We start from the raw sequence: 57,671 nt of genomic DNA, 5'->3' as shown, positions 1-57,671 counted from the left end.
GGCAGTGGCACGCGGCAGCCGTCGCGGCCCTTGACCTGCTGCTTGGTGCGAAACCACGTCGGATCAGCCAGAGCGGCGTGTGGAAGATCTGCCACTTCGAACAGTCCCAGTTCCTCACCCTGGTAAAGGTAGGCGGATCCGGGCAGCCCCAACATGAACAGCGTCGCGGCCCGTGCCCGGCGCAAGCCCAGCTGCGGGTCCAGCGGGCCGCCGGCTGTGGTTGAAACGCCGTCCGCCAGCAGCCACGCCTCCACGTCGGCCGTTGTGCTTCCGGCAGCAAAGGCATAGCGCGATGGATGGCGCACCACATCGTGGTTGGAAAACACCCATGTGGAGGATGCCCCGGATGCTGTCGCCTCAGTCAGGCACTTCTGGACAATGCTGCGGAATTGCGCAGCATCAAAGGGGGCTTGGAGCAGGTCAAAGTTGAAGGCCTGGCCCAAGCCCGTGGGCCGGGCATAATTCAGACGTCGTGAGGTGAAAGGCACCCACGCCTCGGCCACGGCAGCCCGCGGCGGATCGTACTCATTCAGCACGGAGCGCCAGCCGGCGAAAATTTCGTGGACTTCGTCCCTGTCAAAGAGAGGGTCGCTGCCGTCGTCCACCACGATCTCCAGCGACGGCTTGGAACGCAGGGGCAGGCCCATGTCCTTAACCAGCGCGTGGGCAACGTCCACCCGGAAACCATCCACCCCCCTGTCTGCCCAAAACCGCAAAGTCTTGTGAAAATCCTCGCGCACCTCGGGGTGGTCCCAGTTGAAGTCCGGCTGTTCGGAGGCAAAGAGGTGCAAGTACCACTGACCAGGCAAACCGGCCTTGGGCCCGGAGGTCTCCACCACGCGCGTCCAGGCAGGACCGCCAAAGTGTGAAGGCCAGTCTGAAGGCGGCAGCTCGCCGTCGTCTCCCCCGCCATCGAAGAAATGGTAACGGGCACGTTCGGGCGAGCCGGGTGCCGAGGCCAAGGCGGCTTGAAACCATTCGTGGCGGTTGGAAGAGTGGTTGGGGACCACGTCGACAATGACCTTGATGTGCTGGGAGTGCGCGGCCGCCACCATGGCGTCAAAGTCGGCCAGTGAACCCAACTTGGGGTCCACATTCCGGTAGTCGTCAACGTCGTAGCCGCCGTCGGCCAGCGCCGAGGGATAGAACGGACTAAGCCAAATGGCGTCAATGCCCAATGCAGCCAGGTAGTCCATGCGGGCCGTGACACCGGCCAGCTTGCCAATGCCGTCACCTGTGGTGTCGAAGAAGCTGCGGGGATAAATCTGATAGACGGCGGCTTGGCGCCACCATTGAACATCAGGGAACATTATTTGATGGATCCTCTCATGACACCGGAAATAACCCAGCGCTGGGCAAACAAGTAAACAAGAAGCAGCGGCGCCATGGCCATCAGGTATGAGGCGAAGGCTGTGGTGTAATCCGTATTGAACTGGCTTTGGAAGATGTACTGCACCAGAGGCAATGTGCGTGTTGCGGGATCGGAAAGGATGACCAACGGCAGGAGGAAGTCGTTCCAAGCCCAAAGGCAGGTCAGGATCCCCACGGTGGCGTTAATGGGGGTCAGGATGGGGAAAATCACTTTCCGGAACGTGGTCCAGACGCTGGCCCCGTCCATGATGGCCGCTTCCTCCAGCTCAACCGGAATTGATTTGATGAACGCCGTGTAAACAAAAATGTTGAAGCTGAGACCATATACCGTGTATAGCAGAAACAAGCCCACCGGATTGTCCAGTCCCAGCACAGCCATCTCTTTCGTCACCGGCAGCATGATGATGGGAAACGGCACAAACAACGCGGCAATGAAGAAGTAGTACAGCGCCTTGAAGAACGGGCGGTGCATGTTCCGCGCAATGGCATAGGCCACGAGTGAGTTGGTCAAGATGGTCAGTACCACCGCAGCTGCCGTCACGATCCCGGAGATGAGCAGTGCGTTGGGAAAATTGGTCAGTTTCCAAGCATTGGAAAAGTTTTCCGGATGGATGCTGGTAGGCAGGGCCAAACCGTTGCCGCCGAGCTGGTCGGGGGATTTAAGTGCCGTGACAATGGTGAAATACAGGGGTATTAGCACTGTCAGCGAAAGGACAGCCACCAAGATGGTCAAGGGAACGTTGACTGCGGACCTGCGCCGGGCACCGGCCGGGGTGCCGTTGCCCGCGTTCGCTGTGCTGCGGGTAAGCGTACTCATGAGAAATCAGCTTCCTTGCGCGAAAGAACACGCAGCTGTAGGAGGGAAAGCACCACAATGACCACCAGGTACACCACGGAGTTGGCCATCTGGTAGCCGTATTCCCCGCCTTGGAAACCGCCGCGGTAAATCACCATGGCCACGGATTCGGTGGACGTGCCCGGCCCGCCGTTGGTCAGTGCCACAATTTGGTCAAATGCCTGGAGAAGGCCCTTGAGCGCAAGCACCATGTTGATGGTGAAGAAGCCGGAAATCAGCGGAAAGGTTATGGACCAGAACTGGCGCCAGGGAGAGGCCCCGTCCAGGCTGGCAGCTTCGTAGAGTTCAAGCGGGACGGTCTGGAGACCGGCAAGATAAATGATGACGCTAAAAGCGATGGACTGCCAGGCCGTGACACCCACAATGCCCAGCCACGCCAAGTCCGGGTTGGCCAGGATGGAGCTTGAAAGCCAATCGATGCCAAGTGCCTGACCGATCAAGGGCAGGTTGTTGGAGATCAAGTAGTTGAAGACGTAGCCCACAATGAGGACCGAAAGGATGTTGGGGATAAAGAAGATCCCACGGAACGCCGTCTGGAACTTGATCTTGGAGTTGAGCAGGATCGCGATGAACAAGGCGCCCACGTTCACCGCGATGGTGGTGGTGATGGCAAAGAGGAACGTGAAGCCGTAGGACGCCATGATCCTGTCGTCCTTGAAAAGGTTCACGTAATTGGACAGGCCCACGAAGTCCCACTCGCCGTAGCCGGCATAGTTGGTGAAACTAAAGAACATGCCCGTCAACGTCGGGACCGTGTGCAGGATGACAAACAGTACGAGCGCCGGCACCACCATCCAGTAGAACGTTTTGTGCGCCCGGGAAGGCCGCCGACGTTGCAGGCCGGACGCGCTGCGCGGTTTCTTCGCCTTGGCCACTATGGCTGTCATGGTCAGTCGCCTTTCTTGGTGATGGTGCGGGCTGCGGTCTTTTCAAATTCATGGTCCATGCGCGTCAGGAACGCCGACTTGTTGCCATCAAGGACAAACTGTTGCAGCAGCGGTGGCAGCGGGATGCTCGGCGGCACGTGGTGGTCGAAGTAGCCAATGACCCTGCCTTCGTTGAAGAAGCCTTGGATGCCGGCCAGCGCCGGGTCCTCGCTCGCGGCGGCATCCGTCACCGGCGTCAGCGATGATTGGGCGGCCGAGTAGTAATCAAGGGACGGGGCCGACATGAGGAATTCCACGAATTTCTTGGCCTCGACCGGGTGTTGGGTGTCCTTGCCAATGGCCAGCGCGACATCCACCCCGGAAACCAGGGTGTTCTTGGCCGGATCATTGCTCGTGGGGTACGGGAAGGATTTTATCTGCACCTGGGGGTTCGAGGCGCGTATTGCCGGGATGGCGAAACTGCCCTGTAGATACATTGCCGATTCGCCGGCGCCAAAGGCCGCGTTGCCGTCATTGTAGCTGGCACTTTCGGCCCCGGGCTGGGCGTAGCTAAACAACTTTTGAAGCTTCGTGGCCGCTTCGTCGCCATTTTTTTCAAAACCGTACCGCCCCGCCGCCGTGGTCCAGCCGGCCGAACGCACATCGTCGAAGAAGTCCTGCGGCATGAGGTTTCCTGCCAGGTTGACGTAGGCCGGCTGCACGGTCCAGGCGTCCTTCAATGTCATGTAAAAGGGGTTGACGCCTTGGGATTTGAAGGTCTCCGCTGCGGCGATGAGATCATCCCAGGTCTGCGGCACTTCAACACCGTATTTATTGAAAATCTCCGGGTTGCAGAGGATGCCACTGGCATTGTTGGCGAACGGCAAACCATTGCTTTCATTCCCGTGGCAGGTCCCCAGCCCGTCCAGGATGTCCCGTACGGACGGTATGACCCGTGCAGCTGCAGACAGCTCCGAGAGATCCGCGAAAACACAGGCCTTGGACAGGTCACCAAAATTTCCGTTGCCGTTGAGAGTCAAGACATCCGGCGTCTTGTCCTTCACCAACAGTGTGCGGATGGCCGTGTCCGGGTCCGGGACGTTATTGACCACCACATCAATGTTCGGGTTTTGGGACTCAAACTCGGCCACCAGCTTTTCAAATTGGCCCACGGCCTCGGGTTTGTATTGAAAGAAGTCCAGTTTCACGCGGCCGTCGTCGGCGGAGCCACAGCCGCTGAGGCTGAGGATGATGGCCAAACCGGCGGCGCCTGCCACTGCGCGGGCAGAGCCTTTCCGGCGTGCCGGAATCAGGCGGGGTGTTGCTCTCATGCGAACTCCTTAGGGGGCCCACTGAGGGTCGACGTCGACCCTGGTGAGCATAATCAGCACTGATTGTTCGGGGAAGAGCACCGGAGCTTGAAGGCCAACGGTTTCCAAAACACGTCCGGAGAGCGTGGATTCATGCAGCGGCCACTCCAAAGGGGATTGGCCGTTGCCAACCATGTCGTCCAGGGGGTGTGAGAGTGTGACCAGGTACTGGTCCTGCGGAGTCAATCCAGGTAACGTGATCCGCCCTGACGGGTAGGTGATGGACGCTTCGCGCTGTGTGAGGGCGAAGACGGCGCGGCCGCCGTCCTGCGCCACCACTCCCCGCAGGTCCAAGGCGGAATCAGGCAGATCGGCGTGGACTGAGACACCCGTGTGGAACAGTGCGCGGTTCTCCTTGTGGAAATCCACCCATTGGCTGAGTTCCGCTGTTTGTTCCTCGCTGATGGCGGAAATGTTCCACTCAATGCCGAAGTGGCCAAAGATGGCCGTGCGTGCCATGAATCCCAGACTGTGTTGGCGACGGGTGGAATGGGAAATTGGCCCGCCAATGTGGGCGCCCATCAGCTCATAGGGAACCAGCAGTGAAGTGTTGGCCTGGTTGTCGAGCCGTTCAATGGGGTCGATGCAGTCGCTGGTCCAAATTCGGTCCGTATGCTCCAGGATCCCAAGGTCCACGCGGGCACCGCCTGAGGCACAGCTTTCAATTTCCAGGTGGGTGTACCGGGTTTTCAGCTCGGCCAACAGACGGTACAGGGCCAAGGTGGTGTCCCGCACGGCGGCGCGGCCGGTGCGTGGATCGGCGGCGTCCATGAGGTCACGGTTGTGGTCCCATTTGATGTAGCTGATGGGGTACTGGTCAAGTATGGCGCTGATGCGTTCCAGCAGGTAGTCGTAGCAGCCGGGGTGGGCCAGGTTCAGCACCTGCTGCTGGCGGCCGCTGACGGGCCAGCGGCCTTCGGTGTGCAGAATCCATTCCGGGTGGTTTCGGGCCACGTCCGAATCCGGATTGACCATTTCGGGTTCAAACCAGAGACCAAACTCCATGCCCAGCCCGTGGACGTGATTGATGATGGGGCCCAGACCATCGGTCCACACGGCAGGATCCACAAACCAGTCTCCCAACCCTGCCGTGTCGTCGCGGCGGCCAAGGAACCAGCCGTCGTCAAGGACAAAACGCTCCACACCAATGGCGGCAGCCTTCTCGGCCAAGGTGGACAACGTGGCGAGGTCATGGTCAAAGTAAACGGCCTCCCAAGTGTTTAAGGTGACCGGGCGCGGGCGGGAGGGGTGCTGCGGGCGGTCGCGCAGATCCTGGTGGAAACGCCCCGCCAACTCATCCAAACCGTAACCCCAGGAACCATAGGCCCATGGAGTGGAGTAGCTTTCGCCTGGAGACAGCACCACTTCCCCGGGCAGCAACAACTCTCCGGCGCTCAAGAAATTGTCACTGGTAATGGTGCGTTCGGCGCTGAGCCGGTGGTTTCCGCTCCACGCCAGGTGGGCGCCGTGCACCAATCCCTGGCGGTGGCCAAAGTCCGCGGTCCCGGCCAGCATCAAAAGAGTTGCGTCAGCACCTGGACGGCCGCGGCGGCTCTCGCGGACGTGGGCGCCAACCATCAGGGGCCGCCGCTGGGCGGACCGCTCCTTCAAATGCCGCCCGGTACTGTCTTGAACCATGGTGGCGGATGCCGGCAGGGGGAAAACCACGGAAAGCTGGTGAAGCTGGTAGTCGCTGGAACCAATATTGCTCAGGGTGTGACGCTGATGCAACACCCCATGGGAACTCAAAGTCAGTTCAGTGACCATGCGCAACTGCGCGGCCGGATCTTCGGCGGTGATGGTCAGCCCGTGGGCGGTGGAAGCGACCACCGTTGTCGTGCTCAAGGCGCTGTTCCAAGCCGCGCCGTCGCGCTGGCCCACCAGGGCGGGAGATCCCTGCCAACCAAAGGTTTCCTGGGGCAGGAGCGTGAGACGTGCGGGAACGTCGATTCCACCCGACACGCGTTGGGGGCGCGCGGCGATGGCCAGAGCCGCCAGCTCGGACTCCGCCAGGGGGCCCGTGGTGGGGCCCCAATGAACAATCGAGGGAAGGCCTGCGGTGTCCAGGTCGACGATGACGGAAGTTCCGCCGCGGTGCAGTTGGGCGTAGGAAGATTCAAAACTCATGCAATAGTTTTACCGCAATAGTAATTACGGTGTCAAGAATCACGTTAGCGGCCGGAAGTCGGCCTGTCGGGGCCCCATTTACTCCAATGTGCAATAAACTAAGTGCATGAACTCCGTGCTTCCGGTATCAGCCCACCCAAAACAGCTATCCCCCAAGAGGCGCGTGCTTGCGGACTCTGCCCTTGATTTGGCCCGGCTGGTGCTGGTCCGCGGACCCATTTCACGTGGTGACCTGGCCCAGGCCCTCAGGCTCAGCGTGGCAAGCCTGACCCGGCTCAGCAAACCACTGCTGGATGCGGGGGTCCTCATTGAAGGGGAGTTGGTGGCTGGCGGCACGGTGGGCCGGCCTGTGAGGCTGCTGGATGTGCGCGAGGACAGTGCCCACTTCATGGGCGTGAAAGTGACAGGTGACATCTTGCAAGCCGTGTTGACCGACCTGCGGGCCACCATCATTGCCGATGCCAGCCTACCTCTGACGCAAACATCCCCTGCTTTTGTGGTCGCCGGGGTGGCTCAATTGGCACGGCAGCTGAGTGTGCAGCGGGCTGTGAAGCTGACGGGTGTGGGCGTCGCGTTGGGCGGCCAGGTTCGCGGTGACGGTGTGGTGCACAGGGCACCGTTTCTTGGTTGGAAGGATGTGCCCCTGACCCAGATGCTGGCAGATGAGCTGGGCCTGCCGGTGGTGGCTGACAATGATGTCAGCGCCCTCGTGGCGGCCGAGCAGTGGTTTGGCGCCGGCAGGGAAACTGCTGATTTTGCCGTCGTCACCATTGGTGCAGGGGTGGGCTATGGCTTGGTGATTGACAACCAGGTCAGGCGAACGGCAGATACGGGCCTTGGTCTGGGCGGCCATTTTCCGTTGGACCCCAACGGCCCCTTGTGCATGGAGGGCCATCGGGGCTGCTCCACGGCCATGCTCTCCATCCCAAGCATCTGTGCCCAGATTTCGTCGGTTTTGGGACGCCCCGTGAACTACAGCCAGGCACTGGAACTGGCCAAGGAGGGAAATCGGGTGGCGGAGGCCGTTGTCACTTCGGCGGCCAATGCGCTGGGCAAGCTCATAGCGGCAGCCGCCAACCTCACCATGGTCAATACGGTTGTACTGGGCGGAGAAGGAATAGGGCTATTTGCCGTCAAGGAGACGGCGGTCCGTGAAGCCGTCGTCGCCGGCAGGGATCCGGAGGCGGAACCCATCAGTCTTCACCTGGCTTCCGCCGACTTCACCGAATGGGCCAGGGGTGCTGCCACTGTTGCCATCCAGGCCCAGGCGTTCGTCCTCTAGCTGGACCGGAATGCGTCGCGCGGCGCGGTCCGGCGGCCCGGGCCAGCGCCGCGGCATTTTCTTCCGCGGCGCCCTGCGCACACCGCTGCGCAATTAAGAGCAGCTCACTCCCCCGCCATCCAGCCACCTGCGGTGCGGGTAACCCCCGGCTGGATCGGTGGCCGGAATGCAGTGCAATTGCTCGTTCTGATCCGTCGTGCGTTTTGGGCACTGCTGCCGCCGCGCTTCCAACTTGTCAGTTTGTGCAGTGGCCAACCGGGGTGGCGGTCCAGCTCCATCCCTGGGCATCAAGGGGAAATCACCGACAGCTGGCCGTGGGCGTTCCGCAGCCGTTTGTTGCACCACGGTGGCCTGCGCTCCGGCAGCACGGGAAAGTACCTGCCCATGCCCGGCAGGAATTATCTGGGCGGAAACTTCCTTGTCTCAAAGGCGGGCTACCCGCCCGACCTCAACCACATGGAATCAGGAATCTACATGAGCCTCTTTAGCCCCATCACCCTCGGTGCTCTCACCCTGCCCAACCGCCTCATCATGGCCCCGCTCACCCGTTCCCGTTCAGGGCGCGACGGCGTGCCGGGGGACGACGTCGTCGAATATTACCGCCAGCGCGCATCCATGGGGCTGCTGGTTTCCGAGGGCACCTACCCCAGCGTGGGCGGCCAGGGCTTTGTCCGGCAGCCCGGTCTGGTGACGGAGGCGCAGATCGCCGGATGGCGGAAGGTCACCGACGCCGTCCACGCCGAAGGTGGCCGGATCATTGTGCAGATCATGCATGCCGGCCGGGTCACCAATTCCGGGCTCACCGGCGGCCTTGACCCGGTGGGTCCCAGTGCCATTGCCATTGACGGCTTCACCCGCAACTACGCAGGCAAGGTCCCGTACCCGGTGCCGCGGGCGCTGGCCACGGAGGAACTGCCCCGCATTGTCGAAGAGTTCGCCCAGGCCGCACGGAACGCCATCACTGCAGGGTTCGACGGCATTGAAATCCACGGAGCCAACGGCTACCTGCTGCACGAGTTCCTCGCACCCTCATCCAACCACCGCACGGATGCCTACGGCGGCAGTCCGGAAAACCGGGCCCGTCTCACGGTGGAAATAGCCACAGCCATTGCCCAAGCCATCGGCGCGGACAAGACCTGGCTGCGCATCTCACCGGCCCACAACATCCAGGACGCGCTGGAAACGGACGACGCCGACGCCCTGGCCACCTATCTGGCCTTGGCCCATGGCCTGGCCCCGCTGGGCTTGGCGGGTCTGAGCATCCTGCATGCGGAACCATCCGGAGGGTTTATCCAGCAGATCCGCAGCGCCTTCGGCGGCCCCGTGGTCCTCAACACCGGATTCAGCACCGTCACCTCCTTGGAGGATGCGCAGAACATGACGGACAACGGCCTGGCCGATGCCGTGGCCGTGGGCCGCCCCGCCCTGGCGAACCCGGACCTGGTCCGCAGGTGGCAGGACGGGCTGCCCCTCAATGAGCCCGACTTCGCCACCTTCTACACCGAGGGCACCAAGGGTTACACGGACTACCCGTTCTGGGAAAACTAGTCTGCACCGCCTGCGGGGACTGCCTTCCCCACCCAACCCATTCATGCCAAGCATTAGGAGCACCATGTCCACCGTCAAGGCTTACGCCGCCCCCTCGGCCACCGAAGCACTCATCCCCACCACCGTTGAACGCCGGAACGTCGGCGCCCATGATGTCTTGATCGAGGTCAAATTCGCTGGGATTTGCCACTCGGACATCCACACCGTCCGCGGTGACTGGGGCCCGCAAAGCTACCCGCTGACCCCCGGCCATGAAATCACCGGCATCGTCACCGAGGTCGGCTCAGCGGTCACCAAGCACGCCGTTGGCGACCGGGTCGGCGTCGGCTGCATGGTGAACTCCTGCCGCGAATGCGTCCACTGCCTGGCCGGGGAGGAGCAGTACTGCCTGGCCGGCAACACCGGGACCTACGGCGCCGTGGACCGCGACGGCACCACCACCCAGGGCGGCTACTCCACCCACGTGGTGGTCACCGAAGATTTCGTGCTCCGCATCCCGGCCGGTCTTGAGCTCGACGTCGCCGCCCCCCTGCTGTGTGCGGGCATCACCACCTTTTCCCCGCTCAACCACTGGGGCGCGGGTCCGGGCAAAAAAGTTGCTGTTGTTGGACTGGGCGGACTCGGCCACATGGCGGTCAAAATTGCCCACGCCATGGGCGCCGAGGTCACAGTCCTGTCCCAAACCCTCAAGAAGCACGACGACGGACTGAAGTTGGGTGCCGACCACTTCCACGCCACCAGCGACCCGGAAACCTTCAGCCGCCTGGCCGGCAGCTTTGACTTGATCATCAACACCGTCAGCGCCGCAATTGACATCAACGCCTACCTGCAGCTGCTCACCCTCAATGGCGCACTGGTGAACGTCGGCGCCCCGGCCGAGCCCCTCCCGGTCCAGGCGTTCTCCCTGATCAACTCCCGCAGGTCCTTTGCCGGCTCCATGATTGGTGGCATCCGCGAGACCCAGGAAATGCTGGACTTTTGCGCCCAATACGGCATCGGCTCGGATATAGAAATGATTTCCGCGGGCCAAATCAATGACGCCTATGAACGTGTGCTGGCCTCGGATGTGCGTTACCGCTTCGTCATTGACACCGCCACCCTGTAGGCAGGACCGGGCCGCTGCCGTCCACACCGGCTTTTCCACGGTGTGCCGGCGCGGCACAGCCGCATGGGATGAAGTCCGTGGCCGGCAGCCCGGCTGGGGCGGAAAAGGGTGGTCCGCGCCCGCTTCACCACTGCTGGGCCGGGTTGCCGGCAGCGGCACCCGCCGTTGCCGGCAACCCGCAGCAGGCAAACCGGGCAGCCCGGCTTTCACCTGGGTTAATAGTCGATCCGGGTGTCGAGCCCGCCCCAGGTGCTGAACGGAACCAGCGGATCGTTGGCGCCCGGAGCGAGCTGTTGGACAGGCATGCTTCGTTCTTCGACAGGGGTGTCAAAAAAGTCATAAAAGACGGCGTCGTCGAAACCCGCACGGGCAGCATCGTGCCGGTCCGCGGCAAAGTAGACCCTGCCCACCCGTGCCCACAGTGCCGAAGCCAGGCACATGGGGCAGGGCTCACAGCTGGTGTAGAGGGTTGCACCGGTGAGATCGAAGGTGCCCAAGGCTGCACAGGCATTGCGGATGGCTGTAACCTCGGCATGGGCTGTTGGGTCATTGTTGGCGGTCACCCGGTTGATGCCTTCAAAGGCCCTTCCGTCCGCGGTCACCACCACGGCGCCGAAGGGCCCCCCGTGGTCCAAGACGTTGGCCGTGGCCAAATCAACGGCCTGGGCCATGTAACGCTGATCATTTTCGCTGGTATCCATGGTGCCTTCCTTTGGCAGAGTTGTTGGCTCCACATACCGGTATGCAGTCGGGCTTGAGCTCAATACACGCCCGGTGGACAGCGACCGCTTCAGGTGCCCGCCTGGACATGGTTGAGACCCTAGCACCAGAAATTGAACCGGGACAAGAACCCGGTGGCGAAGCGGTTTGCGGTCTGGGCAGTGCCAGTTTCCTCGCTTTTTGCGGCCGTGCAAAGCCATTGTCCCAGTGGATCATTTTTCCTCTGCCCGGCAACGCGATGTTGGAGGCCATCGGCCAGGTGCTGTTGCCCGGATCCATCAACAACTCCAGCACCTGCCCCACCAGGTGCGGGCGTCTGTGAGCCGGGTCCACTACCGCCGCCAACACCAAGGGTGTATGCTGCCTCACATTGGCTGCCACCTGTTCGCATGGATAACCTGGTGCGGCTGTCCCGGCCCCGCCGGTCCCAACCATGCTGACGCCCGTGCCTGCGAGCATTGGCGTTGCGCCGTTGCTGGACAGAGCCAAGGGAGAAGGACCATGACCGGAACCGTCGATCACAGCAAAACGGATGCGGCTGCCGCAGCCGTGAGAGTCAACGGCCAACAAATGTCCATTGCGGCCACTGCCCCCTATACCACCGCCCTGGCGTGGCTGCGCGGCAGCGGGGTCACAGGCCCCAAAGAAGGATGCGCCGAAGGGGAATGCGGAGCCTGCGCAGTGATGGTCTCCCGCCCGGACGGTGACGGCGGCACCCGCTGGACCTCGATCAACTCGTGTCTGGTGCCTGCCGCAATGCTCGCCGGCCAGGAGATATATACGGCAGAGGGCTTGGCAACCGACCAGGGACTGCACCCCGTGCAAGAAGAGATGGCCCTGCGTGGCGGTTCCCAATGCGGTTACTGCACTCCAGGATTCATTTCCTCCATGGCAGCTGAGTATTACCGTGAAGACCGCCGCGATTGCTCCTGCGAATCGGGCAGTTGCGGCTTGGCCTCGGCCACATCAAACATTGTCTCCACTGCACGCGCGGTACCCACCGGAAACAACCTTCCTTGGGCGCTCGTCGTCGACGGGAATGCGCCCGAGGGTGACCTTCAGCTGCCCCCGGATGCGGATGCAGCGACTGTGCCGGTCACGAGGTACGAATCGACTCCCCCGCACGCAGCGGAGATCGGACCCAATGGCTTCGATCTGCATGCACTCTCCGGGAACCTGTGCCGGTGCACCGGATACCGCCCCATCCGGGATGCGGCGTTCGCGCTCGGAAAGGTCGATCCCAAAGACCCCATGGCGCGGCGCCGTGAGCTGCCGGCACCCGCCAGCCAGCCACTGCGTCTGGAGCATGCCGGCAGCGCCTTCGTGCGGCCGGCCAATCTGGCGCAAGCCCTTGAGCTGCTCGCCGGGGCACCGGAGGCGGTCGTTGTGGCCGGTTCCACCGACTGGGGTGTGGAGCTGAACATCAAGCACCGCCGCGCGTCCCTCACCATCGCGATCGACCAGCTTCCCGAGTTGCGCCAGTTCCACATCGCCGGGGACCGCATTGAGATTGGTGCGGCACTGACGCTGTCGGAAGTGGCACGGCTGTTGAATGGTTCGGTGCCCTTGCTGGACCAGGTCTTCCCGCGCTTCGCATCACAGCTGATCAGGAACGCCGCAACCATAGGCGGGAATTTGGGCACCGGATCCCCCATAGGGGACATGGCCCCCGCGCTCCTTGCCCTCGACGCCGGTCTCCTCCTGAGCTCTGAACGGGGCGAACGGACGGTGGCGTTGGCCGACTATTTCACCGGTTACCGAAAAAGCGTGCGTGCAGTCGATGAAATCATCCGCGCCGTGCACATCCCCATGCCCCTCGCGCCGCTGGGCCGGTTCTACAAGATCGCCAAACGCAGGTTCGATGACATCTCCTCGGTGGCCGTGGCCATCACCGCAACCCGTACGGACGGGGCTGTGGCACAAATCCGGGTCGGCGTGGGCGGCGCGGCCGCCGTGACGCTGCGCGCACGGGGCACCGAGGCCGCACTCATGGGAAAGCCCTGGACAGCGGAATCCTTTGCAGCCGCTGCCGAGGTCCTGATGACCGAGGTGACACCCATGACTGACCACCGGGCCAGCGCCGAGTACCGCAGCGCCACACTGGCCCAATCCATCCGCCGCTTCCACGCCGAGGTGTCATCATGAACCCGTTCTCCTCCCGCCCCCTCGCTGAAATCCCCGACGGCGCCGCCACCGGTCTCAGCGTGCCGCACGAGGCAGCCTGGGAGCACGTCACAGGCAAAGCGCTCTACACCGACGATCTGCCCTGCCGCTCCAGCAATGTGCTCTACGCGTGGCCGCTGCAGGTGTATGCCGCGCACGCCCGCATCGACTCGCTGGACACCTCCACGGCCAAAACCATGCCCGGGGTTGTCCGTGTGCTCACCGCCGAAGACGTACCCGGCATCAACGACTACGGAGATTTGGGCGACGAGCCGCTCTTCCCCGAAGAGGTGCAGTACCACGGCCAACACGTGGCCTGGGTGCTCGCCGAGTCCCTCGAGGAAGCCCGCCTGGCAACTGAGGCCATCAAAATCTCCATCACGGAACTGCCGTCCATCATCACCACCCAGGAAGCCATTGCGGCGGGACAGTTCCAGGGACCGCGCGCCACCCTGGCGCGCGGCGACGCAGATGCAGCCCTCGCGAATGCTCCGCACCGCATCAGCGGCGGCATCGACATTCAGGGCCAGGAGCACTTTTACCTCGAAACCCAGGCATCATTTGCCACCATCGACGAAAGTGGGCAGGTCTTCATCCAATGCTCCACCCAGGCCCCCAGCCACACGCAGGAAGTTGCGGCCCGGGTCCTTGGCGTGCCCTCGAACCAGGTCACCGTGCAGTGCCTGCGCATGGGCGGGGGCTTTGGCGGCAAGGAAACCAACGCGAACGCCTTCGCCGCCGTCGCAGCCCTGGGCGCCGTGCTGACCGGACGGCCGGTGAGCCTGCGCCTGAACCGCACCCAGGACATGACCATGACCGGCAAACGGGGCGGATTCCATGCCAGCTGGGAGGCCGGGCTCGACGACGACGGGCACATCCTCGCCTACAAGGCGGTCCTGACCGCCGATGGCGGATGCAGCGTGGACCTCTCCCCCGCCGTCGTCAGCCGCGCGCTGTGCCACATTGACAATGCCTACTACCTCCCCAATGTCCACGTGGTGGGCCAGGTTGCCCGCACGAACAAGACCTCGCACACGGCATTTCGTGGTTTTGGCGCCCCGGCCGGCATGATCGTGACCGAAGACCTGCTGGGCCAGGCGGCCACAAAGCTGGGCATCGGGGAGGAGGAGATCCGGCGTCGGAACTTCTATGCCCCCGGTCAAACTACACCATACGAACAAGTGGTCAGCCATGCCGCCCGCATGCCAGTCATGTGGGAGAAACTGAAGAAGACCAGCGATTACGAAGCCCGGCTCCGCCAGGTCGCAGAATTCAACGCCCATCACGAACACATCAAGCGGGGTCTGGCCATCACGCCCGTGAAGTTTGGGGTGTCGTTCAACAAGCCGTTTTTGAACCAGGCCGGTGCGCTGGTGCTCATTTACCGGGACGGTTCGGTGCTCATCAACCACGGTGGAACGGAAATGGGTCAGGGATTGCATACAAAGATGCTGCAGGTCGCCGCGACCGCCCTCGGCGTCCCGCTGCGGCGGGTCCGGCTCGCTCCGACCCGGACAGACAAGGTGCCCAACACCTCCGCCACCTCGGCCTCGACTGGTTCCGACCTCAACGGTGGCGCGGTCAAGAACGCCTGTGAGATCATTCTGGACCGGCTTGCACCGGTGGCCGCAGGCCTGCTTGGAGTCAATGCAAACGAGGTGCGCATCACCGACGGGGCCGTTGGCGGATTGGGCACGGACAAGTCCGTGAGCTGGGCGGAACTGATCGAAACTGCGTACCTCCAGCGCGTGTCCCTGTCCGCGGCAGGCTACTACCGCACGGAAGGTCTTTTCTTCGACTCCAAAACCTACAAGGGCAACGCGTTCAAGTACTACGCGCGCGGGGTGGCGGTGGCCGAGGTGGAGGTTGATGGGTACACGGGCGCCTATACCATGCGCCGGGTGGACCTGTTGCACGACGTGGGCTGTTCCCTCTCACCCTTGATCGATCTGGGGCAGGTCGAGGGTGCCTTTGTCCAAGGCGTTGGCTGGCTCACCCAGGAAGACCTGCGCTGGGACACCAGCGATGGTGCCGGCCGGGGAAAGCTGCTGACGCAGGCAGCGAGCACCTATAAGCTGCCGTCATTTTCGGAACTGCCGCAGGCTTTTAATGTGAACTTGTACGTGGACGAGCACCCTTCCGACGACGGCAGCATTTACGGCTCAAAAGCGGTGGGCGAACCGCCCCTGATGCTGTCCATCGCCGTGCGGGAAGCACTGCGGGCCGCCGCTGCCGCCTTCGGCGACGCCGGACGCCAGGTTGAGCTGCCCTCCCCTGCCACTGCCGAGGCCGTGTACTGGGCGCTTGACCGGGCACGCCGGCAGGCCCCTACACCAGTGCTCGTTACCGACTGAGCCGGGCAGGCATCATGGACTGGTTCGACGGCCTCACTAGGGCCCGCGCTGCCGGGAAGCCGGGAGTTTTGCTGACCATTGTCGAGGTGCGCGGGCACTCGCCGCGGGACGTCGGCGCGAAAATGTTCGTCGACGTCCAAACCGCCTCCGGAAGCGTGGGCGGCGGCAACATGGAGGCCACGCTCATCGAGCGTGCCCGGGCAATGTTGAACGATGGCACGGACACGGTGGTGGAAGCCGAGTTTGGACTCAATGAACACGCACGGGTGGCGTACGGCACCCAATGCTGTGGTGGCATTGTGCGGGTGCTCCTGGAACTGATCGGGCAACGCCCCACCGTCGCGATCTTCGGCGCCGGCCATGTGGGCAAGGAACTGGCGCGCATCCTCAGCCGGCACGAAATCATTCTTCACCTTGCCGATTCGCGGGAGGGCATGGTCGACGACGATCTGGCCGCCACGCTCAACTCGGGCCCGGCCACGGTGCATCTTCATACCTTGCCCGCCCCCGAGATCCTCATTGCCAGCCTTCCGGAGGGCGCGCACATCCTGATCCTCACCCACGACCACGCGGAAGACCTGATGCTCTGCGACGCAGCCCTTCGACGGGAGGGTCTTGGCAGCGTCGGCGTCATTGGATCCGCCGCGAAATGGGCCAGGTTCCGGAAAGGGCTCCTGTCCGAGGGACACGGGGAACCCGCCATTGAACGCATCCAATGCCCCATGGGGGTCCCCGAACTCACCGGAAAACATCCTGCAGTCATCGCCCTTAGCGTTGCTGCCGACTTATTGCGTGTCCTGCAGAAAGCCGATCCGCGGCCACAGAGAGAAGAAGGCGAAAGCCGGAGTGGGGATGGCCGGTGACACGGTCCCCCCGGAAGTGGCAGCCCGGGGTCAACAACAGCGGCGACTGCCCTCCTCCGCCACGTGATGGCCCCCTCCGCTACGTGATTGGCTGGAGCTGCCTGCTGGGCCCCTGATGCCGCCCATCCGGTCCGCCCCGCGCAACGTACCTTCACATGACGGCCGCCCGCGGTCGTGTGTGGTTCTTCGGACCCACTGCGGGTTATCTTTGTAAAATGGATGCCAGCCCGCGCCCCCTACAGCCCTTCACCCTTGATGTGGGCTCAGGTGTGCGGATCAACTATTTTGATTCCGGTGGCCAAGGGCCGGCTGTGGTGATGCTGCATGGACTTGCCGGCAGCGCGCGGGAGTTCTTCCAGACAGCGTCTGTCCTCCCCGAATTTAGAACAATCCTGATCGACCTGCGCGGGCATGGCCGCAGCACCCGCCGTCCCGGTGATGTATCCCGGAAGGCGTTCGTCGACGACGTCATTCGCGTCATTGAGAAAGCTGCCGGAGCCCCGGTGACGCTGGTGGGGCAATCCATGGGCGGGCATACGGCTATGCTCCTCGCCGCGGCCCGGCCGGATCTTGTGCATCAGCTGGTGCTGTTGGAAACCGGACCGGGCAGCGGCGACCCTGCCCAGAGGGAGGCTCTGGGCCAGTTCCTTCGTTCGTGGCCAGTGCCCTTTGCAAGTCATAAGGCCGCTCGGAGATTTCTCGGTGATGGCCCGCTCGAGAAGGCGTGGGTGGAGGATTTGGAAGAGCGCCGCGATGGATTATGGCCCAGCTTCGATCCTGATGTGATGGTTGGGGCAATCACGGAAGTGTCCGCACCCAGGTGGGCCGAGTGGGAATCTATCCGGGCACCAACATGGGTGGTGTACGGCGAAAATGGCATGTTCACTGCGGAGGAGAAGTCCGAATTTGTCCTGCGCGGCCACAACGTCCAACGCCGCGAGCTAAGCGGTGCCAGCCATGATGCGCATCTGGACGCATTTGAGGAATGGGTGTCAGTGCTGACCTCTGTGCTTCCAACCGCGCCGAATTCCCAGTAGCCCCCAAGCGTTCCGATCCGCACCGGATGCGCAGCCGCAGCCGCAATGCGGCAACCTTGCACAAGAATTCCCTCGCGCGATCAAATTCGAAGCTGGTTCAAGGAAAACTGCGCATTTGTGGGTGGGAGCGGCTTCAGGGCGCAGTAAGTACCGGAAGTGGATTTAAAGGTACGAGGGCCGGCGTGCCACCCTCGCCGGGGTGGACAGCCACGAAGGAAGCCCCAAAGAACAAGGTTCTTGGGGCTTCCTTGTCAGTTTGTGTCCGGGTTTTTTAGCTGGGACTGATTTCGCTGGCGGCAGGTGCGCTGATGTCCACGGCTGCGTCATAACCGCTGAACGTCATGGTGGTTGAAAAGGCTTGCCCTTGAACGTCCAATTTCTGGACCAGCTTCACCGGCCGCCCTGACTCATCGATCCACATTTCGGTGGGAATGGAATCAAGGCCCGCGGCTTCGAGTTGCGCCTTCTCCTGGCTTCCGGCGGGGAGCTTGCTCGGATCGACGACCACGTTGTAGTGATTGGTCTTTACACCATCCACTGTTTCGGGACCGACTAACGTCACCGATGATGTTGCCTGGATGAAGTTGGAGTACGTAGCCACCGGGGATGCTTCCAAAGTTGGTTGCAGGCTGGTCCACATCGCCGCTATGGTCGGGTTGCTGCTTGCTTCATTGACTTCAACCCAAGGCTGCTCAGCGGTGGTGACGCCCATGGCTGTGGGAAGCTTAATGTATACCTTGCCGTCCACAACAATGATGTCGATCTGCCCCATTTCGCCTACGCTCTGGCTAATCTTGGCGGCTTCAAGCTTGCCGCTTGACATCTTCTGCTGACCACTTCCGGAAATGACCTGCCCGGCTGCTGAAATCTCCGAGGTGAAGGAGAGCGAGGTGATCTCCTTTGTTGCATCCTGGACCGTTTGGGCCAAGCTGGCGGCGTCCTTGGGGGCCTCGACTGCTGGTGCTGTTGTAGTGGCAGCCCTGCTCTGCGTTGTGCCTGCGTTTTCAGCTGGGGCGGCGGAACAGCCACCCAACGCCAAGCCCGGCACGACCAGGAGGATAGCGGCCAAACGGAAGGTTCGGTGCTTTGACAGTGGGTTTTGAGGCTGGGCCATGATTTCTCTTTCGTCCAAGGGAAATTTTTTGAGGGCTGTGGCTGCAGTGCTGCTTGAGGACACCTTCCCAAGAAATCTCCTCAATAACTAAAGAGTGTATCCGGCCAGAATTTTTTACTGCCACCGGCCTGCGCGGGTTTCTTGATCCAAGTCCAAACTTTGTGCAACTTTTGCTTTTCGAGCGTGGTCAGAGCAGGAAATTCGCAACTTAGGGACCGTGGTCACACACTCGATCAGATCATTACCAAAGGCCGAAAAGTGGCAAAAAGTGCTCAACAATTGACGTTTGGTGGTCAGCAGGCAGCTCCAGGCCGCCGGGCCCGGTCATGGTCGGTTGATTGCCGGAAAGACTGCAGACAGCCTCCCCTCGTTCGCTGGACAGATGGCGCCCTGTCCCGGCGTGGAACCGTCACCGTGGCCGGCGCAGTCGAAGCAGCCGCAGCAGGATGCCAATAATGAACACTGCCATTCCGGTCAAGACTGACACCGGCGGCAGCGTCGCCATCAAAGCGATACACGCCAGCGCTCCGATGACTTGCAATGCCTTGGGGTATCGACGTTCATCAACAGCTTGGGTAAAAGCAGCAATATTGGCTATGAAGTAGTAGACCAGAACGCCGAAAGACGAAAAGCCGATGGCTCCGCGCAGATCGGCCACAAGAATCACCAGGCAGATCAAGACTCCAAGCACCACTTCGGCACGGTGCGGTACTTGATATTGAGGGTGCACGGCAGCAAGCCAATTCGGCAAATCATGGTGCCTGGCCATGGCCAAACTGGTACGGCCCAAACCAGCCACCAGCGCCAACAGCGCACCGAGTGCGGCCAAAGCGGCCCCAATACGCACGACCGGGGCGGCCCATGCCCACGGGCCGGAGCCAGCGACATTCGACAGAGGTGTTGCGGCCGCCGCGATTCCCTCAGCCCCCATGGTTGCCAACAGCGTCGCAGCGACTGCCGCGTAGATGATGATCGCAATCAACAAGGAAATTCCAATGGCACGTGGAATTGTCCGCTTGGGATCGCGCACTTCCTCGCCCATGGTCGCAATTCGCGCATATCCGGCGAATGCGAAAAACAGCAGTCCTGCGGATTGCATGATCCCGTACCAGCCGTGGGCCAGGAGGCCGCCACCAATGGTGTGCAGGGGCGCCGATCCACCACTTGCCCAGGCTGCCGCCACGCCCAGGGCCAAGGCTGCAAGCACAACGGCCACCAGAACCCGTGTCAGTCGTGCGGTACGTGTAACCCCGTGGTAATTTACGGCAGCCAAGGCGATGACAGCGGCAATTGCAAGTGGTCTTTCCCACCCGGCCGGGGCCGCGTAGGCAGCAAAGGTCATGGCCATTGCCGCGGCGCTGGCGGTCTTGCCGACGAGGAAGCCCCAGCCTGCCAGGTATCCTGCCCAGGGACCAAGACGTTCACGCCCGTAGATGTAGCTTCCGCCCGAGATCGGATAGGCTGCAGCCAGTTGGGCCGATGAAGTCGCATTGCAGAAGGCCACGAATGCTGCGATGACCAGACCCACCAGGAGACCAGACCCGGCTGCTGCGGCAGCAGGGGTGAAGGCTGCAAAAACTCCCGCACCGATCATCGACCCCAGACCGATCACTACAGCATCGGTGGTTCCCAAGCGGCGCGCCAATGTAGCTTGGCTACTCATTCCCAATATCCTTGCTGTGCGGGATGCACTTCGGCGGCCAGGTCGCGGCCGGAGAATCGGCGAAGCTGCCGCCACCGGCCTTATGGATGGTTCCGCAGGAGACTCAGTTACGCATGCTCGCCGGTTCCATCCCCTCCGGAGTGTAGCCAGCTGCGGGCTGATAGTGCTAAACCCGCAGTCATTAGGACTTCACCTATACCCGAACGACCCATTGGGTGGGATTTTTCTTGCTGCGCGCTGATGCCAAACGTGCAATCCTGTTGCCTTGCCGGGGGGGGTCTTCCCCGGGGCCTTGTTGGCTCCTTGACCTTGCGGGCTTGTGGCCACGAAAAAATATTCATCATCCCTGGTGCCTGTAGGGCGAAGCTCTCGCCAGGATGCTGGTGGTGTGGTCCGCAAGGGTGGGGTGCCGATGGCGGGGATCGAACATGTTTTGGGACTACTGGGTTCCAGCTAAAAAATACTGGGCTTGCTGTGGCTTGTAGCCACAAGTTTCATTGCTAAAAATCACGGTCCAAGGGGGGCGTCTCTGTCACTGGTGTCGTTGATGAGCTGGCGCCGGTGGTGTTTCTAACAGCTGCGAGGGGACTCCACACCATATTCGCCAATATGGTGCTCGTGAGCTGGCTGTTGGATCCGGAAATTGCATTTCCCACCGTGACTGTAACAATTGTTCGGGGAATGCCATTGATGGTGGCAGTGGAAGCAGTCATGGTGCCGTTGAGGTGAACGGTGGCGAAAAGCCTGGCGAAGTTGCCCTTGGTATTTACCGAACCCAAATTCACCGAGGTACCAGATCGTTGTACGTCGATCGTGTCGCCATTGCTTCCCAGCCCCAGCAGGTTCCCGTCCCGTAGGCGAAGGGTTACGGGGATGGGGGTCCCGGTCCAGCCAGGTGTCACGGTTGTGAGGTTGATCAATTGACTATAGCTAAAGTTCAGGGTGTCGCCAGCATCCAACCGTCCTGCGATACCTGGGCCGCTGGTGGTTTGAATGTCTGCACCCCGCAAGGGGCTGTTATCCACCCGTCGATTGGCAACGGTGGTGGAGATCGTCTCTTTGCCCGTGGCATCCAGCAAGATGGCGCGCACGTCGTACAGTCCATCGGTCATCGAGGTAGTGTTCCATGGGCACGTGAAGGGCGCGGCATTGTCGGTGCATCGTGTGCTCCAGGCCGTGGTCCCGGCTGGTGCCGTTTGGATACGGACATTGGTGATGCCGGCCGTGGAATTGGCAAAAGCGCGAAGGGTGACGGTACCGGTGAGATACGCGCCTGGATCTTCCACTGAGACTGTTGCCACAGTGTTATCAACCATGCGGTAGGACGTAGCGGAAGAAAGCGAAGTATTTCCTGCTTCGTCGGTGGCAACCGCACGGAAGCTGTAAGTGCCGTGCGCCAAGGCGGTGGTATCAAACCGACAAGAGTAGGGGTCTTCTTCCAGGCTGCACATGGTGACCCACGTGGAGGTGCCAGAGTGGAGGTACTGCAGCTGTACGTGCGCCACTCCAGAAGTCGCGTCTGAGGCGGTTGCCTCGAAGGTTGTGGTGCCGCGGATTGTAACTCCCGGATCTTTCAAGGAAACTGCTGGTGCAGTATTGTCCACCAGTACATCTGTAACGATGTTGGAGTATGTGGTGCTGGTCCCGGAGACGGCTACGGCACGAAGGTCATAGCCCCGGTCGGCAATCAATACCGTATTCCACACACAGGTGTAAGGCGCGGTGCTTTTCTGGCAGATCGGTTTCCAAGTATTGGCGTCCGCCGGGGAGTATTCCATACGTACCGTGTAGGGGATCGTCCCAGCGCTGCTGAGCGCAGTACTGAGATTGACAGCACCGTGGGCAGTTTCACCAGGATCGGCGAGCACCACTGTAAAAGAGTTAGCGACCGTTGTGCGTATCGGTTCGGTAGTGGTGCTAAGTCCGGCTTTGTCTGTCGCCGTGGCACGAAGGAGGTAGGCGCCATCTGGCAGAGCCTTGGTGTTCCAAGGGCAGGAGTAGGGTGCGGATTCAGATGTGCACAGGCTTACCCATGTTCCGGTGTCCACTGAGGCATACTGGATAACCACTTTCCGGATGCCACTAACGTCATCCGAGGCTGTTGCCGTCAGCAGCACCGTGTCCCTGACCGTAGTCCCGGGACTTATCATGGCGGCTGTAGGTGCCACCCAGTCGGGGGCCGCGCCAAAGGTGTTGGCCACGTTGGCTGTAGTGGCTGTAAATGCTGCGGAAGAGAAAGCACTGGCGCCCAATATTGTCATGGCCACTAAAGCTGCAACGATTCCAAAGGCTGCACTGAGTCTCTGCGCGGACGAGGGTTCAGCTTCACTGGGCCAGCCCGTAGCTGGCTGGGTTTGATCAGCCTCCTCGAGTTCGGCGGCTTCGTCGGCAGTGCCCAAATCTTCTTCTGCAACGAAGCCCTCCTCGGGGGCATCGTCACCCTCATCTTTAAAGGGGCGGCGGCTGCTACCACCTACCGCGGCTGCCACGGCCGCTAAAGTCAACAAAGACCACAGTGACAAATACTGGAAATTGCCGCTGCCTAACCACAGGCCTGGCAGGCCCACCCATGGGATGAGTAAGCGTGCCTGACCGCTAATTTGATCTCGAGTGATGGGGGTGCTGTCAACGTCGACGTTGGCATCGCCGGCTGTAACGAACGTGCCGTCCGGATTTTCTCCGACAATGCGGTGAAGGCGGGTCTTTTCGACCCCGCTGGGCTCGGCCTCCGCCGGGCTGCGGTACTCCACGACTCCGCCCATGGGAACCGGGTTGGCGGCATTCAGTGGGGCCGCCAAGACCACGTCACCGCGGGAGATGTGCGGTTCCATGGAGCCACTTTGCACTGCCGTGCCGTGCCAACCGAAGAGGACTGGCAACACGGCAAAAAGGGCAAGGCACAGCATGATGCCTAGGTACATCCGCGAGGCAAGGGCTGCGAGGAAACGCACCCAGCCATCGGCTGCAAAAAGCCCTGCGGCCCGGGAAGAACGAGGCGGAGAGCCGGTCCTGTCCCGGGTCACTGGCTATGAACTGCCGGGTTAGGGAATAACGGGAGAATCATTGGACTGCAGTTCCCATACGAGGTCGATGCTCACATGGGCTCCCTGCATGGCATTGATTTCATTTTGGCCCATCGTTCCGGTATCAAAACGCCAAGTCGCCCGGTAGCTTTGTGTTTCACCGGGTGTTCCCGCGGTGTCCCACTCTGCACCGCCACTGGCAAAGTCACGATTGACCGTGGCCAAAGTGGACAGGGGTAGTTCCGGTACCGTGTTGGCGGTCGGAGTGAAGCCGGTGCAGTCATCGAATGAACCGCCGGTGCCCTGCTCAAGATCAAGGAAAATCCTTGTCTCCAGGCCCTTGGAGTTGACCAGGTTCTGCGTGTAGGCCCTGACCACGCCGGGAACAGTGGAATTTGAGGTGACAACGATGCACTTCTGGCCGGTCTGCCCGGGAACGATGTTTTCCACCGTGAATGCCGCGGCACCCTTGTCGTCATCGGTGAGGGCGACGTTGCCGGTGTTCCACGAGTTTCCGGCGTTCCTGGTGGATGCCGTGAAAGCGGCTTGCGATCCTTGCCAGACCATGCCGCCGGCGATCAGAATCGCGATCGGAGCGGCAGCGAACATGCTGATTCTGCGTATACGTGAAGAGGGAGTGCGCATTTTTTGAGACCTTGCGTTTGAACCGGATAAGAGTTGTGTTTCCTGCCCGGTCTGCCCGTCCCACATTCTTAGAATGTCAACGCCCCCAAGCAATAACAATTTCAGCATAGAGGACTGGGACGGATTTAATCCAGGGTCTGTAGTAAAGGCCACAGTTCCTGCGTTACGGACCATTCGTAACTTTCAGTGGTGGCTGGCTTGATGTGGCGGCAGGGCGGCACTGGTTCTTCATATTGGGTATGGCTCATGAACCTTCTGACTTTGAGGAGGATGTCATTCACCGGATCACTCAACCTGATCGGAGGGGCCGATGCCATTCAGGTGCCCACCACACATCCGCCAAAAGGCCAACGGAAAGGGGCATGAGCTAATTCACCTGCCACCAGGCCCGGCTGCGGGCCGGCACAAAGGTCTCGAAGTCTTCGTACATCAATCACCAGGAACCCGCAGGCAGCTCCACGGAGGGATCCCCTGGGGCAGTCGCAACCAAAGGAATGGGGAACTGACGGACAGCTGCAGCTTTCCCGCCCAGGATTCCGGCAGCAAGCATCCCTCATGGGCAACTGCAGGGACGGATCGCCTGTTGCTGTCCAACAGCTGCCGGACAACGTGATTGTTCCTGCCCGCGCGACAGTTGAACAATGCCGGGTGTTTTGGGATTAACGCGGCTATGCATGGGCGTACAAGGCTTCGGTCTTGCAATCGTCACCGGGAGCGTTGTACCTCGGGGGTGTTTGCGGTGGATACCTTGGTAGCTATCCCCGCCGTGTGCCGCGTCTCTACGCTGAAATCATGCGAACTTCTCAAATGATTCTTTCCACTTCCGCTCTTGCCCTCGTCACCGTGGCCGCCCTTTCAGGCTGCTCGCCCTTGGGTTCCGGGCCCACTGTCACTCAGGACCGCGACATCACCGATGTCACTGCCGTGCAGCTGAACACGTCCGGGAGCCTCATAATTGCCCTCGGGGCGACACCGTCGCTGACCGTGTCTGCCGGGGATCGGATCATTGACCGCCTCACGGAGGACGTTGATGATGGGGTGCTGCGGCTGGCGATGGAGGGTAATCCAATGCCCCTCGACGGCGACATCCGCTACGAGCTGACAGTGTCCTCCCTTGAGTCCCTCACGGTTACCGGTTCCGGTGACGCAGTGGTCGACCTTTCGGGGGCAAGGGAGCCGACCATCACGGTCCGCGGTTCGGGCGGCGTCGACGCCTCCGGAATCGACGCGGCAATGGCGGCTCTCACCGTCGAGGGTTCCGGCGCCATCCAAGTCCGCGATGCCGCTCTCGAGAACCTGATGGTGCGTGTGGACGGTTCGGGCGAAGTCACGGTTGACGGCGCGGCGGACACGCAGCGCGTGGAGATCATGGGATCTGGCGGATATCAGGGCACCGAGCTGCGCAGCGCAAACGCCTTCGTCACCGTGCGCGGTTCAGGCGAGGCCACCGTTACGGCGGACGAGGCGCTTGATGCGGTCATTGACGGCAGTGGTGTGATCTCGCACGGCGGAGATGCCCGGGTCACGGAAGATGTAGCTGGTTCCGGGGCGGTCACCCAACGCTGACCAAGCCGGCACATCATCCCTGGCCTTATGGAAGTGCATTCAAAGTCATGGTGGCAATGGCCATCAGCTCAGCCAACGTTCCCCCATCACGTGCACGGGAAGACATCCCGGCGTGTGCCGCCATGACGTAACCCGCCACCTGCTCCGGGTCGGTGTGGGCGGGCACGTCCCCGTCCTGCACGGCCTGTTCGACCCGGCGGGCAAGACGATTTCGCAAAACCGTCCGTTCGGATGCGAGCCTCGGCTCGGTCGCCAGGAAGCAACCCGGGGGCGTGCCCCCGTCAGTGTGGGCTGCAGCTGTCAGGACAAGCATCTCGGTCACCGCTTCGCGCAGGGTTGGCAGTGCCAGGGCCTTTTCAAACTGAACGCTGATGGCATCGAAATAAACCGTGCTCGCGGCGGCGAAAAGCTGGTCCTTGTCACCGAACGCGGCGTAGAGGCTCGGCGGGGTGATCTCCATCGCCTCCGTCAGTTTTGCGATGGTCGTGGCCTCGTAGCCACTGCGCCAAAATTTTTCCATGGCGATGAGCAAAGCCGTTTCGCGGTCAAAGGATCTGGGTCTGCCTGCCATGGTGATTCACATTCTATAACGACTGCTAGGACCGCTGCTATCGTGGGGACAGTTATATAGTGAACACTACAGAAGGAGTCACATGCTGATTATCAACTCGGTCGCCCTCGTCACGGGGGCCAACCGCGGCATCGGCGCGGAGTTCGTGCGTCAATTGTTGGAACGCGGCGCCGCAAAGGTCTACGCGACCGCCCGCAACGTGGACACCATCGACGTCGACGGTGTGGAAATACTCGCCTTGGACATCACGGACGAATCCCAAGTGCGGGATGTGGCGGTTCGCGCAAGCGATCTCACCCTGCTCATCAACAATGCCGGCGTCTCCTCGGGGGTCGATCTACTGGGAGGGGACCTGAGCAGGATCCGCAGCGACCTCGAAACGAACCTCTTCGGCGCGCTTCACCTCACCCGCGCCTTCGCACCCGTTCTCAAATCCAATGGCGGCGGCGCCATCCTCAATGTCCTCTCCGCCGCAGCCTGGTTCTCCGCACCCGGCGCGAGCTCGTACGCGATGACCAAAGCTGCAGCGTGGAGCCTCACCGACGCCACACGCGTGCAACTCGCCTCCCAGGGAACCTGCGTCACCGGCCTCCTCATGGCCATGGTTGACACGGATATGACTGCGGGGATCGACATCCCCAAAAGTTCCCCGGCATCGATTGTGACCGCTGCCCTGGACGGCATCGAGGCCGGTGCCGTCGAGGTCATCGCTGACGACGTCACTCTGGGGCTCAAGGCCCAGATGCACCTCGACCCTGCCGCACGGTACGGCTCGATGATCCGGGTCAAAAGCAGTTAGCCGAATCGGCCGGCAGCAAGGTGCGGTCCTTTCAGGGCGCTCGACTTTCCTGACCCGACTGATGTCAAAGGGGTAAAATGCAGTGGTGAGAGTTGCCGGCATGTCCATGGTGCGCACCTGGTGGGACGTTTTCCTGGCCGGCGCGCTTGTCGTTTTGTCCTTCGTTCCGGGTGTGGCCCGCCAAGGCCTTGAGCTTGCCGGTCTTCCAGACCGGCCTCTGGACCTGCTCGGGGTCTCACTGATCGTGATTCAAGGCAGTGGTGTCGTGCTGCTCCGACGACGGCCTGCCTGGGCCCTGGCATTGACTGGCTCAGGATTCGCCGCCTACCAGCTGCTCGGCTTCCCGACCACCTTTGCCGCGCTGGCTCTGCTGTTCATCCTGGTCGGCGCGGGCGCGTTGATTGAACGGAACCGCGTGATGATTGCTGCGCTCGCGGTCGGCGGGTACATTGTGCTCGCCGCCGCGTTGCTCACATTCGACGTCGAGCTCACTGCTGTCGACACTTTGGTTTTCGGGGTGCTGCTCGCCACGTTGTGGCTGTGGGGTTCGTGGCTTCGGTCGCAGGCAGCTTCCCGTCGGGTTCGTGCCCAAACCGCAGAGCGGGACGCCATCGCCGCCGAACGTGCGCGCATTGCGCGTGAACTGCACGATGTGGTCACGCACCATGTGACGGCGATCATCGTTCAGGCTGAGGCTGGCCAGTATCAGCCGGCGCTGGATGCGAAGACACACGGCATCCTCGCCTCCATTGCCGAAGGAGGCAGATCGACCCTTGTTGACCTCCGCAGCCTTCTCGGGGCGCTGGAGGCGAGCGCGGCAGGTGGCCGTGCGCCGGCCTTGCAGAGCGCGGATGAGATTGTCGCCAGCGCCCGCGCGACGGGTCAAGACGTGCAGCTTGTCGAGCGTGGGAAACCGCGGGCCCTGCCCGGTGCGCCTGGGCTCGCGCTTGTCAGGGTTGTGCAGGAGGGCATCACCAATGCAAGGAAGTACGCCACTGACGGATCGGCTTGTGTCGACATCGAGTACGCTGAGCATGCGGTCCTGGTCGAAGTGGCCAGTTCCGGTCTGGAAAAGGGGTCGGCCTCGACGCCGGGAGGGCGGGGGATCGTGGGTATGCGTGCACGGGTGGAATCTTTGGGCGGCGATCTGCAGGCCGGTCCTGTAGGCGGGCGGTTCATGGTGCGGGCAAGGATCCCGGGATGAACGCGGAGCCGGTGGAGGCGCCGCTGCGCGTCGTCGTCTGTGATGACCAGGAGCTCGTCCGGACCGGTTTCGTCACGATTATCAATGCCCAACCGGATCTGATGGTCGTCGGTGAGGCAAGAAACGGCGAGGAGGCCGTGCGCATCACCGAACGTGAGCGTCCGGACGTCGTCGTGATGGATATCCGCATGCCTCTCCTGGACGGGATCGAGGCCACCCGGAAAATTGCGGGCCCTGGTGTCGAGGTGGCAGCGCGAGTACTCGTGGTCACCACCTTCACGCTGGACTCCCTTGTCTACGAGGCGCTGCGTGCCGGCGCCAGCGGCTTCCTGCTCAAGGATGCGCGGCCTGCGGAATTGACGGCGGCCATCCGGACCATCGCCGCTGGAGATTCCTTGATCGCCCCCGCTGTCACACGCGCGTTGATCGGCCGCTACGGGGGCCGGTTGCGGCCCTCCGATCAGGGGGCGGCTGTGCTTGCCGCGCTCACCGCACGCGAACGGGAGGTCTTGATGCTGCTCGCCGACGGACAGTCCAATGCAGAGATCGCAGCCGCGCTCTTCATCAGCCTCCAGACGGTTAAGACGTACGTCTCCCGCGTTCTGATGAAGCTCAATGTCAGAGACAGGGTTCAGGCTGTGGTGCTCGCACACCGGGCGGGGCTCGCATCCCCCCGTTGACTGCCGGCCATCAGCGGCCAGAGCATTATTTGTTCGCTGGTCGAATCCCCCATGCGAGGGACCCAAAGTGTCCCCGCTGGGTGGATTCGCATTCCTTCCAAGCTCCGTAGCGTGAACCTTACACCCACTACGAGGAGCACCAATGAAGAACCAGACACCGGGCCGTCAACCACTGCCCCCATTTCACGACACAGTGGCCAAGCCCCAAAGCAGCCCTCCCCGCAACCGGGTGATGGGAACAATCCTGGTCATTGGTTTCGCGGCGGCAATGCTGGCAGCAAATTTCCTCGCTTCCTCCCTTGAGAACGCAGTGGCCAGCCTCATCGTAGGTCCCGTCCTCGCGGTGTCCATGGTCTGGCTCTACATCTGGGTCGGGATCCGCTTCGAGAAGCGCACCGTAGCAGAGCTCCCTGTGCGGGCAGGCATGCGGCATCTGCTGTTGGGCAGTGCTGGCGGGGTGTCTCTCGCAGCGGTGACCATCGCTTTCCTCGCCCTCTTCGGCGGGTACCGGATCACCGGCTGGGGATCAGCCGCCGGGGCTCTTGCCGTGGTGGGAACGATGTCCGCTGTGGCGGTCGCTGAAGAAGTGTTCTTCCGAGGCATCGTCTTCCGCCTTCTCCTGGGCCGGTGGGGAGTGCTGGTGGCGCTCATCGTGTCGTCCGCGATCTTTGGCCTGCTCCACCTGATCAATCCGGGGTCCTCGCTCAATGGCGCGCTCGCCGTCGCCGTCGAGGCTGGGCTCATGCTGGGTGCCGCGTACCTGTTCACCGGATCTTTGTGGCTCGCGATCGGCCTTCATTTCGGTTGGAATGTCGCGATCGGGGGGATCTTCGGCACAGTGGTTTCCGGCTCCGACGCCAGTGATGCAGTCTTTGCCGCCACGACCGCGGGTCCGGATTGGCTTTCCGGGGGAAGCTTCGGTCCCGAGGCGGGCATAGTCTCCATCCTGGTGTGCTCCGCAGCAACCACGGCGTTCCTTATCGCAGCGCACCGCCGGGGCCGCATGCCACGGCAGAGAAGTTGACTGCCAGTCCCCCACCCCGTCCCCCCGCTGCCCCGACGTCGTCGTACCCCATGACATCCGGAGCCCTCCCGCAATGACCCATCGCGGCTTCAATGCTTTTCGCCGCGGTTTCGGTGGCATGGTGCCCGGCTGATTCAAGATGCCGGTGCCGCCAGCGTCGGCGGGGCCGGCACTCCCCCGCTCATTTCCGGGTCTACCGGCCACCCTGGATTTTTCGGCTTCGCTGAACTTGGGCCCTTGGACCGTATGGATAAATTCCCACCCGGGGACTGCTGACATCCGCCAGCTGCTGGGACTCCTGCGCGGAAAGTTCCAGATCCGCCGCGGCGAGGTTGTCTGCCAGCTGTTCGACGGTGCGTGCACCAAGTATCACCGACGTTACGGCGGGGCGGTCCGCCAGCCAGGCCAGCGCCACCTGGGAGGCGGAGACCCCATGGTCCGCAGCGATGCCTTCCACCGCACCGATAACCTCCCAGGTGCGGGGATCGTCGTTGCGTTCCTGCCAGGCTTCCATGCCGCGTTGGGGGTTCTCGCCCAGGCGGGTGGCACCAGCTGGAGCTTGATCCCGCTTGTACTTTCCGGAGAGCCAACCGCCACCCAGCGGCGACCAGGGCAACAGGCCGATCCCGGCGTCCAGGGAAGCCGGGACAATTTCCGACTCGATTTCCCGCACCAACAGGCTGTATTGGGGCTGCAGGGTAACCGGGGGATTCCAGCCGTGGGCCTTGGCCAAGTGGACGGCCTTGGTCAGCTGCCAACCGAGGAAATTGGAGAAACCGTAGTACGCGATCTTGCCCTGGTTGACCGCGTCCTGCAGGAAGCGCAGCGTCTCCTCCAGCGGAGTGATGGGGTCCCAGGCATGCATTTGGTACAGGTCGATCTGCTCCACCCCCAAACGGCGCAGGGAGTCATCCAGGGCTCGCGTCAGATGCCTGCGGGAGGTGCCGACGTCGTTCGGGGCAGCTCCCATGGGAAAGCGGCCCTTGGTGGCAACAACCATTTGATCCCGCGTGTCCGGCCGCTGGGCCAGCCAACGGCCAATGATCTCCTCTGACACGCCGGCGCTGTACACGTCGGCGGTATCAATAAAGTTGCCGCCGGCGGCGACGTAGCCGTCAAGAATCGCATGGGAGGTTTCCTCAGTGGCCTCCGCCCCAAACGTCATGGTGCCGAGCGCGTAGTTGGAAACCACTGCGCCGCTGTTGCCCAATGTGCCATATTTCATGATGTTCCCCAGTCCTTTTTGTTAGTCCGTCTGATTCCGCTGGTGGTTGCGCCAGCTGTGCTCCGGGGAGTACCCCAAGAGTCTTTGGGCCTTCTCGATTGAAAGCATGGTCTCGTGCTCGCCAAGTTCCTTGCGCACCTCCACCTGCGGGAAAACCTCCGCGGCAAGATCGGCACTGGAGCGGAGCATGACAGTGTCGGCATTGGCAATGATGAACGCCTCAAACCCCGGCCGGCCGTTTTCAAGTGCCCGCGCCACGGCCTGGGCGCCGTCCCGGCCATCAACGTACCCCCACAGATTCCATTTGCGCGTCCTGGCGTCGGCCTCAAAAGAGGGAAAGGAGGCGTAGTCCTGAACATCCATGACGTTGGAGAAGCGAAGCGCAATAATGCTCAGCTCCGGATCCCAGCGCACCAGCTCCCTGGCCATTTGCTCTTCCAGGTGTTTCACCAGTGAATAGGTGCTTTCCGGCCGGGCCGGATATTCCTCATCCATCGGTATATAGGGAGGGTCGACGTCGAACGGCAGGCCCAGCACAGTCTCACTGGAGGCGTACACGAGCCTTTTAATGCCCGCGCGCCGCGCCGCCTGGAACACGTTATAGGTGGAGAGCATGTTGTTTTCAAAGGTGGCTGCATCCGGGACTATGCCCGGCGCGGGAATGGCCCCCAAGTGGACAACGGCATCAAAGCCACTGTGCCTGTCATCGAGGCCCAGGAACACGTCCAGGACCTGGCCATAGTTGCGCAGATCAACGAAGACCTGCCCCGCATTCCTCTCCCCCACCCGGTCCAGGTTCAGTATCTGGTGCCCATCCTCCGCGAGCCTGCGCACCACATGGCGCCCCAGCTTTCCGCTTCCACCAGTGACGGCAATCCTCATCGGCGCTCCTTCGCTATGGGTCAATGGTTCCAGCCATACACCTTGATCAAGACGGGCCGCCATCAGCGTCACCGCGGAAGTTCCCCGGCCGGCGGCATTGAATCCACCATGGAAGGGTCCGGCTTCCGCACGGGGCCCGGAGGCGGAGCCTGAGCAAAAATGGATTTCACCAGGACGGAAAACCGGGCCACGACGTTGGCGCCGTCTTTGAAGAAAGAGTAGCCCAGGACCCGGGCATTTTGTGTTCCTTTACGTTCCAAGGCGCAATGGACCATAGCTGGTTGGCAAGCACCTGCCCTGTCCGCCAAGGGCTGGATCGCAAGGCACACCGCCGCCGGTGAGGACAGCTGGGCTGCCGCGGTCAGGACACGGGACGTTTCTCGAGGGTGGTGACCAGTTCCGCATGCGTTCGGTCGGTGAGTCGGTACCAGCCCATCACACTGACGGCCAGGAGGATGGCCAGCGCGGGTGCGAGGCCAGCTGCCACCCGAATGCCGAACATGGCTGCCTCGGATTGCTGGACCGCGGTTGACTCGTAGCCGCCCCAGGCCAGTGCGAAGGCGGCCAGGGCACCACCAAAGGCCATTCCGAGCTTTCGCGTTGAGGACAGCAGTGAATAATTGATGCCGTCCGAGCGCACCCCTGTTTTCCATTCTCCGTACTCGACCGTGTCGGCGATCAGTGCCCACACCATAATGCTCACACTGGCCGCACCCGCGAGGGCCAGGATGATCCCCAGCAGGGCGACCCAGACGACGCCGGCCGGTGCGGCGAAGACGAGGATTCCTCCGACGCCGCTGGTGAGGCCGCCGGCAATGTAAATGGTGCGCTTGCCGAAGCGGTGCACCAGGCGGGGTGCCGTGGTGGCCAGGACCAGGGTGATCACCACCTGGGCCAGAGCCACCACCGGAAACAAATCCAGCCGCTGCAGTACGTCCCGGAGGTAGAACAGCTTGGCGGTGTTGCTCACCACATTTGAGGCCATGAACAACAGCGAGCTGATGCACAGCACCAGCAGCGGGGTGTTTCCCTTCAGGGCCGCACCAGCCTGCTTGAGCGACAACTTTGGGGACGCCTGGCGGTATTGCTCCCGCGTGGAAAACGCACAGAACAGGTAGAGGCAGGTCCCGGCAACTGCAAACCCGATGGTCAGCGTGGTGAAAATGTTCTGCAGCTCGGCACCGGCTTTCAGCAGTGGTGCCACGAATATGCCCAGAATGGACGTGGTGGCCAGTCCTCCGATGGTACGGGCGCCCGCCAACCGGGCGCGGCTGCGGGGGTTGCGGGTCATGGCACCCACCAGGGCTCCGTAGGGAACGTTGACCATGCTGTAGGCCAGGCAAAAAGCGAAGTAGCTGACGTAAGCGTAGATCAGCCTCCCGGCCGGATCCAGCACGGGGACGTGGAACATCGCCACACTGAGCAGCAGCGGGACAGCACCAAAGAGGAGAAAGGGCCTGAACTTCCCCAGTTTCCGGTGGTGGTTTCGGTCCGCGACCCTGCCGGCGAATATGTCGGTGAAGCCGTTGAACAGTCCAGCCAGCAGCAACAAGGTCCCCGCAGCCGCCGCGGGAATGCCTACGACGTCGGTGTAATAGACCAGCAGGAACATGCCGATGGTGCTGAACGCCATGCTGTTGGCCATATCCCCGGCCCCGTACCCGGCGATGGCCACGGCTCTGGGTTCAATTCCTGGAGTGGGAGGGGCCATGGGAAGCCAGCGACCTTTCTGGAAAGGGCAGCCGGATCCGGATGCCCAGATGAATCCCGACACCCGGGAAAGCGTTTTCTTGGAAGGTATCAGCAGCCTTTCATTTGGTCAACGCAGCGCAGCTGGGATTTTTTGTCAATGCCCGCTTGGGATGGCGTTGATGTTGCTTGTTCTCAACCCGCCGGCATTCCTGTTGCCCAGTGAAACCACCCGGCACTTGGCTGCCAATGCCATCGAATTTCTGAGCGGGTTCTGTCCATGTGGATGGGGGCCGGCCCACTTCGCTGCGGCAATACTCCCTAATGGCACCAACTTCAACGCGCACCGCTTCGAGCGGATACTGGAAGTTGCCACGGAACTCAACCTGCGGCCAGGGACGATTCTCAGGGCACCAACCACCGCAGCCGCAGTCCAGTGGGGCCCACGATGGCGGCATAGAGGGTCCGCCTTGGTCATAACCACCTTGGACCGGCTCGGGCCTCCACCTGGAACACGCCCGTCTTTGCCCAGAAGCCAGGCAGCAACGGCGCCGTCCTGCCGGTCCTAAACCTTAATCGCGGTGATGTGGACACCTTGACATTCATGGGAACGATGCTGTCAGCCAACATGACCGCCCTGAATCAGCTGGAAAACAAATTCGGTAACGAACGCATCACCACAACCAAATCCATAAATCCATGGGCCTCATGGACACGGAGACCACACAGTCCAAGTCGCCGACAACCTCGGAATGACGCGCAACCGGCTACCAACGCATCCAGTCCCCGGGCTTAACCCTCCCGGGCTTGATGCCGACGTCGCTCTCAAAAAGACAACGGCATCAAGACCCGGAAACTTCAGTCCATACTTCGCGGCGTTACCAATGGATCAGTATGTAACTTCCTTAGAACGAGCCGACAAGCACTGGGTATTGGTTCGATGATGACCGCAACACCCTCAGCGGAAAGCCTGCGGGCTGTTTCGCTCAGTGGACCGCCGGCTATGATGACTGCCTGAGCGCCGCTGGCCACCGATTCCAACACAGCTTGCCGCAGCTGACGGAATTGCTCCTGAGGGTCAGCAGCCAGTGCGAGCGGTTCGGATGCTGTCAGCTTTACGCCACAAAACTGCGCGGCTTGACCGTGCTTAGCCACCAACCGCGTTAAGGATGGCACCAGCAGCGGCGTACTGGTAGCCATTCCAAATGGTCTGCCCTGCTCAGAAGCAGCCAAAATCGCTGCTTCGCCTATTCCAACCACGGGCATTTGAACCTCGTCACTTAGTTCCTGCCACCCGGGGTCACCGATGGCCGCAATCACGATCGCGGCAACATTGGATCCTTCAGGACCAGCCAAATAGGAGTGGACGACATCTTGTACATATTCCGCGGAAGCAGTGAGGTTTTCTGGGTCGATGAGCATCTTCGGACCCTGAAGGGCTGTGATGCCAACGACCTCCAGGCCGCTGTCGCCCAGTTCGGCAGCCGCCAGTTCACGCATCATGGCCGTGGTTGAAGTGTTCGTATTGGGATTGACGATCAATATGACACGGGCATTAGTGGACATAGACGGCCTCATCATCCTCTTCCAGTGGTTTGCCAAACGTTTCCGGCGGGAACTGTACGACGATTCCGAGAATCACAAATAGACCGGCGAGGACGGCGAACATTCCAAACGTTCCATGAGAGTCGAAGACGACACCAGAGATCAGGGGAAAGAGCCCCCCTGCCAGTGAACCTGCCGCCAGAATGATCGACGTTCCGAATCCGCGGACCCGCGTCGGGTACAACTCTGGAGCAAAAAGCCAGATGGTGGTGTTCAAAACAATAACGGAGAAATTAAAGAGGACTCCGAAGATGAGAATCATGGCGATGCTTGTTCCCAGGAAAGCGATGCAAAGTCCCGCAGTACAGCCAAGGATCGCTGCTGCTGTCAACACTTTCTTGCGTGGCAGACGGCTTGCCAGGTATGCCGCGGTGGCTGCGCCAATCAGCGAACCTGATTGCATGATGAGCGTAAACCAAAGGCTGGTATTTATCGCGTAACCGCGGGAAACCAAAATTGTTGGCATGAGTGTCAACATGGAAATCTGCGCTGCATAAGACATTGTCACGGCAGTGCCTAAAAGCAAAGTACGTCGTAAGAGCGTTCCTCGCAGCGCCAGCTTCCACACGCCCTTGTTGTCACCTTGTTCAAATGCGGCGGCACCTGGTACGGCAGTGACGTAAATATCCGGGTCAATGATGGGCCCTGAAAGCTGGCCCCTGGCGAGGCGAGTCATGACGATGTTCGCCTGATCGAACTTACCTGTTGCAGCTAGAAAGCGCGGAGTCTCCGGGACGTATCGACGGAACCACATCACCATTAGCGCAGGAATAAAGAGTAGAGCGAAAACCCACCGCCACTTGTCAGGGCCATCGAAGAGGGTGAAAACGAGAATGCCAAACGCCGGTGCCAACATATTTCCAAGGCCAGCTGCGGTGACGTTAATAAGACCGACTGCAGTACCGCGGTGTTTTGCCGAGAAAAACTCAGCCATCATAATGACTGCGACGGCAATCTCGCCACCGAGTCCGAATCCCACAATAAAACGGCCAGCAGCCAACAGGCCATAGTTTGGCGCGAGAGCACAAAACAGCGAACCCGCAGCAAAGATGATCAGGTTGATCATCAACATGTTTCGTCGTCCATAGCGATCCATGATCAGGCCGGTGGCCAACCGTCCCAAAGCGGTCGCGGTGAATGTCATGGTGTTTAGAAAGCCAATGTCCGTTCCGGTCAGGCCCCATGATTCCCGTAGGACCGGGCCGGTGATTCCCACCGCATTTTGTTCCAAAGCGTCAAAAAACACTCCGAGAAGGATCATGATGACTACTTGGCGATGAGCCTTGGTGACTCCGATGCGCTGGTAAGACGATTCGATCTGCATAGCAAGGGAATCGGCATTTTTGGTTATTGGAGGAGGAATGGGTAGATCAGACATGAAGACCTCTTTGTCTCATAAAGGAAGTGATGCAGACGTGTTTATTCCGCGATGTGAAATAAAATTATCACTTTAAGGAGTGTGAGCTACATTACACTTATTTATGTGAAAACAACTGGGTTCAAGCAAAGTTCCCAACTGTTACGCAAGTTCCCGATTGAGCTTCTTTCTTTTCTTTTGGACTGGCGCAGCGCTGGGATACCGTTTTTCCCGCGCCAAATAATGGACAGTGGAACGTGGCGCCTGTTGCTGCTTTTAATGCCGACGCGGATCCGCGCCACTTCGGCCAAAGCCGTGACTCGTGCTGGATGAGCTCTTTGGGGATCTTGTCTGTGGTGGAATTAAATTGATACGAAGACTTCGGCATCCACACGCACAAATGCAGCCGGGATACAGCTCCCTGCAGGGTGCTCCCTGATTTGAAAACGACAGTGTGGCCGGAGAGACGGCCGGTGCCCGCAATGATATCCACGGACCCGCAATCCTCGGAATACCCATTCCCCGTTTCATCAGTTGGCTTTGGTAAACGCCAGCTGGTCTTGACAGGGACGCCCGGTGATTTTGTTGCTCTGCCCCATATTTGCAATTGCAACTGCCAAAAGCCTTGGGTCTTACCACGATGACTGGATGCCAGCCGTCAAAGCGGCCCACTTGTCAACCAGCACCGACACGGAAATTCCCTGCACCAATGCGGGAGTCACTGCTTTGTCGATAATTTCCCGCCCTGGAGTGCCAGTTCGGGTGAACTACGGACAGTGGAAGCAACAGCGCAGGCCATAGGGTTTTGGTTTCAATGAGCCATGAATTGTGTGAAGAGTCGATGCGCGTGATGGTTTCCCAGATGGTGTTGGCGTTGGAAGAGCCTGGCAGGGCAATCAACGCCGCTTCGCCGATGAGCTGCATGATGGCGATACTGCCGCAACGCACGCCATAATGAAGCCCCCGTGACGTACTGCTTTTGGACGGCGACCAACCCAATCCGGCAAGCAAAACTCCAGCGGCTCCATGAACAAGAATCAGGAATACAAAAAGCGTCTTTGATCCGGCGAATTCAGTGTTTACCTCAGCGGCAGCGGCATCCGGCGGAAGAGGTGGACCGCCGATCAAAAGCCCGGCGCCCAGCACAGCAGGTATCCGGTTGCGACTGTCCAACGTGTGTTGGGTTTTCAGATTTGCCCAATGTCAATCAACAGCTGAAGGCAACACCCTTGAATGAACGGACAATGAAGCCACCTGTTCGTACCTTCGGCTCTGTCGGCGCGCTCGGGCTCTTTCAGGCGTGCTCGCAGGTACCCCACTCATTATGGTGACCATCACGAGCAAAAACCGTATTCCAATGGTGGATCAGACGGCATCAAACCACGGACGGTTTGTCGTTCTAAAAATTTGCCACCAGAACTACCCGTAAGCCGGTCCTGCACCGATTCAAGCCCCACTTCAACCTACTCAACCAAAAGTTTCATGTGTCCCAAGCCGCCAAATCCCCCCATCTGTAAGGCTGGTATCAGGGACTTCAACTCCAGGGGCTTTTGATGCCTTATAACCCATAGGTTTTGAAGCACTTAGCTGGTGCGACAGTTTGAGATCGTTTCTGCTCCATCCCACCGGGCCTGGCCAAGGGATGGGAGTTTGTTGTTCAGAACTGCAGAAAGCTCCGCGTCTGCAACAAGAAACTAGCCGAACGAGCGGAGGGCTGCCAACGCATCGTGCGCTCTATCTGCCGGCACGAAAAGATGGTCGTGGGTGTATCCGGCGACGACATTGCAGCTGATTCCAGCTTCCTTCAAGGCGTTGCTGATCGCAGCGGTCAACCCAACAGCCTCCAACGCGGAATGAACTTCCAGGGTGATCCATGCCGCCACGTACTCATAGGACAGCCCCGCCGCGTCGGCGTCGCTTTTCTCGACAATCAGGGTCAGTCCTTCCTTTTCCCGGACGGTGACCACGGGGCGGACACCGGATGGGATGTCGGATTCCACGATGGAGAACACGTAAGATCCGTCGTTGAGCACCGGTGACATATTGTGCAGAAGTGCCTGGAGATTCTTTTCGCCAGCCATGGTTTTCCCGTCCCGCTGCAAGCAGCGTGCTGAATGGATATGCCCAAGGCGGCGCAGCCCCCCCCAAGATAAATGCTTCCGTGCCGGCATGCCTTTCCAGAATACAAGGACATGCAAGCGTGGCCGTGTCCATTAGTCCATGTTGCCCTTGTGGATTATCCACAATGGGATCTTCAATAGTCCCCGCTTCGCAGGGACTATCGGCATGCTCGATGACCTGTTGCTGGATCACCCATCAATCGAATGTCGGGCCCGCCGCTGGGCACCGGTGGAACAACAGCCCCGTTCCTGGGCAAAATCTTGCCAACAGGCAGCCAGCTCTTGCCGCTCCCCGGCAACAGTTAGTGTGTCTGAGCCCCTGCTCAAAGGTGCCATCTTCTCAGAAGCGCAAAGACCCCGTTTTCAAGAACCCATTGTCATTAGGGGAAGTCGCCGGCACCGCACTTCCACGGGCCTGGCGTGTGGGTGGTCCCGCAGTAGGAGTTTCGGGATGCGGGCGTCTCCTAAACTTCGAGCCTGCGCCTGATGAACGAGGAGAGTTGGTCGACCAGGACGATCAGGACCAGCACCACCAGGATTTGGGTGAGCATTGCATCGAACTGGAAGGACTTGATGGATTGGTTGATTAGCAGACCGATGCCGCCGGCTCCGACCAGGCCCAGGACCAGGGAGGAGCGGACGTTCACGTCAAAGCGGTAGAGCAGCAACCCGACGAATTGGCCCAGGACCATGGGAAGGGCGGCATGGGTGACTTGTTGGAGACGGGAGGCTCCGGCCGTCGACAGTGCCTGTAGGGGGCCTGCATCGCTTTCCTCCATGGACTCGGCCCAGAGCTTGCCCATGACACCGGTGTTGTGGCAGATCAGGGCCAGCACCCCGGCGAAGGGGCCCAACCCGACGGCGGTGACGAAAATGAGCGCGAACACGATGTCGGGCACTGCGCGGAAGAAAGAGAGGGCCGCGCGTGCCATCTGCTGAATGACCGGATGCGGTGTGGTGGTTCGTGCGGCGAACATGGCCAGCAGCAGGGAGGTGGGGATCGAGAGCGTGGTGCCCAGCAAGCCGATCCACAGCGTCACGGTGGTGGCCTTCAGCGCCGGGGCCAGCACGGATTCCCAGTCGAGGTCCGGCGGGAACGCGTCGGCAAGGAAGGACGCCATGCCCTCCGCTCCGGAGACCAGCGCGGCGGGCTCGAATTCGGTGCCGCGAAACGCGAAAATGTGCAGGACGATGAAAACCACGAGGGCGGTGAGGGCCGAAGTGATTCGCCATCCGGCGTTGGGGATCTTGGGTACCGGCAGTGATGCGGTTGGCGTGCTCATGCCGCTGCTCGATTCGGGGTGTAGAGGCGGGACTGCATGGAGGCGTCGAGACCGGCGATCTGCCCGCAGTATTCGATGCGGCCATTGATGAGGCCTATGACGTTATCTGCGTGGCGCAGGGCCAGGTCTGGCTGGTGGAGCACCGCTGCCACGGCTAGGTTTTCTTCGTGGGCCAGTTCTGCCAACAGTGCCATAACTTCTTCGGCGGCTCGCGGGTCAAGGGCGGAGACCGGCTCGTCAGCGAGTAAAACGGAAGCGCGTTGACACAGGGCCCGGGCCACGGCCACGCGCTGGGCTTGTCCGCCGGAGAGGCGTCCTGCCTTCTGGTGGGCATGGTCAGCCATGCCCACGCGGGCCAGGGCGGCCATGGCTTCTTCTTTCAGTTCGCGCGGAAAGAACATCGGGCTCAGGGAAGCTGGTCCTCCCAGCCGGCCCAGCGCGCCGGCACAGACGTTTTCCAGCGCGGTGCGGCGCGGGACAAGGTGGATTTTCTGGAAGACCATGGCCACTGAAGAGCGTGCCTTGGCCAAGTCGGTGCCACGCAGGGTTGTCAATTCAGTGCCGCCGAGCGTGATGGATCCGGCTTCAGGGGTTTCCAGCCCTATAATGCATTTGAGCGTGGTGGACTTGCCTGACCCGTTGGCCCCAAGGAATGCGACCACGGAGCCGCGGGTAAGGGTAAAATCGACCCCGTCCAGGACGGTGCGGCCGCCAAAGGACTTGGTGAGGTTTTGTACCTGCAGGATTGGTTCGCTGGACATACCGGCCTGGGAAGCCAGCGGGAAGAAATGCTGCGTGGCCACTAGATGTCCTTTTCGGTCAGGCCCATGGTCTGGGCCAGGTCAAAGAGTGGGGTGTAGGTCTCCTTGGTGACCTTGACCAGAGGTCCGGCGGGGCTGACGTCAAGGAACTTGCCGACCGCCTCGATGTCCGCCGGGGCCAGGTTCAGCAGCGCCTCCTTGACGGCGGTCTTGAAGGCTGGGTCGGCGTCGGCTGAGACTGTGATTGGATCGTTGGGAATGGCTTCGCTCTCCCATATCTGTCTGAAGCCCGTGGGATCGAAGTTGCCCGATTCCTGCGCGCTGGCCACAGTCTGGGAATTGATTTGGGCCGCGTCGACCGTGCCCTTGGTGAGTGCCAACAGAGCTTCGGGGTGCCCGCCGGCGTAGTTCATGTTCACTTCGTCCTCGGCGAGGCCTGCCCTTTTCAGGCCAAAGCGTGGCAGGACGTCCCCGCTGGTGGAACCAACTGAGCCGAGGGCCAGGTCCTTTCCGCGTAGCTCCTGGATGCTTTTGATTGGTGAATCCTTTGATACCCAAATGCCGGCTGTGTATGAGGAGAGCTTGCCGTCCGCGGTCCCGAAGGACACCAGCGGTTCGGCATTGGCTTTGGTGGAGGCAAAGACGTAACCCATGGGGCCAAACTGGCCAATGTCGAGCTTGCCGTTGCGCATCGAGAGGACCTCGGCGGCGTAGTCCTCGACGACCTGGACTTCCACCGTGCAGTTCAGTCTCTGACCCAGGGCGGCGGCCAGCACCTGGTAGGCGGGTTCGAGCTTGGACGGGTCCTCGAAGGGTTCGATGCCGAATTTCAGTTCCCCGGTCGGGCAGAAGGAGTTCGCGCCTGCGTTGACCGGAGCCTCGGCGGAGGAACACCCGGCCATGGTGAGGGCGGCGACGGTGGCCAGGGATATGGCAAAGGTGCGGGGAATTTTCATGGTGGATCAGGTCCTTAAAGGTTGGTGGTGGCGGTCTGCCGGGGTGCGGGGCGCGCGGCAAGGTTTGCCTCTGCCAAGCCGAAGGAGATGGTCATGCCGATTCCGCTGGTCACCGAGACAAGGGTGATGGCCTCGGTGACCTCGCGGACCAGGAACGGGGCCACCTTGGAGGAGGCGTAGATGCCCTGCCAGCGTTCGGTGATGGTGAAGGACTCGACGTCCAGCACCTGCGCGGCGGTCTGCAGCAACTTCCCGGTGGTGGATTCGTCCAGGAACGGGTCTTGGGTCAGGTCATAGGAGTGCGAGTCCCCCAGCAGCAGGGTGCCGTTGGGACGCTGGGTGAACATCACATTGGCGTCAATTTTCAGCAGCTCGGGGCGGTTGGTTTCGACTTCGGCGCGCAGCTCCTTGGCCGAGGGCATGTGGGTGAAGGCGTCGTAGCGCAGCATGGAGGTCGCGGTGAGCACGGCCGGAATGATCGTGGTGCTGTCCGGGGCGTGGGCTGCTGCCATTTGTAAGGCACAACGGATGATCCGGTGCTCGGCGGCAATCGCCGGGAACAGGTGGTCCACGTCGTGGCCGACGCAGATGAAGACATGGTCCGCCTCGAAGGCGCCGCGGCTGGTCTCAATGCGCGCCTTGCGCTCGGTGCCGTCCCCGAAACTTTGGGCGGTGGTGTTGAAGTGCACTGCCGCGCCTTCCTGACCGTTGAGCCATGTTGCCAGGGTGCCCACAGTGGTTCGCGGGTCCACGCGCAAATCATCGGCGAGGAAAGCACCGCCACGGATCCCCGCGGCGTTTTCGCGGCCCAACTTGGCACTGACTTCCTCGGCGCCCAACACCAACACCTGGCCCTCGGGCCGGGACGCGGAGAATTCACGTAGCAACTGAAACTCGGTTTCGGTGGCGGCAACCACCAGGGCACCTGACTCGATGGCCCAGAACCCTGCCTTGGCCGCGAAATCGAGCCAGTGCCTGCGGGCCACCTGGGCCATATCGTAGAGGTCGCCGTGCTGGGCAGTGATGCAGGCGTGGCCGAAGTTTCGGATCGAGGCACCCACCGCACGGTGGTCGCGTTCAATGACGGTCACGCTCAGGCCTGCTTGCTGGGCCAGCGCCGCATGGGCCAGACCAATAATGCCGGCTCCGACAACCAGAACGTCGGTACTTGCCACCGGTGCTACAGGGGCCTCGGATTTCATATCAAAGATGTTCACGGCATTGATGTTTGCCGGTCCCCGGATCCTTTTCAAGCGAAAACGGCACTTGTTCAGACAAGTTTACCTATGATTCATTTCGGCAATGATTCCTTCACTGCTCGTTCATTGCAAATTCACCAAAATGCACGGAATTACGCCATATCCACTTGTATGCTCAAGTACGTGCTGTCAACATCCGATGAACCCATCCACCAGCGTCTGAGTGATTTGTTCCGTGAGAAGATCTCCTCCGGTGACTGGAAAGAAGGCGAGCCGCTGCCCAGCGAGGCGGAGCTTTGTGCCCAAAACGGAGTCTCCCGTGGAACGGTCCGCCAGGCATTGTCGAGCCTGCGCAGCGAGGGCATGATTGCCGGGGGCCGCGGAAAGCCCCCGGTGGTCGCCCGTCCGGTGCCGTCCCAGTCCTTCACCACCTTCATGTCCTTCACTGAATGGGCACAGTCTCTGGGCCGGGAACCGGGGCAACGGACGTTGGAGATTGCCCGGCGCCCCGCGAGCGAGGACCTGGCAGGGAAAATGCTCCTTGAACCAGGGGACCTAGTCATCCAGGTTCTGCGGCTGCGTTTGCTCGACGGGAATCCGACCATGGTCGAACGCAGCAACTTCGTTGCGGACATCGGCAACGCACTTTTTGATTTTGACACCGACAGCGGTTCGATCTTCGGATACCTGCTGTCCCGGGGCGTGGACCTGACCCGGGGGCGGCATGTAATTGATGCCGTAGGTGCCGACGAGACGGATGCCTCCCTGCTGGGTGTGGCCGTGGGATCACCGTTATTGCGCGAGCACCGGCTGACCTACGCCGCAAATGGACGCATCCTGGAATGCTCCGATGACCGCTACCTGCCGCATCTGGCGAACTTTGTCATCGAAAACACCAGGGCATCCAGATCCGCCATGGCGCGTGTCCCGTCAACGCCCTGAACATCAAACAACCTGAGTATTGAACAACCAAAGGATGGAAACAATGATCGAACTTGTCGTTTTGGACATGGCTGGAACCACTGTCGATGAGCATGGGATCGTCTACCGCGCCCTCGAGGATTCGGTTACGGCCGCCGGAGCCAGTGTGGATGCCACCGACCTGCAGACCTGGATGGGAGCGGACAAGACCGAGGCCATTGCCGCACTGCTGGAACTTGGCGGCGTCACTGCGGAGCCGGACCTGGTGGCCCGGCAGTTCGACCATTTCCGTGCCCTGTTGGCACGGCGTTATGCGGCCAACCGGCCGGTGGCCCTTCCGGGGGTAGAGGATGCCATGCGCACGCTCAAGTCTCGGGGAATTAAGATCGGCCTGACCACGGGCTTCTCTCGCGACGTCGCCGCGCCAATACTTGAAACCTTGGGTTGGGGCACTGGCGAAGGCCGGTTGCTCGACGCCGTGGTCACCAGCGACGAAGTGGCCGCGGGCAGGCCCGCGCCATACATGATCCATCGGGTCATGGAAGCCACGGGTGTGCAAGATGTGCGCCGGGTGATTGCTGGCGGTGACACAGTGGTCGACCTGCTGGCGGCCCACCATGCAGGCGTGAACGGGCTCGGGGTCCTTACCGGGGCACTGGATCGTGCGCAGCTCGAGCAGCACCCCCACAGCTGGGTGCTGGAAAGTGTCAAGGACCTTCCCGGCGTACTCGAATCCGCACCGGTCAACCAGTAACAACATTCATTTGAAAACGGCACCCCCGGAGACGTGCATGGACGTCGGGAGCCATTCAACGTAGCACCCCTATTTCCAGGCCTAACTGCGGGAGGGCGCCGAACCACGGATCCCCCGACCGCCGACAACGGCACATCGAACAAGGTGTGCTTCCAACTTTTACCCAAAGGCTCTGAAATCCCACTGGATTGACCTCGATGCCGCCACTAATTCACCCATGCTGAGTTTGACCTCGCCGAGGCCGACTTCACCTATAAAATCCTTTGCATCCCCAGCGACCAGGTCAGGTTGAGCTTGGTTACAACGAGGTTGTTCCCGCCCCATCAGGCTGCCAGCGCTTGCCCAAGTCCAGAATGTTTTCTGTAGGCCCCCGGAAGCCCATCGGCTTCCGGACACGGAAGGGCCATGCAGACTGTATTGAAATCCGTAAAGAGGACTTCGGATGACGACGCTGGGACAGCTGAATGGCCCCGAGGCCGCGCGTCCACTCCAGGTGCCCGGAATTGTGCGTTTTACTCGACGAGTTTGCCGGCGACGGAGTCGTCGGAGTGAGCCTCAGCCAGTGCACGGAAGGAATCCGGAGCCGGGGCCAGCGCTTCAAAGCTGACCCCCTCGGCTGGAGACCAGACGAAGTTGCCCTGCAAGGCGGGATCCGTCGCAGGGAAATCCGCACGGTTGTGGGCCCCGCGGGTCTCCCGGCGTTCGAGTGCACACTCCAAGGTGGCTCGTGCAGCCAGCAGGGAGCCCAGCAGGTCATAGGCGTGGGCCAAGTCATCGAAGCCGGCAATGTCTGGATGGGCAGTGACGTGCTGGGCACGGTCCTCCAGAACGGCCAGCTTGTCCAACCCCTCCTGCAGTCCCTGCCCGGTGCGCACCACACCGGCATGGTCGGTCATGAGGTTGCGCAGCTCGCGCTGCAGCCGCCGCACCGACTCGGTTCCGTTGCCGTTCAGCAGTGATTGCATTTCGGTGCGGGCCAGTCCGACGGCGGCGGGATCCCGGCGAACTTCGGTGCGGGCGGTTACATACCCGGCAACGTGCTCTCCGGTGATGCGCCCATAGACGAGCAGTTCAATCAGCGAATTGCCACCCAAGCGGTTGGCGCCGTGCAGGCCCGAGGAGGCTTCGCCGATCGCGTATAGTCCGGCCACTCCCGTTCCGTGGTCTTCCGGTGACACCCAGACCCCGCCCATCGAGTAGTGGGCAGTGGGGGCGATCTCCATTTTGTCCGTAGTGATGTCCAGCATCTGCAGATCGATCAGCGTGCGGTAAACCCGCGGGAGCTTTTCCAGGATGGTCTCTCGCGGCAGATGGGAGACATCCAGGTGGACTCCGCCGTTCTTGGTTCCGCGGCCCTCGGCCACCTCAGTGAATGCGGCAAGGGCAACCCTGTCCCGGGTGGAGAGCTCCATGCGCTCGGGATCATAGCGTTCCATGAATCGTTCACCGAGCGCGTTGGTAAGTATGCCGCCCTCCCCGCGCGCGGCTTCGGAGACGAGGGTGCCGGCGGCGTCGTCGGGCTCCAATAGGCCCGAGGGGTGGAATTGGACCAGTTCCGCGTCGCGTATCCGGGCGCCGGCCAGCGCTGCCAGCCGAAAGGAGTCCCCGGTGTTCTCGTCACGGCGGGAGGAGGTGTGGCGCCAAATGCGGGTGTGCCCGCCTGCGGCCAGGATGACCGCGTCGGCGTGGATCTGCACGGGGGTGCCGTCCACGACGTCGAATCCGTAGGCGCCGAAGATCGTGCCGTCGGCGACGAGCAGGCGGGTGATGTAGACGGTGTCAATGATCGGTATATTCAGCTCTGCCGCCCGGCGCATGAGGGTGCGCTGGATCTCCAGACCGGTGTAGTCCCCGGCATAGGCGGTGCGGCGGTACTTGTGGGCGCCGAAGAAGCGCTGGGAGATGCGTCCGTCCTGCTCCCTCGCGAACGGCATCCCCCATTGTTCGAGGTCTTCGATGCCGCGGGCGGCGTTGCGCGCCACGGTTTCGACGATGGCCGGGTCGGCCAGGAAGTAGGACTCGCGGAGGGTGTCGGCGGCGTGCTGTTGCCAGCTGTCCTCGGGGTCCATGGTGCCCAAGGCGGCGTTGATGCCGCCGGCTGCCAGGGTGGTGTGGGCGTCGTGCTTGCGGCGTTTGCCCACCGCCAGCACCTGGACGCCCCGTTCGGCGAGTTCGATCGAGGCGCGCAGCCCGGCGCCGCCGGTGCCGATGACCAGCACTGAAGTGGACATGAGACGTTCAGAAGTGTGGTGGAGGTTCATGCTTACAACGGTAGGCTTGCACGCGTTATGTCTCCAATGAATTGTTTGACTCAGCGTCATGCGTTTACGCTATGAGAATGAAGTTGGACCAGTTGCGCTCCTTTGAGGCGCTCGCTCGAGTGGGGCATTTCACACGCGCGGCCGAGCAGCTGTATCTCGCCCAACCGTCCCTGAGCCGCCAGATTGCCGCACTCGAGGCCGATCTCGGCGCCGTCCTTTTTCACCGCGAACCGTCAGGGGCGACCCTGACAAATGCGGGAGAGCTGCTCCTGCCCATCGCCCGGCGCATGCTCGCTGACGCGCAGACCGCCCGGGAACAGCTGGATGAGCTCGCGGGGTTGCGCCGCGGCCGGGTTCGGCTCGGCGCCCCGCCCACCCTGTGCGTCTCGCTGCTCGCCGATGTGCTGGCCGCCTTCCGCAGTGCGCATCCCGGGGTGGAGCTGCACGTCATGGAGGGGGGTTCGCGTTTCCTGATGGACGCCCTGAATGAAAGCGCTCTGGATCTGGCCCTGGTGGTCACCCGTGGAGTGGAACCCACTGCGGCTGGCACCGAGCTGATCCCGCTGCTTTCCGAGGAGCTCGTGGTCGTTTCAGCTGCCGGATCGGCGACGCCGGACGAACTTGCGCTGGAAGAGCTGGCTCGCCTCCCGCAAGTGGCGTTCAACCGCAGCTACGAGCTGCGCGTCGCCACCGATGCGGCATTCGCCGGCCGCGGACTCACTCCGACAATCGCCGTCGAGGGCGCCGAGATGGACGCCGTGCTGCGGTTCGTCGAACGGGGACTGGGCGTGGCTGTGGTGCCGGCCATGGTGGTCATTGACCGCCCCGCGCTGCACAGCGCACGCCTGGTGAAGCCCTCGCTGACACGGACCGTCAATCTGGCCCGACGCAACAACGTCGGACCCTCAGCAGCCGCGGCCGCAATGCAGCAGTTCGTCTTCGACACCGTGGACCGGCTAGTGGCACCGGGCACCGACCTGGCGCGTCGGGTCGCGTCCACACCACGCAACTGAAGGAAGCCGGCGCAGACCGACGGTCAGCAACACAAGCACGCTCGCCGAGCCAGGTGAATACAGGCCGTTGCGGCCCCCGGCAAAACGTTAGCGTCAAATGGTTTATTTTTCCCACCTCACCCCTGCCTGTCCGCTGATGACCCCACACATTGCAACAGGAGGGGTTCGATCAGTTCAACCGGTTTCCTGCACTGCAGCCGCTTGCGTGGTCTGAGGTTGAGCTCGGCGGCGACCCAGTCCAAATCCACAGCACCATGGATACCCACATCAGTGCCTTTGGGGAATATTGGCGCAGGAGTCCGTTGGTGATTTTATTGATGATCCGCTGCCAGGATGCGTGCGGCGCCCAGAAGTGGATATCGATGCCGGTATCCATCCCCACGGTTTTCCGGACCCGCATTTTGATGCCTTGGTCCCACGTCAGGGAGTCCCGCAGGTCCCCCGGAACTGATTCGATCTGCGCAGTCAACACCTCACGCATCTGCTCGGCGTCGTACCCATCAGGTGGGTGGACCAGTTTCGTTCGCCCTCAACCCCCGGCAACGGCTCGATCGGTGGTTTCGGGGTGGCGTTCCCGGATGGAGATCTTGTCGCCGACCTTTCCCCCGCATTAAACCGCTGGTGCCATGGACGTCAGGCCGCGCTGCAAGTGTTCACGCTCACGGTTCAGAGTTTCCCGTCAGCTGGGCGGTCAGCGCACGATGCGCAGGAAGTTGTCTGATTCAATTGACTCATGATTTCGCAGCCATTTAGCCGACTCCCCAAGGCCAGGCCGGGTGATCATGTAGCCATCCTCTCTCCGGCTTTCGCAGCTCCTGCCGTATCGGAGGCTGTGCACGAGCAGGCGATGCGACGGCTGAAAGAGTTTACGGGACTGGTACCCGTCGAATACCCCACAACACGACTGCTGGGCGCCAGCGCCGAGGCGCGCGCAAACGACATCACCGCAGCTTTTGCCGACCCGACGATTCGGGCTGTCTTGGCGACCATAGGCGGCGACGACCAAATCACGGTCATCCCGCACATTGACCGCGAGGTACTTGCAGCAAATCCGAAGCCGTTTGTGGGGTACAGCGACAACACCAACCTTCACAACATGCTTTGGAACCTCGGAATCCCCAGCTTCTATGGTGGCTCTACACAAGTACATCTTGGCGCGGGCCCTCACCCTGACGAGGTGCACCTAATCTCGCTGCGCGCAGCACTCATAAATGGTGGCAAGCTCGAGCTAACAGAACCTGGCGAGTCGGAAGATTACGGCATCCCTTGGACAGACCCCCGCGCGCTCAACGAGTTCGGTCTGCGCGAACCAAGCGAGCCCTGGACCTGGACTGGACCAGAGTCGATTGCTGAAGGCCGGACCTGGGGTGGCTGCATCGAAGTCATCGATCAGATAGCACTGGCTGACCGGATGCCCCCCACAGATGACCTCGCAGGTTCGATCCTTCTGCTTGAAACCAGCGAAGAAGCTCCTTCCGCGGACAAGGTGAAGCGGTGGGTACGTGCACTAGGCGAACGAGGTGTTCTCGAAGTCGCCGCCGGCGTGATTATCGCCCGGCCACCAGTCAGCGAGATGCATTCACCCCGCCCAAGCCTGGACGAGCGCACACGACTGCGGACCGATCAGCGCGAAGCAGTCGTTGAACAAATCACACGCTATAACCCCAACGCGGTGGTCTGCGTCGGAGTACCGTTTGGTCACACACGACCGCAGTGGATCGTCCCGCACGGCGGCACCATCCGACTTGACGGCATGACCCGCACCATCACCGCGGACTACAACTGAACCGCGTTTGCCGCGCAATGAGGGACGATCACCCGACAACGTCGCCCGGGCGACCCTCGAAGAACCCGATGGACCAGCCATCCAAGCAGCAGTCAGCGAAGCACTATTGGCAATGAGGATCGCCGCCGAACGAGGCAAAGACACCCTTGATTTTGCCCGCCCATTGCGCATCCTGAACATGACCAATGCCGTCGACGCCGCAACTACACGCAGCCCCCGAAACGCACCCCTGGCAATTGTGTACCCGAAAATAAACAGCCGGCGGTCAGCATGCCCACCTTCATCAAAATAGGCGGTGGCATTAATTCCGGGGCAGTTCACACCGTCGGGGTTGAGACCTTTTGGCAGGACGGATTGCTGCCGCGCCAACGCTGTTCAGCGCGTGCACCCCACCAAGTTGCCACGAGGAGCACCATGGCACCCACGTACCCGAGTGCGCCAATCCTGTCTCCCGCGAGAACCACTCCGATGAGGAGCGCCCACCCGGGTTCGGTGCCGAGAAGCATGCCTGCACGTGAAGCCGAGGTGTGCTTCGTTGCCCACAGCTGCCCCAGAAACGCGAAGATGGTGCACCCGAGACACAGATAGGCAATCGTGAGCCAATTAGCAACACTGAAGCCGGGCAGATGCGCCAGCAGCGAGTTTCCACCCCACACGGCGAATATGACCGCGCCAAACAAGATCTCGACCGTGGTCAATCCCAGCACGTCGGTGTCCCTGCCGACGGTAAACCGTGCCTCGGCAACACCGAGCAGTGCCCGTGTTGCTGCAGCGACGAGCATGAGTCCATCGCCGAGGTTGAACCCGGAGAAACCTTGCCCGCCCACAAGCATCACAATTCCAGTAAGGGCAAGCAGGATGCTTGCGATCAGGGAGGGGGAAAGCCGTCTTTTAACGAGTGCTGATTCAATTATCGGCGTGAGAAGAATGGACAGAGCAATGATCAGTCCTGCGTTGGTGGCACTGGTCAGGGTCACACCAATCGTTTCCAGCGTGATGGTCGCGGAACGGAGTGTTCCAAGCAGGATGCCGGGAAGCGCCAAGTCCCGGAGTCGAACTCGCGGTCGGGCAAGGTTCACACACAACAAGATCACCGCTGCGGGTGCGAAGCGGACACACATCACCGCGGCGGCTGACGAGGCCACCGCCAAATCCTGGGTAGCCACATAGCTTCCGCCCCATACGATGGCGACGATCAGAAGTATCAAGTCCGGGAGCATGCGGGGAGTCGAAGGCACAGGGGAGATCATGCTTTTACTGTAGGGAGCTAGTTCATGCAGAACAACGGGCATCGACTTCAATATCCCGTAAGGTTTCCTTCATGGAAGTACATCAGCTCCGCACATTGCGTGAACTCAGGGACCGGGGCTCAGTCACGGCGGTGGCACAGGCACTGCATCTTTCCCCCTCTGCGGTGTCCCAGCAACTTGCCTCGCTGCAGCGGGGAATTCCGATTCCCCTTACCGAGCAGCGGGGCCGCGTGCTGGTGCTCACACCCGCAGGGGAACGGCTGGCAGATGCAGGTGGTGATGTGCTGGAATCCCTCGCCCGCGCAAAGAACTCCGTCTCCGAGTATCTCTTGGCGCGCCGGGAGCCAGTTTCCGTCACCGCTTTTCACAGTGCCGGCCTGGCGTGGTTTCCAGCGCTCATCGCCAGCAGCCTTGGTGATCCCGGCGGTCCGATGGTGCGATGCCGGGACGAGGACGTATCGATCAACGGGTTCGTCGATCTGGTGGGCGACCACGACGTGGTGATCGCCCACCGTCCGCTGGCCTCAGATCCTTGGCCTAGCCGCAGGGTGCATGTGACACCCGTGCTGCAGGAACCGATTGACTTGGCGATCCACCGGGAACATCCATTGGCTCAACGCGGGACGGTGCGCCTGGCTGATCTGGTGGGTGAAACCTGGGTGGCCGCGCATGAGGGTTTTGCCCTGGAACCACTCCTCGTGCAGGCGACGTTTGCCAGCGCGGGCACCCCAATCCAAATTACGCACCGTGTGAATGAGTTCAATTTAGTGGCGGCAATAATTGCCAAGACCCGCATGGTGGGTCTGCTGCCTCGCTACACCGGACTGATTCCATATTTTCGGGAGCACGTGGTGCTGCGCCCGATCGAGGGACTTGTCCTTGGCCGCCACATCGACATCCTGACGAGACCCGAAGCACGAACCCGGGTGAGCACCCGGACCGTAATTGACAGGGTTATCAAGATTGCCGAGGAGAGCCGTGACCTCGCGGAGAGACAACTAAAGCCTCGCCTTTCCAGCTAGCGCCAGACGGAGGCCGTCTCGTGGAAAGGTTTCAAGGAAGTGAACCATCTCGCTTCCTCGTGACTTTCCGGTTGATGAATATTGAGGCAGTCCCACCGACGATTCCAGCTGGCACCAGCATCAGAAAACCCAGCCAACCAAACAACCAATGCATCAACCAGCAGGGAACTGACTATCCAGCTATCCATATGATGCGTTTGGCAGGTCTACTTAGCCTTAGGCAAAGAACGAAGGTGGCGCCTAGACAGGGGACGGCAGGGGCTGGCACCCCCGGCAACAACTCCACCTGGCAAATGGGATGCGGCGAAATTCTCGAAATGGGCGCAGCTGGCGGAGCAACAGCAACACTCCTGGCTGACGGGTCCGACACAGAAAAAGTCAAAACCGGTTGGGCCCAAATCAGCGACAAAGTGCTCATCCCCTCCCCCTAAAAAACCGCGTGCCTTGGCCAATGAGCAATTCCAGAAAGCACGCGGCAATCCGGCGTCCCACTTCCAAGAAAACTGTGACAATCCCCCACTGAGAAACTGCCCGGTGCGTGTGACTATGACCTTCGCGGGATGGTCAGTTGCCGAGCATGACGATTTTTCGATGCCTAGGGTGATGCCTAGGATGATCATCACGATGCCGGACATCACGACCTTGCAACGAGAAAATAGTGGCTTAGACACCTCTATTTTCCCGGCAAAGAGCACCCTTTCACCTCATTAACGCGCCGTCAAAACAGCCCCGGCTTCATGAAATCTGCGGGTTAGTTGGCGGAGGTGACGAGGTCGCTCTTGGTCAGGGCATCACTGGTACTCAATGCTGCGGTCCAAGTTGCGGTGTCGGTGACGGCGGCCCAGTTCGAGTGCAGAAGCGCCATGAGGGTTTCGTGGACCTGGCGTGCCGGCGCAGTACCGGCATCGTTGGACAGGTCGATCGCCCCTGTCGCGTCGGAGAGGACTTCGACGGCGAAGCCGAGGGGCTCCGCAGCTGCAGCGGAGGCGATCACGCAGTTGTTGGTCATGTAACCGGTGAGGGTAATCGTGTCGATGTTCTCCTCGCGCAGCCAGGCTTCGAGCTCGGTGTTCGCAAAAATGCTGGAGAACTGCTTGCTGATGCGCTTGGCTGCGGCGTCCTCGCAGGCGGCGACCGTGGGGTGGTTCTGCCAGGTCGATGATCCGGAAGCGAACACGGGTGCTTCTGCCGGGAGTTCGTGCTGGACAAGCACGACGGGTAGGTCTGCCTGCTGGGCGGCGTCGATCGCCGTCTTAATGCTGACGATGGAGTCCTCGCGGGCCGGGAACCGGATCGGGAGGAGACCGTCGAAGTATTCCTGCTGGGCATCAATCACAATGAGTGCTCTGCGTGGTGCGGACATGGGGTTCTCCTTCAAGAGGGTTGTGTGAGAAGTGGGTGGAACGGGTGCAATTCCGGGTGGGTGTTACTGCGCGGCTACCGGGAGTGGTATTTCCGAGCGGGGCATGGCGTAGTGATCGGCGATCAGGCTGATCCCTTCCCGGTCGAGGGAGGCGCAGTGCCCGCCGACGACGAGCATCACCTCGTCCGCTCCGGTGCGCGCGTGAAGGTCTTCGAGCCGGTCGGCGACCGTCTCGGGCGTGCCGTGGAAACTGCGATCGGTGTAGGCGTCGAGAATGTGCCGCTCCTGCATGGTGGGCTGGTAAGCCTGGACCTCGTCCGGAGGTAGCAGCAGGTAGCCTTCACGTTTGAACATGCGCAGCATTGCCATCGCCGATGTGCCTGCCTGACGCCTTGCCTCGGCCGGGTCCTCACTGATCGCCACGCTCACGCTGACCAATGTATGGGGCTTGGCGAGGGCATCGGAGGGCTGGAAGTTCTCACGGTAGAGGCGCATCGCCGTGTCGACGTCGGCGTCGCCGAACTGCAGGGCGAACGCGTACGGACGACCGAGCTGTCCCGCCAGTTGAGCCGAGTACGGCGAGGAGCCCAGCATCCACGTCTGCGGTGTGCCTGTTGGTGTGCTCACCCGGTTCTCGGCCGCTTGCCAGGGGCCCGGCACGGCGTGGACTTGCCGGTAAGGGTGCCCGGACGGGAAGTCATCATCCAGGAATCCGAGCAGTTCCAGGACCTGTTGCGGGAACCCATCATTGGCGTCCGCTCCCCGACGCAACGCGGCGGCAGTGGCCCCGTCCGTGCCTGGAGCCCGACCGAGGCCAAGATCGATCCGGCCCGGGGCCAGTGCCTCCAACATCCCGAATTGCTCGGCGATCAGCAGCGGGGAATGGTTGGGCAGCATCATCCCGCCGGCCCCAAGACGAACCCGCGTCGTCTCTGCGATAAGGCGGGCGATCATTAGCGGAGGTGAGGACACGGAGGCTGCTCCCATCCCGTGATGCTCGGACATCCAGAACCTATGGAATCCGCGCTTATCGGCGGTCCGCGCAAGCGAGATGGTGCTCTCCAGCTCGTCACGGGCGGTCAACCCCACCCCGGTACTCCCACCGGAGAGCACGGACAGGGTGAACGGCGCCGAACCGGACGGTCGACTCAACTCCACAACAACTCCTCATGGATAAATATGGTTTTTGACATGATGAAAGCCTAGCATGGTTCTCACGCCTAATGAGTGCTGATACCATGAGGACCATGGTTGATACTTTGTTGACGGACGCTCCGGGAACCCAGGAGCATCCGAGCCTCGCACTGGTTAACAGCGCAGGCGATGTAGCTGGCGGTAGGGGCTATGACGAGCTGAGCACTCCTGAGGTCGCGACGGCTTGGCTGGTCGCGCGCGATCTGGTCAGACCGGATGCGGTGCTGTACAAGCACTGCCAGGGCCGGCTTGTGGCGCTGCGCGCGGATCTGCGGGATCTCTTCACCGCTCACGCCACAGCAAATGTCCCCACAACGTCCGCGGTACATGCTCTGAACTCCGCTTTGACCTGCGCCCCTGGCACTCTACTCCTGCAGTTCGACCCACAGGCAGGATTCACCCGGCGTGCCGACCATCCCGTGACCCAGGTCGTGGAACATGTCATGGCCATGATCGCCGAAGATGCCGCCTCGCTACTCAGTGGTGACGAAGCGTCGCAGCTCGCCTCCTGCGAAGCAGACTCCTGCCAGCGGTTCTTCGTTCGAACCCATGCCCGCCGGCAATGGTGTTCAACTCGTTGCGGCGACCGGGTCCGCGCCGCGCGCTCCTATGCACGCAAACGCTCACTCCAAAGCGCGTAATCGTATGACGCAACGCAACGGGTAAGAGCGGCATCCAGCCGCCCGCTTGTGAGTGGGTCGGATACGAATGGTCGTGCAAGATCAAGTGACCGGCCATAAAGCGCTATGACCTTCGAGCCACTTACCGCTGCGACTCACAGCTTACAAGACATCGAACCCGCCAAATTGAGCTGTGAAAAACCGCCACCCTGAACTAACAGTCACAGCCTAGGGTTCCCAACGACAGAGGAATGCCCCCGGTTTTGTTGACTCCTTAACCTAGCGAGCTGATGCTCGCCAAAGAAGGCTAGCCGTGCTCACTACCCATGGGGCGAAAGTTTCGCAAGGATGTTATCGATGTGACCGGCAAGGGTGAGGCGCAGATCGCGAAGGACTTCTGCTTTTCGGTTACCACGTTGACGTGCTGGATCCCCATGGACCCCCAAGGAGACCGCTGCCGGCCAGATATCGATAGCGTCAGCGGCAATGCGGGAGATAAAAACCCAACCGCATGTTGGAGCAGGAGAACGGGACCCTAGCCAGGCAGCGGCTCCTTCGGCCTAGGACGTCAACCTGAAATGACTCTTCTACGTGCGGCGTCAAGGCCTGATGATTTTTTTGCGTCGGAGAAAGGCAGACCACAGGCCATGGGGATTTGCCCTCCCCCAGCCATGAATAGTGTGTAGGGAAAAAAAACCCCGAATCACTCAGAAGAGGAGCCGCTAAGGACCAACTTCTAAATCAGCATCGCCTGAACGGATGCTGCATAAAACGCTCCCTTCGGGGAACAGCTGGTCAACACAGTGCCAACACTTAAACACGTAAACCCCCTGTGACCAGGAGGTTTACCGTGCCCAAGGTGGGATTCGAACCAGACTATCCCCCCTGCAAACAAAGGGAAGCCGCAAACCACCGCGGCAGTACGGCCCAGTTCGACGCAATCTAGACCAGTCTCGAGGTAAAAGTGTTCCCAACGGGAACACGCCCCACAGAACTTGGCTTAGTCCGGTTACCGGGGTATCAGATGAGCGGAAATCAAGTCAGCACTTCTCTCGATCTGCACCGCACCGGCAGCCACCCCTACGACCAGATCAAAGCCGTCATCGGCCGTGAAGTCATGGCGATATCCATTGATCCACAACATCAACACCATCAGAGTCCATGCAGTGCGCTTATTGCCGTCTATCAACGGATGGAACCGAGCTGCGGATTCAAGAAGCACCGCCGCCTTCATCGGTAACAGCGGATAAACCTCAGTACCCATCACCGTTGCGGCCGGGCGCGCCAAAGCCGATGCCAACAACCCAATATCCCGAACGTGAAAGCCGTAACGGTCAACTACCTGCAAAGCATCCTCAATATCGAGGTAGGAAATCATGCATCCTCGAGGCGCTTGAGAAGTTCCGCATCATGACTCATCACGAACTCCAAGCCAGCAGTTATGTCACGGCTTCGCCCCCGGCGCTGCAACAACAGCTCAGCACCCTGCAAGAGTAAAGCCGACTTCGAAGTATGTTCCGCAACAGCCAATTCCTCCAGCTGTCGGTCAAGCTCCTCCGGTAACCTCAAGTTCATAGCCATGCCCTAATGGTACCAAATTGGTACCGGAAACATCAGAAACATGTAGTTCGAAACACACATGGACGCAGTCCTTCACAGCGGCATAAAACCTCGAGTCAACATATTCAGAGTCAATCCCATCGGAAGCCAGGTTCGACGACGGGACGTGCCCGCAAGGGGAATCCTGAGCGTGAAGAAAACGGTGAAGCGCCCTGGGTTTCATGGAGACTCAGCTCATTTGGCTTCAACCATATTTCCCTATTTGCTGGGCCAGTCCGGGTACAACAAGCGCTTGCGCAGACTCAGGTGAATGGAAACAGCGAGAGCCGCGCCGGATCGGCACGAACCAGCCCGGCTCGTGGCCTCACGTGATCCATGGTGCGACGACACGGTTTGATGAGGCATGGATCGCGATGGAATTCTGTTTTGGGATCACCACGTTGAAGCACTGGGTCAAAACGGATCCTTCCCAGAGAATCCGTTGCCGGGCGGTTATCGGCAGCGTCCGCGGCAACGCGGTGACGAAGAAACCCAGCCTGTTGGAGCAGGAGAATGGCATCCCACACAGGCTATGGCTCATTCGGCTCGAAACGGCAACACACAGTGAGTTTTTTCGTGTGGCTTCAAGGCATGATGATTCTCCATCGGCGGAAGATGAACCGTAAGTCACGGGGTTTTGGCGCTAACTCGCCATGAATCGTGTGAAGGAAAAACACATCCCAGCACGAAAGAAGGAGAGCCGCCGGCGCCGACGTCGTAAGCCGCGTCAACGAACCAAGTCGCTGCAGAACGAGACTCAACAGGCTAGGGCGTGTCTCCCAAATAGGTTGGTCGTTGGTTGATTAACTTGGAGGGTGTCGCGTTTTCAAGTTTTTACAGATGACCAATGGGCCCGTGTT

Annotated in this window: 47 protein-coding genes (1 of these 47 running past the window's edge); 18 read left to right on the top strand and 29 right to left on the bottom strand. The window is 61.2% G+C overall.

The features are described from left to right. The 5 genes in view from ACFUCV_RS06330 to ACFUCV_RS06310 are tightly spaced (at most 9 nt apart) and all read right to left on the bottom strand, a layout consistent with a single transcriptional unit that may run on beyond the window. On the bottom strand, positions 1–1,310 hold the 5' portion of the coding sequence (locus tag ACFUCV_RS06330) for a glycoside hydrolase family 13 protein (RefSeq protein ID WP_380813503.1). 412 nt of this gene lie to the left of the window's left edge; 1,310 of the gene's 1,722 nt are visible here — the first part of the coding sequence; the start codon lies at positions 1,308–1,310; the stop codon falls past the left edge of the window. Then, positions 1,310–2,188 (bottom strand): carbohydrate ABC transporter permease, encoded by an 879-nt coding sequence (locus tag ACFUCV_RS06325; RefSeq protein WP_380813500.1) that lies wholly within the window; start codon positions 2,186–2,188, stop codon positions 1,310–1,312. The genes ACFUCV_RS06330 and ACFUCV_RS06325 overlap by 1 nt, the downstream gene beginning before the upstream one ends. Beyond that, positions 2,185–3,114, bottom strand: coding sequence for a carbohydrate ABC transporter permease (locus tag ACFUCV_RS06320; protein WP_380813497.1), 930 nt, complete (start codon positions 3,112–3,114; stop codon positions 2,185–2,187). Before ACFUCV_RS06320 ends, ACFUCV_RS06325 begins: the two co-directional genes overlap by 4 nt. A 2-nt stretch (positions 3,115–3,116) precedes the next feature. Then, on the bottom strand, positions 3,117–4,424 hold the full coding sequence (locus ACFUCV_RS06315; protein WP_380813494.1) for an ABC transporter substrate-binding protein: 1,308 nt from the start codon (positions 4,422–4,424) through the stop codon (positions 3,117–3,119). A gap of 9 nt (positions 4,425–4,433) precedes the next feature. After that, positions 4,434–6,590, bottom strand: coding sequence for an alpha-galactosidase (locus ACFUCV_RS06310; RefSeq protein WP_380813491.1), 2,157 nt, complete (start codon positions 6,588–6,590; stop codon positions 4,434–4,436). A 106-nt stretch (positions 6,591–6,696) separates the two neighbouring features. Here ACFUCV_RS06310 and ACFUCV_RS06305 point away from each other — a divergent pair, with 106 nt between their 5' ends. The 3 genes from ACFUCV_RS06305 (at position 6,697) to ACFUCV_RS06295 (ending at position 10,525) form a co-directional block, all read left to right on the top strand. Then, on the top strand, positions 6,697–7,872 hold the full coding sequence (locus ACFUCV_RS06305) for an ROK family protein (RefSeq protein WP_380813488.1): 1,176 nt from the start codon (positions 6,697–6,699) through the stop codon (positions 7,870–7,872). 474 nt (positions 7,873–8,346) lie between these two features. Beyond that, complete coding sequence (locus ACFUCV_RS06300; RefSeq protein WP_380813853.1) at positions 8,347–9,420, top strand: alkene reductase; 1,074 nt, start codon at positions 8,347–8,349, stop codon at positions 9,418–9,420. 64 nt (positions 9,421–9,484) lie between these two features. Further along, entirely contained in the window at positions 9,485–10,525 is a 1,041-nt protein-coding gene (locus tag ACFUCV_RS06295; protein WP_380813485.1) for an NAD(P)-dependent alcohol dehydrogenase, read from the top strand. Positions 10,526–10,740: 215 nt separating this feature from the next. On the opposite strand, the gene ACFUCV_RS06290 is transcribed toward ACFUCV_RS06295, so the two are convergent. Continuing rightward, positions 10,741–11,226 (bottom strand): nucleoside deaminase, encoded by a 486-nt coding sequence (locus tag ACFUCV_RS06290; RefSeq protein WP_380813481.1) that lies wholly within the window; start codon positions 11,224–11,226, stop codon positions 10,741–10,743. Between the two features lie 520 nt (positions 11,227–11,746). Here ACFUCV_RS06290 and ACFUCV_RS06285 point away from each other — a divergent pair. The 4 genes from ACFUCV_RS06285 to ACFUCV_RS06270 all read left to right on the top strand — a co-directional run bounded on the left by ACFUCV_RS06285 (position 11,747) and on the right by ACFUCV_RS06270 (position 17,662). Then, positions 11,747–13,390 carry a xanthine dehydrogenase small subunit gene (locus ACFUCV_RS06285; RefSeq protein ID WP_380813478.1) on the top strand — a complete coding sequence of 548 codons (1,644 nt, stop codon included), beginning with the start codon at positions 11,747–11,749 and terminating at the stop codon, positions 13,388–13,390. Beyond that, positions 13,387–15,762, top strand: coding sequence for a xanthine dehydrogenase molybdopterin binding subunit (xdhB, locus tag ACFUCV_RS06280; protein WP_380813475.1), 2,376 nt, complete (start codon positions 13,387–13,389; stop codon positions 15,760–15,762). The genes ACFUCV_RS06285 and xdhB overlap by 4 nt, the downstream gene beginning before the upstream one ends. A 14-nt stretch (positions 15,763–15,776) precedes the next feature. Then, positions 15,777–16,625 (top strand): xanthine dehydrogenase accessory protein XdhC, encoded by an 849-nt coding sequence (gene xdhC / locus ACFUCV_RS06275; protein WP_380813472.1) that lies wholly within the window; start codon positions 15,777–15,779, stop codon positions 16,623–16,625. Positions 16,626–16,840: 215 nt separating this feature from the next. After that, positions 16,841–17,662, top strand: a complete 822-nt coding sequence (locus ACFUCV_RS06270; protein ID WP_380813469.1) for an alpha/beta fold hydrolase — start codon at positions 16,841–16,843, stop codon at positions 17,660–17,662. A gap of 271 nt (positions 17,663–17,933) precedes the next feature. On the opposite strand, the gene ACFUCV_RS06265 is transcribed toward ACFUCV_RS06270, so the two are convergent. The 4 genes from ACFUCV_RS06265 to ACFUCV_RS06250 form a co-directional block, all read right to left on the bottom strand. Further along, positions 17,934–18,794: an LppX_LprAFG lipoprotein gene (locus ACFUCV_RS06265; protein WP_380813467.1), complete on the bottom strand. Its 861-nt coding sequence runs from the start codon at positions 18,792–18,794 to the stop codon at positions 17,934–17,936. 391 nt (positions 18,795–19,185) lie between these two features. Beyond that, positions 19,186–20,439: an APC family permease gene (locus tag ACFUCV_RS06260; RefSeq protein ID WP_380813464.1), complete on the bottom strand. Its 1,254-nt coding sequence runs from the start codon at positions 20,437–20,439 to the stop codon at positions 19,186–19,188. Between the two features lie 500 nt (positions 20,440–20,939). Further along, entirely contained in the window at positions 20,940–23,360 is a 2,421-nt protein-coding gene (locus tag ACFUCV_RS06255; protein ID WP_380813461.1) for an Ig-like domain-containing protein, read from the bottom strand. 120 nt (positions 23,361–23,480) lie between these two features. Further along, entirely contained in the window at positions 23,481–24,260 is a 780-nt protein-coding gene (locus tag ACFUCV_RS06250) for a hypothetical protein (protein WP_380813458.1), read from the bottom strand. A gap of 639 nt (positions 24,261–24,899) precedes the next feature. Here ACFUCV_RS06250 and ACFUCV_RS06245 point away from each other — a divergent pair. After that, positions 24,900–25,673: a GIN domain-containing protein gene (locus ACFUCV_RS06245; RefSeq protein ID WP_380813455.1), complete on the top strand. Its 774-nt coding sequence runs from the start codon at positions 24,900–24,902 to the stop codon at positions 25,671–25,673. A 25-nt stretch (positions 25,674–25,698) separates the two neighbouring features. Here ACFUCV_RS06245 and ACFUCV_RS06240 read toward each other — a convergent pair whose 3' ends face one another. Then, the gene (locus ACFUCV_RS06240) at positions 25,699–26,244 is read right to left on the bottom strand and encodes a TetR/AcrR family transcriptional regulator (protein WP_380813453.1); all 546 of its coding nucleotides are present in this window, start codon (positions 26,242–26,244) and stop codon (positions 25,699–25,701) included. Positions 26,245–26,326: 82 nt separating this feature from the next. Between ACFUCV_RS06240 and ACFUCV_RS06235 the strand changes: the two genes are divergently transcribed. From ACFUCV_RS06235 to ACFUCV_RS06220, 4 genes are all read left to right on the top strand, one after another. Next, on the top strand, positions 26,327–27,043 hold the full coding sequence (locus tag ACFUCV_RS06235; protein WP_380813450.1) for an SDR family oxidoreductase: 717 nt from the start codon (positions 26,327–26,329) through the stop codon (positions 27,041–27,043). 100 nt (positions 27,044–27,143) lie between these two features. Then, positions 27,144–28,247, top strand: coding sequence for a sensor histidine kinase (locus ACFUCV_RS06230; protein ID WP_380813447.1), 1,104 nt, complete (start codon positions 27,144–27,146; stop codon positions 28,245–28,247). Then, positions 28,244–28,927, top strand: coding sequence for a response regulator (locus ACFUCV_RS06225; RefSeq protein ID WP_380813444.1), 684 nt, complete (start codon positions 28,244–28,246; stop codon positions 28,925–28,927). The genes ACFUCV_RS06230 and ACFUCV_RS06225 overlap by 4 nt, the downstream gene beginning before the upstream one ends. Before the next feature lie 142 nt (positions 28,928–29,069). Continuing rightward, positions 29,070–29,951, top strand: a complete 882-nt coding sequence (locus tag ACFUCV_RS06220; RefSeq protein ID WP_380813442.1) for a CPBP family intramembrane glutamic endopeptidase — start codon at positions 29,070–29,072, stop codon at positions 29,949–29,951. Positions 29,952–30,144: 193 nt separating this feature from the next. Here ACFUCV_RS06220 and ACFUCV_RS06215 read toward each other — a convergent pair whose 3' ends face one another. The 12 genes from ACFUCV_RS06215 to ACFUCV_RS06160 form a co-directional block, all read right to left on the bottom strand. Then, positions 30,145–31,176 carry an aldo/keto reductase gene (locus tag ACFUCV_RS06215; RefSeq protein WP_380813439.1) on the bottom strand — a complete coding sequence of 344 codons (1,032 nt, stop codon included), beginning with the start codon at positions 31,174–31,176 and terminating at the stop codon, positions 30,145–30,147. A gap of 21 nt (positions 31,177–31,197) precedes the next feature. After that, positions 31,198–32,058 (bottom strand): NAD-dependent epimerase/dehydratase family protein, encoded by an 861-nt coding sequence (locus ACFUCV_RS06210; protein WP_380813436.1) that lies wholly within the window; start codon positions 32,056–32,058, stop codon positions 31,198–31,200. Between the two features lie 361 nt (positions 32,059–32,419). Then, positions 32,420–33,769, bottom strand: a complete 1,350-nt coding sequence (locus tag ACFUCV_RS06205; RefSeq protein ID WP_380813433.1) for a glycoside-pentoside-hexuronide (GPH):cation symporter — start codon at positions 33,767–33,769, stop codon at positions 32,420–32,422. A gap of 836 nt (positions 33,770–34,605) precedes the next feature. Beyond that, positions 34,606–35,313 carry an aspartate/glutamate racemase family protein gene (locus ACFUCV_RS06200; protein ID WP_380813430.1) on the bottom strand — a complete coding sequence of 236 codons (708 nt, stop codon included), beginning with the start codon at positions 35,311–35,313 and terminating at the stop codon, positions 34,606–34,608. Then, positions 35,303–36,730 carry an MFS transporter gene (locus ACFUCV_RS06195; protein WP_380813427.1) on the bottom strand — a complete coding sequence of 476 codons (1,428 nt, stop codon included), beginning with the start codon at positions 36,728–36,730 and terminating at the stop codon, positions 35,303–35,305. The genes ACFUCV_RS06200 and ACFUCV_RS06195 overlap by 11 nt, the downstream gene beginning before the upstream one ends. Before the next feature lie 121 nt (positions 36,731–36,851). Beyond that, positions 36,852–37,202: a hypothetical protein gene (locus tag ACFUCV_RS06190; protein WP_380813424.1), complete on the bottom strand. Its 351-nt coding sequence runs from the start codon at positions 37,200–37,202 to the stop codon at positions 36,852–36,854. Positions 37,203–37,384: 182 nt separating this feature from the next. Further along, complete coding sequence (locus ACFUCV_RS06185) at positions 37,385–37,882, bottom strand: hypothetical protein (RefSeq protein ID WP_380813421.1); 498 nt, start codon at positions 37,880–37,882, stop codon at positions 37,385–37,387. 521 nt (positions 37,883–38,403) lie between these two features. After that, positions 38,404–38,790, bottom strand: coding sequence for an ACT domain-containing protein (locus tag ACFUCV_RS06180; RefSeq protein ID WP_380813418.1), 387 nt, complete (start codon positions 38,788–38,790; stop codon positions 38,404–38,406). A 503-nt stretch (positions 38,791–39,293) separates the two neighbouring features. Then, entirely contained in the window at positions 39,294–40,112 is an 819-nt protein-coding gene (gene phnE / locus ACFUCV_RS06175) for a phosphonate ABC transporter, permease protein PhnE (protein ID WP_380813415.1), read from the bottom strand. Next, complete coding sequence (locus ACFUCV_RS06170) at positions 40,109–40,915, bottom strand: phosphonate ABC transporter ATP-binding protein (protein WP_380813412.1); 807 nt, start codon at positions 40,913–40,915, stop codon at positions 40,109–40,111. Before ACFUCV_RS06170 ends, phnE begins: the two co-directional genes overlap by 4 nt. Continuing rightward, positions 40,915–41,829 (bottom strand): phosphate/phosphite/phosphonate ABC transporter substrate-binding protein, encoded by a 915-nt coding sequence (locus tag ACFUCV_RS06165; RefSeq protein ID WP_380813410.1) that lies wholly within the window; start codon positions 41,827–41,829, stop codon positions 40,915–40,917. The genes ACFUCV_RS06170 and ACFUCV_RS06165 overlap by 1 nt, the downstream gene beginning before the upstream one ends. Positions 41,830–41,843: 14 nt before the next feature. After that, complete coding sequence (locus ACFUCV_RS06160) at positions 41,844–43,046, bottom strand: TIGR03364 family FAD-dependent oxidoreductase (protein WP_380813408.1); 1,203 nt, start codon at positions 43,044–43,046, stop codon at positions 41,844–41,846. Positions 43,047–43,211: 165 nt separating this feature from the next. Here ACFUCV_RS06160 and ACFUCV_RS06155 point away from each other — a divergent pair, with 165 nt between their 5' ends. Both ACFUCV_RS06155 and ACFUCV_RS06150 read left to right on the top strand, forming a co-directional pair. Next, positions 43,212–43,970 carry a GntR family transcriptional regulator gene (locus ACFUCV_RS06155; RefSeq protein ID WP_380813406.1) on the top strand — a complete coding sequence of 253 codons (759 nt, stop codon included), beginning with the start codon at positions 43,212–43,214 and terminating at the stop codon, positions 43,968–43,970. 43 nt (positions 43,971–44,013) lie between these two features. Continuing rightward, a complete protein-coding gene (locus ACFUCV_RS06150; RefSeq protein ID WP_380813403.1) occupies positions 44,014–44,703 on the top strand; it encodes a phosphonatase-like hydrolase in 690 nt (229 codons plus the stop codon). Between the two features lie 512 nt (positions 44,704–45,215). Here ACFUCV_RS06150 and ACFUCV_RS06145 read toward each other — a convergent pair. After that, positions 45,216–46,964: an L-aspartate oxidase gene (locus ACFUCV_RS06145; RefSeq protein ID WP_380813401.1), complete on the bottom strand. Its 1,749-nt coding sequence runs from the start codon at positions 46,962–46,964 to the stop codon at positions 45,216–45,218. 71 nt (positions 46,965–47,035) lie between these two features. On the opposite strand from ACFUCV_RS06145, the gene ACFUCV_RS06140 reads away from it, so the two are divergent. After that, the gene (locus ACFUCV_RS06140) at positions 47,036–47,977 is read left to right on the top strand and encodes a LysR family transcriptional regulator (protein ID WP_380813398.1); all 942 of its coding nucleotides are present in this window, start codon (positions 47,036–47,038) and stop codon (positions 47,975–47,977) included. A 733-nt stretch (positions 47,978–48,710) separates the two neighbouring features. Further along, positions 48,711–49,763, top strand: coding sequence for a S66 peptidase family protein (locus ACFUCV_RS06135; protein ID WP_380813393.1), 1,053 nt, complete (start codon positions 48,711–48,713; stop codon positions 49,761–49,763). 317 nt (positions 49,764–50,080) lie between these two features. On the opposite strand, the gene ACFUCV_RS06130 is transcribed toward ACFUCV_RS06135, so the two are convergent. Continuing rightward, entirely contained in the window at positions 50,081–51,013 is a 933-nt protein-coding gene (locus tag ACFUCV_RS06130) for a DMT family transporter (protein ID WP_380813386.1), read from the bottom strand. Between the two features lie 71 nt (positions 51,014–51,084). On the opposite strand from ACFUCV_RS06130, the gene ACFUCV_RS06125 reads away from it, so the two are divergent. Next, positions 51,085–52,035 carry a LysR family transcriptional regulator gene (locus ACFUCV_RS06125; protein WP_380813379.1) on the top strand — a complete coding sequence of 317 codons (951 nt, stop codon included), beginning with the start codon at positions 51,085–51,087 and terminating at the stop codon, positions 52,033–52,035. 751 nt (positions 52,036–52,786) lie between these two features. Here the strand turns inward: ACFUCV_RS06125 and ACFUCV_RS06120 are convergent. Beyond that, positions 52,787–53,398 (bottom strand): cysteine hydrolase family protein, encoded by a 612-nt coding sequence (locus ACFUCV_RS06120; protein WP_380813376.1) that lies wholly within the window; start codon positions 53,396–53,398, stop codon positions 52,787–52,789. Between the two features lie 63 nt (positions 53,399–53,461). Beyond that, positions 53,462–54,511: an LLM class flavin-dependent oxidoreductase gene (locus tag ACFUCV_RS06115; protein ID WP_380813851.1), complete on the bottom strand. Its 1,050-nt coding sequence runs from the start codon at positions 54,509–54,511 to the stop codon at positions 53,462–53,464. A 134-nt stretch (positions 54,512–54,645) separates the two neighbouring features. Between ACFUCV_RS06115 and ACFUCV_RS06110 the strand changes: the two genes are divergently transcribed. After that, the gene (locus ACFUCV_RS06110) at positions 54,646–55,233 is read left to right on the top strand and encodes a CGNR zinc finger domain-containing protein (RefSeq protein WP_380813370.1); all 588 of its coding nucleotides are present in this window, start codon (positions 54,646–54,648) and stop codon (positions 55,231–55,233) included. 988 nt (positions 55,234–56,221) lie between these two features. Here ACFUCV_RS06110 and ACFUCV_RS06105 read toward each other — a convergent pair. After that, positions 56,222–56,590 (bottom strand): type II toxin-antitoxin system death-on-curing family toxin, encoded by a 369-nt coding sequence (locus ACFUCV_RS06105; protein WP_380813363.1) that lies wholly within the window; start codon positions 56,588–56,590, stop codon positions 56,222–56,224. Beyond that, complete coding sequence (locus ACFUCV_RS06100) at positions 56,587–56,787, bottom strand: ribbon-helix-helix protein, CopG family (protein ID WP_380813849.1); 201 nt, start codon at positions 56,785–56,787, stop codon at positions 56,587–56,589. The genes ACFUCV_RS06105 and ACFUCV_RS06100 overlap by 4 nt, the downstream gene beginning before the upstream one ends. Between the last annotated feature and the right edge of the window lie 884 nt (positions 56,788–57,671).

It is taken from the genome of Specibacter sp. NPDC057265, assembly GCF_042668835.1.
Lineage (GTDB): Bacteria > Actinomycetota > Actinomycetes > Actinomycetales > Micrococcaceae > Specibacter.
The sequence above is the reverse complement of the archived record's forward strand: the minus strand, read 5'-3'. Positions and strand labels throughout refer to the sequence as shown.

Coding starts and splice junctions, on each gene's coding strand:
- ACFUCV_RS06325 (WP_380813500.1), bottom strand. CDS start 2,188: ATGAGTACGCTTACCCGCAGCACAGCGAACGCGGGCAACGGCACCCCG.
- ACFUCV_RS06320 (WP_380813497.1), bottom strand. CDS start 3,114: ATGACAGCCATAGTGGCCAAGGCGAAGAAACCGCGCAGCGCGTCCGGC.
- ACFUCV_RS06315 (WP_380813494.1), bottom strand. CDS start 4,424: ATGAGAGCAACACCCCGCCTGATTCCGGCACGCCGGAAAGGCTCTGCC.
- ACFUCV_RS06310 (WP_380813491.1), bottom strand. CDS start 6,590: ATGAGTTTTGAATCTTCCTACGCCCAACTGCACCGCGGCGGAACTTCC.
- ACFUCV_RS06305 (WP_380813488.1), top strand. CDS start 6,697: ATGAACTCCGTGCTTCCGGTATCAGCCCACCCAAAACAGCTATCCCCC.
- ACFUCV_RS06300 (WP_380813853.1), top strand. CDS start 8,347: ATGAGCCTCTTTAGCCCCATCACCCTCGGTGCTCTCACCCTGCCCAAC.
- ACFUCV_RS06295 (WP_380813485.1), top strand. CDS start 9,485: ATGTCCACCGTCAAGGCTTACGCCGCCCCCTCGGCCACCGAAGCACTC.
- ACFUCV_RS06290 (WP_380813481.1), bottom strand. CDS start 11,226: ATGGATACCAGCGAAAATGATCAGCGTTACATGGCCCAGGCCGTTGAT.
- ACFUCV_RS06285 (WP_380813478.1), top strand. CDS start 11,747: ATGACCGGAACCGTCGATCACAGCAAAACGGATGCGGCTGCCGCAGCC.
- xdhB (WP_380813475.1), top strand. CDS start 13,387: ATGAACCCGTTCTCCTCCCGCCCCCTCGCTGAAATCCCCGACGGCGCC.
- xdhC (WP_380813472.1), top strand. CDS start 15,777: ATGGACTGGTTCGACGGCCTCACTAGGGCCCGCGCTGCCGGGAAGCCG.
- ACFUCV_RS06270 (WP_380813469.1), top strand. CDS start 16,841: ATGGATGCCAGCCCGCGCCCCCTACAGCCCTTCACCCTTGATGTGGGC.
- ACFUCV_RS06260 (WP_380813464.1), bottom strand. CDS start 20,439: ATGAGTAGCCAAGCTACATTGGCGCGCCGCTTGGGAACCACCGATGCT.
- ACFUCV_RS06255 (WP_380813461.1), bottom strand. CDS start 23,360: ATGTACCTAGGCATCATGCTGTGCCTTGCCCTTTTTGCCGTGTTGCCA.
- ACFUCV_RS06245 (WP_380813455.1), top strand. CDS start 24,900: ATGCGAACTTCTCAAATGATTCTTTCCACTTCCGCTCTTGCCCTCGTC.
- ACFUCV_RS06240 (WP_380813453.1), bottom strand. CDS start 26,244: ATGGCAGGCAGACCCAGATCCTTTGACCGCGAAACGGCTTTGCTCATC.
- ACFUCV_RS06235 (WP_380813450.1), top strand. CDS start 26,327: ATGCTGATTATCAACTCGGTCGCCCTCGTCACGGGGGCCAACCGCGGC.
- ACFUCV_RS06230 (WP_380813447.1), top strand. CDS start 27,144: ATGTCCATGGTGCGCACCTGGTGGGACGTTTTCCTGGCCGGCGCGCTT.
- ACFUCV_RS06225 (WP_380813444.1), top strand. CDS start 28,244: ATGAACGCGGAGCCGGTGGAGGCGCCGCTGCGCGTCGTCGTCTGTGAT.
- ACFUCV_RS06220 (WP_380813442.1), top strand. CDS start 29,070: ATGAAGAACCAGACACCGGGCCGTCAACCACTGCCCCCATTTCACGAC.
- ACFUCV_RS06215 (WP_380813439.1), bottom strand. CDS start 31,176: ATGAAATATGGCACATTGGGCAACAGCGGCGCAGTGGTTTCCAACTAC.
- ACFUCV_RS06210 (WP_380813436.1), bottom strand. CDS start 32,058: ATGAGGATTGCCGTCACTGGTGGAAGCGGAAAGCTGGGGCGCCATGTG.
- ACFUCV_RS06205 (WP_380813433.1), bottom strand. CDS start 33,769: ATGGCCCCTCCCACTCCAGGAATTGAACCCAGAGCCGTGGCCATCGCC.
- ACFUCV_RS06200 (WP_380813430.1), bottom strand. CDS start 35,313: ATGTCCACTAATGCCCGTGTCATATTGATCGTCAATCCCAATACGAAC.
- ACFUCV_RS06195 (WP_380813427.1), bottom strand. CDS start 36,730: ATGTCTGATCTACCCATTCCTCCTCCAATAACCAAAAATGCCGATTCC.
- ACFUCV_RS06180 (WP_380813418.1), bottom strand. CDS start 38,790: ATGGCTGGCGAAAAGAATCTCCAGGCACTTCTGCACAATATGTCACCG.
- phnE (WP_380813415.1), bottom strand. CDS start 40,112: ATGAGCACGCCAACCGCATCACTGCCGGTACCCAAGATCCCCAACGCC.
- ACFUCV_RS06165 (WP_380813410.1), bottom strand. CDS start 41,829: ATGAAAATTCCCCGCACCTTTGCCATATCCCTGGCCACCGTCGCCGCC.
- ACFUCV_RS06150 (WP_380813403.1), top strand. CDS start 44,014: ATGATCGAACTTGTCGTTTTGGACATGGCTGGAACCACTGTCGATGAG.
- ACFUCV_RS06145 (WP_380813401.1), bottom strand. CDS start 46,964: ATGAACCTCCACCACACTTCTGAACGTCTCATGTCCACTTCAGTGCTG.
- ACFUCV_RS06140 (WP_380813398.1), top strand. CDS start 47,036: ATGAGAATGAAGTTGGACCAGTTGCGCTCCTTTGAGGCGCTCGCTCGA.
- ACFUCV_RS06135 (WP_380813393.1), top strand. CDS start 48,711: ATGATTTCGCAGCCATTTAGCCGACTCCCCAAGGCCAGGCCGGGTGAT.
- ACFUCV_RS06130 (WP_380813386.1), bottom strand. CDS start 51,013: ATGATCTCCCCTGTGCCTTCGACTCCCCGCATGCTCCCGGACTTGATA.
- ACFUCV_RS06125 (WP_380813379.1), top strand. CDS start 51,085: ATGGAAGTACATCAGCTCCGCACATTGCGTGAACTCAGGGACCGGGGC.
- ACFUCV_RS06120 (WP_380813376.1), bottom strand. CDS start 53,398: ATGTCCGCACCACGCAGAGCACTCATTGTGATTGATGCCCAGCAGGAA.
- ACFUCV_RS06110 (WP_380813370.1), top strand. CDS start 54,646: ATGGTTGATACTTTGTTGACGGACGCTCCGGGAACCCAGGAGCATCCG.
- ACFUCV_RS06105 (WP_380813363.1), bottom strand. CDS start 56,590: ATGATTTCCTACCTCGATATTGAGGATGCTTTGCAGGTAGTTGACCGT.
- ACFUCV_RS06100 (WP_380813849.1), bottom strand. CDS start 56,787: ATGAACTTGAGGTTACCGGAGGAGCTTGACCGACAGCTGGAGGAATTG.